This is a genomic window from Clostridium acidisoli DSM 12555 (assembly GCF_900176305.1).
Classification (GTDB): domain Bacteria; phylum Bacillota; class Clostridia; order Clostridiales; family Clostridiaceae; genus Clostridium_I; species Clostridium_I acidisoli.
This window is the reverse complement of the sequence record NZ_FWXH01000005.1, coordinates 1-57,671: the sequence shown is the minus strand read 5'-3', so window position 1 is coordinate 57,671 and position 57,671 is coordinate 1. Positions and strand designations below refer to the sequence as shown.

Below are 57,671 nucleotides of genomic sequence, written 5' to 3'. Positions count from 1 at the left end.
CACATCGTTTTGATCAGAGTTAACATTAGAAAATTTTGTTTTGTTGTAAATTTTACTAATATTATTAGCTTCCTCTTCAGAGCATAACTTTTTCTTTACAATATCCGTAAGTTCTGTAGCTGTATGATAAAATTTAAAAATCCCCAACTCGCTAGTTAACCTTTCAAATTTTAGGTAGGTCAATCTTATCTTGTCATTATTAGATAATCTTTTTCTAAAAAATTTTATCATTGATTTATTATCCCGAGTATCTCCTATATTTTCAACTTGAATAACTTCATCTTCAGAGTTTTTAAGGATTTTTTTATCATTTCCCCTTAAAAAGTACTTAATAGAGAAATAAACTACTAAAGCTATGATAATGAAAACTATAACCTTTAGTATAGCATCTAAATATATAAAACCATTTCCAGGATTTTTTATCGCATTAGTTTTGGAGCTTACTCTTCCATCTCCTTGATTTATAATTTTTTTTACTGAAGACTGAGAAAATTTTAAATGACTAAAAAGTGCACCTAAAATAACAGCTACCACAGAAATTATACAAGTGGCAATGACATCAAGTAAATAATTTAGAAATTCTAATAAAATAGAGACTACCTTTATTACTTCTTTAAAGACAGCATCTAAGCTCAAAAACAACATAAATATCGTAATAAAAATACTATTTCTCATAGACTTTTTATTTCGTATGTTTGACAGAAAATCTCTTGTCTCCCTAAGTAGCAAAACCGCAAAAATTATAAAAATCAGATAGAATTTAAATAGCTCCTGTTTAAGTTTATAATCAGCTAAATATACAAATATAATTGACACTGCTAATACTAATATCATGTTCCTTACTTCATCTTTAAATAAAATATAATCTACGCTTTTTAACTTAAAACACTTAACAATAATAAGTGCTAAAATCCCCAAAATCCCTACCAAAAGTAGGAGCATTGAACCTTTAAAAAAGGCATTGGCAATTATACTCCAAATTATAAATCCAAAACTAAATACACATAGGGCGTACAGAACTTTAATTCCTATAATATGATATTTTTTATCATTCATAATAGACACCATCATCACAGGATACATCAATTATCTTGAGATTTATCCCGAGCCTTTTCATAGCTGATATTTGACTTTTAATATTCTCATCCATAAAGCATGTAATCAAAACATATACCGTATTTCTGTCAAAAATATTACGATTTTTCTTAAAATAAACATCTAGGCATCCATTAATATCATAACCAATTCTTGCACAGATCTCAGCAACAATTTCAAAAGATTTTAAAGAAGGAAACACGCCTTTAAATTCCCTTGAGGACATACCTGTAAGCATTGCATTTGTATAAAATCCTGTCTCCACACCAAATTTAATTGAATTTTTTGTAAGTGAAATAGACATTTCTATAGCTTTCTCAATTAATTCAGGTTTAATATTTTTCCAATACGGCTCCCCACACTGCACATTCAAAATTATAGATAACTTCATATTAGAAGTGCTATCATATTCATTTACCATAAGCTTTGACATTCGTGAACTAGCCTTCCAGTTTATATCCTTCATTCTATCATTTACAGAATAATCCCTAATACCTTTAATATATAAATTATCCTCTGCTAGCCACCTTCTTATAACTCTATCACCTAAACTTCCCAAATTTTTAACTTTAAAATTTTCAATAGGCACTAATTTAGGATAAACAATCACTTCATTATAATTATCAAACTTCTTCGTGTTAAAGGAAAACCCAAACATATCTCCAACAGAAGCCTCAATTCCATCAAATAAATATACTCCTCTTTTACTAATTTTCCCCTTAACACTCCTCTTAATCCTTTGATTTTTACCTATCTTAAACTTATACAAATCTTCACCTTCAAAGCTCCTACTTAAAATAACATTGCTCGGTAAAGCCTGTTTTAAATTCAAATAAGATATAGATAGCCCCTTCTTGTTTTCAACAATAGTTGTTATTGTAAATTCTTCATTTATATTGAGTTTATTCTTATTAATATATCTATCAATAGTAAGCTTATCAAACCCCCTTTTTCTAGTAATATCAGCCACTAGAAAAAGTACCGCTCCAATGAAAATAAAAATCAAATATTCAAACATAAATTACTCCTCCACAAAATCATAATTCTTCATGGGGAGTTTTTATGGAATTCACGACTTTCTCAATAAATAAATCATCCTCGCCATTTAATATAACTCTATGACTAAGCACAGGCGCACTCATTTCCTTAACATCTTCTGGTGTAACAAAATCCCTTCCATTTATAGCTGCAAAAGCTTGGCTAGCCTTCATAAGAGACAAACTTCCTCTAGGGCTTGCTCCAGCTATTGTAAAATCAGACTTTCTAGTGGCATCAACAATTGCAATAATATAATCCTTAATATCATCGCTGACATAAACATAACTGTAATTATTCTGAACATACTCTATTTCCTCAATATTTACCACAGGCTTTAACTCTGAAATAGGATCATTAAGAAGGAATCTATCTAAAACTTCTTTTTCCTCTGACACCGTTGGATAACCTAATGAAATTCTAATAAAAAATCTATCAAGTTGTGCCTCTGGAAGAGGAAAAGTTCCAAACTGTTCCACAGGATTTTGAGTAGCCACAACAAAAAATGGTGATTTAAGTTTTATCGTATTTCCCTCAACGGTTACTTGTCCCTCTTCTAAAGCTTCAAGTAATGCAGATTGAGTCCTTGGTGTAGCTCTGTTTAACTCGTCAGCCAAAATAAATTGACTTAATATAGGCCCACCTCTAAACTCGAACTCAGAAGTTTTTTGATTATAAAAATACAAACCCGTAATGTCTGAAGGCATAATATCTGGAGTAAACTGTATCCTTTTAAAACTACAATTTAAAGACATTGCCATGGCCTTTGCAAGTTTAGTTTTTCCAAGGCCTGGCATATCCTCAAGTAATACATGTCCACCACAAATAAATGCCACTATAATTTTATCAATGATTTTTTCCTTACCAACAATAACTTTACTAATATTATCATTTACTTTTTTTCTAAAATCCACAAACGCCTGAGTCTCCATTAGTTCATCTCCTGATAGTTTAGTTAACCTTAAATTTATTTACTAAATTAAATAAAACCTGTGCCATAGCAGCTTGAGCCTCTGCCATAGCAGATAAATCCTGCATTGCCTTGGTAGATTCCTCAACGCTTAAAAGTATTTCGCTAGAATTGTTTGCTGATTTTGAAGTAGAATCAGCAGTATTTTGTATGGCTTCTCCAACTTGATTAACAGATAAATTTATTTTTTCTGCCATATCTGCTATATTTTCATACATGGAACTAATTTTGCTGGAATCTGATTCATATTGCTCACCTGTATGTCCTAAAGCTTCATAATCATTTTTTACCGTTTCATCAATGAATTTAAGAACTTCTGATGCATTTTGTGACAAATTTTCAAAAGCTGCCTTGACCTTAATTATTGTACTTTGTATCACAGCAACAGTATCGGATGACTGCTCCGCAAGACTTCTTACTTCTTCCGCCACTACAGAAAATCCTTTTCCATGCTCCCCAGCCCTAGCAGCTTCAATAGCCGCATTTAAGGCAAGCATGTTTGTCTGTTCTGCTATACTAGCAATAATATCTGCCATATTGCTAATCTCATCAACAATCTTTCCTTCTTCAATTGCTTTTATAATTCCATCATATCTATCCTTATATAACACATCACTGTTTTTTATCTTCTTCTTACTATCAAACTTAACCTCAGTAGCATGATTTCTTATCTCAAAGGATAAATCTTTTCCCTTGCCCGTCTCATTTGCTAGATTGTTCACTGTGGAATTTATCTCCTGAATAGCTGCACTGACTTCTTCTGTAGCTGCACTAGAATTATCAATCTCCTGGTTTATTTGCTTTACAGAACCATCTATAATATCATATTTAGCCGAAAGTTCCTCTGCTGTAGCTGAAAGTTCTTCACTTGCAGAACTCATATTAGTAGTGCTTTCAACTACAGACTTAATAATATCCTGCATACTAGTAGCCATTATATTTAAATTACCTGCCATTTGACCAAGCTCATCTTTTGTATCAATTTCAAGACGTTTAGTCAAATCACCATCAGCTACCTGACCTGCAAATTCATTAACCTTTTTTATATTTTTAACGATATGTCTGGATAAAAATAATATTAAAATAATGCATATTATTAATGTTATAATTCCAGTTAAGAGCAATTTATAAAATAAATTGTAAATTGGTGCATTCAACTCTTTTTGAGGTATTGTAAGTGCTACAATCCATCCTGTTTCTGGTACAACTGAATAATAGACTTGATTTTCTCCGTTAGCATCCTCAAAACTTGTAACTCCACTTTTAGCTGAAATCATGGTTTTACCAGCTTTAGAAAAACTCTTATTACTTTCATTAGTTATTTTAGCCTTCATAATCTTGCTTGAATCTGAAGTAGAAATATAAGTTCCACTTTTATCAATAAGAAATGCCCTTCCAGTTGTTCCCACTTTAACATTTTTTATATCTTTTTGCAATGTAGATAAATCTATATCTGCTGTAGCAACACCTAAAAAATTCTTATTATCATCAAAAAAAGGAGCTGTAGCTGTTACCATAGAAATTTTAGTAACATCGTCCACATATGCATCACTCCATACAACTTGATCTGTTGTATTTTTTCCTATCTGATACCAGTCATTTTTAGTGTAATCATAACTATTATCATTATAATCATCCAAATATGTTATAGTCCCATTTTGTCTACAAGCATAAGGAGCAAAATTTTTAAGACTTGGATCATATTTATTTGGCTCAAACCAAATTCCAGTACCAAAAGTCTCTGCATTTGTTCCAGTAAATTTAATTACAAGATTTTTATAAGCATCTTTGTTTAATGTATTTTTAGATGTCTCAGCAATTTTAGCCAGACCTTCTGCCACTTTTGCATGCCTATTTAATCTGTTTTCAATATCAGAAACTTCAAATTTAACTTGCTTATCCATTTTCTCTGACAAATCCACAGCTATTTGTTTTTTACCATAATTATAGCTTATAAATGTAAATATACACGTAGCTGCTAGAAATATAGGAATTAATGTAATTAATATTTTAGTTTTAATGCTTTTAAAACTCATTTTCAAGCCCCCTAGATATTTATGTCTTATTATATCAAATGAATTTCGACATTTTTATTGCAATTCCTTTAAAAAGCATTAACATTTTCTAATAATTATTTAATTATTTTATGTAATCGTTTATAATTTCATAATAGCAAAAGGGTTCCATTAACCCGAGGTTAATGGAACCCTTTTGCTATTAAATAGATTCTTTAATTGCAGCTTCAAGTACATCAAGACCATAAGCAAGTTGGTCTTTTGTTATAACTAAAGGTGGTAAAAATCTAACCACATTGCCAAACAGACCCGCATTAAGAAAAATCACTCCATGCTTAAAGCAGTAAGTTGTGATTTTCTTTACAAGTTCTGCGTAAGGCTCTTTTGTAGCTCTATCCTTAACAAATTCAAGTCCAATCATGGCTCCAAGTCCTCTAACATCCCCAACCACATCATATTTTTCTTTAAATTCGTTAAGTCTTCCTATAATGTAATCTCCAACTTCATTGGCTGTGCCACATAAATCGTCTTTTTCTATCTTTTCGATTACTTTAAGTGCAGCAACACATCCGAGAGGACTTCCACCATATGTTCCACCAATACCACCAACGCAAGCAGCATCCATAATATCAGCTTTACCAACTACGGCACTTAAAGGTACACCGTTGGCAATAGATTTTGACATTGTTATTATATCAGCTTCTACATCAAAATGTTCATGTGCAAATATCTTTCCTGTTCTTGCAAAACCAGCCTGCACTTCATCCACAATAAATATTATGTCATTTTCAGTACATATGTCTCTTAACATCTTAAAATATTCCTTCGGTGGAATAACAAAACCACCTTCACCTTGAACTGGTTCAGCTATAAGACAGGCAATCATATCTTTAGATATAACTGTTTTTAACATCGTTTTAAGTTTTTCACCACATGCAATTCCGCATTCTGGATATTTACATCCTACTGGACATCTGTAACAATAAGCTGCTTCTGTCTTATAAGTTTCTGTTGCAAAAGGTCCGAAGCCATTTTTATAAGGTTTATATTTACTTGTTATAGACATTGTCATATTAGTTCTACCATGAAAAGAACCCTGAAGTGAAATAACTCCATCTTTTTTAGTATAAGCTCTTGCTATCTTTATAGCATTTTCAACAGCTTCAGCTCCACTATTAGCAAACATAGCTTTTTTAGGTGTATCCCCTGGTGCAATTTCTGTAAGTTTTTCTGCTAATGCTACATAAGATTCATACATATTAACATGAAAACTTGGGTGAATAAATTTATCAAGTTGAGCTTTTATAGCCTCAACTACACCATCATCAGCATGTCCGACATTTTGGACACCTATAGCTCCAGCAAAGTCAACAAACACGTTGCCATCTATATCCTTTATTAATGCACCCTTAGCTTCATCTACAAATATAGGTGCTGAACAACTTACCCCTTTAGCCACATATTTTTCCCTCTTTTTAGTAAGCTCCAGTGATTTTGGTCCTGGAATTGAAGTTACTATCTTTGCGTTTAATTCTTCTATCATTTTTATTCCTCCAAATATTATTAATTTATTTTTTCAATTACATCATCTTCTGCATCAATTTCTGATACAGCATTATTGCCAAAGATATGGCTTAATACAAAGCCAATAGCAATCCATCCTAAAACAATATATGGAAATATATTATTAGGAAACTCAGGAACAGGATAAATATTTGCAACTAATACATATAGCAGTGCTACAATTGACAATATTGGTACTACAAGGTTAAGAGCACCCCAAATTTTTCTCTTAGTAAAATAAACCATACCACCTATACTTGTAAATATATATGAAACAAGTATAGCCAAAGAACCTATAGTTGCATAATATCCAAATACATCAGTACCACTTTTCATAAATAATGCTGCTTCCATAATCATTGATGCAACAATTATGATAATAAGTGCTACATAAGGTGTATTGTATTTACCATGAACTTTTCCAAGCTTAGTTGGTATTATTCCATCTCTGCTCATAGAAAATAACATTCTAGCACCTGCACAAGCTGAACCAAGTCCACAAGAAAAAAATGAAAGAGCCGCTGATAAAAGTAATAAAGTGCCATAACCCTTAGACATATATTTATTAGCAAGATCTGAAAGCGGTAAACTTGAAGCTGAAATTGCCTTTAGACCCTTTGCATCTATTCCAAAGCCTACAACTTGTGAATAACTTGAAATTAGATAAAATAAACCAGTAACAAATACTGCACTTCCTATAGCTATTGGAATAAATTTTTTAGGATTCTTAGTTTCTTCACCTAAACTAGATGCACTTTCAAAACCTATAAACGAAAGGAATGCAAAAACTGAAGTACTTGCTAAAGCTGATACACTAACACCATTTGTTTTAAATGGAACAACACTTAATCCTGTTGTAGTTGCAACCTTGAAAAGCACAACAAATGATAATATCAAAATAAGAATGATAGATATGCCCTCCATAGTCAGCATTAGTCTTGTGCTTATTTTTGCATCTGTTGTTCCTAAAAATATCATTACAATTGAAAAAATCAAAGTAAGTGGTAGCCAACTTATATTAACTCCAAATACAGCTGCTAGGAATTGTGAGAAGAAAGCCCCACAGCCTGCACTTGTACCAGCTCCAAGGGTAACATATGCAAGTAAAAGTGCCCAGCCAGATGTAAACCCCATCTTATTTCCCAATGCTTTCTTAGTAAAAGAATATAATGAACCAGCTGAAGAAATATAGTGATTAAATTTTATAATTGTATAAGATACAAGTCCAACTACTATTGTTGAAATAAGAAATATCAACGGTGATGAGTATCCTGCTGTTTGAGCCATTAGAGAAATGTTTAGTGCCATAGCAGCTGTTGGCGCTATTATAGCTACCGACAAAGCAATTGTTTCAATCATGTTTAAGTTATCCTTTTTTAACTTTTCCATATAAGACCTCCTCGATAATCATAAATTTTTAATATTAAAGACTTTTCATATACAATTTTTTTATGTCCATAAGTTCTGGCACCTTAGGATTGTTGCCTATGGCATAAGTCATTGTCTTCATAGCATTATTTGAAAGCCATTCTATATGTTCCTCTTTAACCCCAAGTTCTGATAGACTTTTTGTTAGGTTTAATTTTTGAAGAAGTTTTTTTACAGCCTCTATACTCTTTCTAGCTGAAGTTTCTGTGCAAACATCTCCAGTATCCTCCCCAAGCACCTTTGCTATATTTGTGAACTTCTCAATAGAATTTTTATAGGAATATTCCATCCATCCAATAAGAACTGCTGCAAGCCCATCACCATGTGCTACATCTAAAAGTCCACTTACAGGATGTTCAAGTCCATGTGCTAGTGCAACACCAGAGGCATCTATTACCATTCCACCTAATGTATTTGCAAGTGCCATGTATGACCAGGCTTCAACATCATCTGCATTGTCATAAACCTTTGGCAAATTTTTTCCTACAAGTTCAATTGCCTTAATAGCAAGTGCTTCACTTATTATGTTGCTGTTATTTGAAACATAAGCCTCCATGGCATGACATAAAACATCTATTCCAGTTGGTGCAATAATTGATTTTGGAAGTGTAACCATAAGTTCAGCATCAATTATTGAAACCTTTGGATATATATATGGGGATTTCAAAGATTTCTTATCATTATTTTCTGGGTTTGTCAAAACCGCTAGACAATCTCCTTCGCTTCCAGTTCCAGCTGTTGTTGTAACTGCTATTATTGGAAGAGCCCCTATACCCTTTTTTCCAAATATATACTCACTTACATCACCTTCATTTACAGTCATAAAAGCTATTGCCTTAGCTGCATCCATTGCACTGCCACCACCAAGTGCAATAACTACATCCACTTGATTTTCTTTTGCAAACTTAACTCCTTCTTCTGCTGTTGTTGTAAGCGGATTAGACTTAACTTTATCAAATATAAAACTTTCAACCTGCTCCTCTTTTAAAATCTTAACCACTTTATCTAAAAGTCCTGTCTTTTTAGTGCTATTTCTCCCTGTAACTATTAAAGCTCTTTTCCCATATTCTGATGTGATTCCTCCTAATAAAGAAATCTTTTTAGCTCCAAACAAAAGCTTTGTTGGCATGTAGTAATCAAAATTAACCATTTATGTTATTCCCCCAAATGCTTATTTTAAATAATAATATGTTTCTTGTTAATGTTTTATTATTATTTAGTATTTATAATTGATAATTACATAATTATGTTATATATAATTTATCATATTATCAATAGCATTCATATATATTAATGTCACAATTTTTAATTTATCTATTTGTCCTTTTTGGACAAATAGGGTTAAAAATTTGAGCATAGTAAAGCCGTCAACAGTGAAAGAAGTTACTCCGTAACAGGTAATACTTACCCATTTTCTGAAAACAAAATCTCTCACCATTAGCGGCTTCACTGTTAATTCTTCAATTTTCCTATTTTAAGAGCTATACTAAAATTTAATATTTGTTCTAAATCCTTAAAATCACACTCTAAAATATCCTCTATTCTCTTTATCCTATATTTCAAAGTGTTTTTGTGAATAAAAAGTTCTTCTGCTGCCATTATAAGATTGCAATTCTCTCTTATATAAACTTCTAAAGTGTTTACTAATTCAGTTGAATTTTTTTTATCATAAAATATTAACTTCCCCAAAGTTTCTTCATACATCGACTTCATTTCGCTGCTTTTTTCAAGTTCAAATAAAAGCCTATATACTCCAATATCGCTATATTTGCATATTCTATTTTTCCTGCCATTTATCCTTAGAACCTTTAATGCCTTTTGTGCTCTAAGCACACTTTTTTTTAGGTCTTCAAACCCTCGCCAGTAAGTTCCAATTCCAATGCTAATCTGTAATTTTTCTATTTTAAGTGAAATTTCCTTTATAATATTCTCAGAAATTAAATTCACTGTTTTCTTTTTATCCTTGTCATTAATAGGAAACATGACAATAATAGAATTGCTTTGTGACACATGAATTGTCTTTTTATTAAACCCATTCATTATCTTTATTATTATTTGCTCAACTTGTTCTTTTGTTCTAAGTTCAGCTTCTTGGTCCCAAACCTCACTTGTACCGATAAAACTTGTTAAGTTATCCATATATACTACAAGAGAGCAATACTCACACTCCGGATTATAACCATAAAGCATAGCTCTATTTAAAATCTCTTCGCTATAGGTTACATCATTAAATATGATTTCTCTCATAAAACTTTCCATAGATTCTTTTTCAATTTTACTGTTAAAGATTGCTTTACAAATGCTTTGACTAAAATCTATAATTTTCACTTCAAAAGGTAATTCAAATACAGGAAAATTAAGAGAATTTGCTAATTGAATAATTTCTTTTGGTGTAGCTTCAATATACGGTCCAACATTAATAACGAGACCAGCAACCTTTTTATCATTTAAATTTTTAACTAATTCAAGGAGCTTATCTACTTTTTTGCCTAAAAGTATGCCTGTTATTAAAATCAGTTCCCCACCTTTTAACCAATCAATATAACCTGGATTCTCCATATAATGAACCCATTTTACAATTCTATCTAGTCCATTTTCTCCTGCCACAATTTTCAAACTCTCCATAGCTGGCAAGTTTTTAATGTTTCTACAATTTATAATCATGATCTGCTACACCAAAGCGAGCTTTGCAGACTCCACATTAAGAAGTACTTTATCTAAAGCCTCACATACTATATCGCACTGTGCTTTTTCAATGGTAAGTGGTGGCTCAATTCTTATGGTTTGAGCATTTATTAAGGTTCCAGCAACAAGAACTCCTTTATCAAAAAGCCCTTTTGAAACTGAATATCCAATTTTATTGTTAGTAAACTCAATTCCAATCATAAGTCCCATTCCTCTTACCTCTTTAACCAAGGAAGGATATTTTGAAGTTACATTTTTAAGACCTGTCATTAGATAATTCCCCATTTTTTCAGCTCTTTCTGGTATATTATCTTCAATTAAAGTGCTTATTGTAGCAATAGCTGCTGCACAAGCTAGTGGATTTCCTCCAAAGGTTGTGGTGTGTATAAATGGGTTTGGAAAGAAATTCTTAAATATTTCTTCTGTAGCAATAACTGCTCCTACAGGCATTATTCCGCCTCCTAATGCTTTTGCAAGACACATTATATCTGGTTTAACATCATAATGTTCAACGCAGAACATTTTACCTGTACGCCCCATACCAGTTTGAACTTCATCTGCAATCATTATGATTCCAAAATCATCACATAATTGTCTTACTTTAGCTAAATAATCCTTAGGTGGTATAATAATGCCTCCCTCACCTTGTATGGGTTCTAGCATAATAGCTGCTATATCCTCTCCAACCATACTAGATGTTTTTACTGTTTTATACATCATATCAATATCACCGTATAAAACATGCTTAAAGCCTGAAACCAGTGGCATAAATGGTTTCCTAAAAAGTCCTTTTGATGTAGCAGAAAGCGAGCCTAGGCTCTTTCCATGAAAAGCCCCTGTAGCTGCCATAAAATAATGTTTACCATTTTTTTGTTGATGCAATTTTGCAAGTTTTATGGCACCTTCAACAGCCTCTGTACCACTGTTACACAAAAATGAATACTGAAGATTTCCTGGTGTTATATCCGCTAAAAGTTTTGCAAGTGCTGCTCGTAAAGGATCTAAAAGCTCCTGACTGTGTAGTGCTTGGTGCTTAAGTTGATCAGTTACTGCTTTAAGTATCTTTGGATTTCTATGTCCAACATTATAAATACCATAACCACCCAAACAATCAATATATTCCTTTCCATTAACATCAACAAAACTATTAAGTCCAGAATCCTTCCATTCAACTGCTGCGAACTCTCCATTTTCTGTTACAGACTTTCTATACTCTAAAAAGCCAGGGTTAACGTAATCTCTAAAATTATTTACTGTTTCTTTACTTATCCATTTAATATCTGAAGTCTCTAATTCATCATTAGCTATAAAATCTAAAACCTTTTTACTATAATTTAAAACCTCTCGATAATCCTTCACCTCCCTAATAGTGCCTCCTAAGTTTTCGTCCTTGCTTTTACTATTGCTCTCTTTCATAAAACCACACTCCTCAATTTTTTTTTGATTTTTTAAGTTGCATTAACTCCGATATAACTGCAATACTAAGCGTAATTGCCAGCATCACTGTAGACAATGCATTTATTTCAGGTGAAACACCTATCTTAACCATTGAATAAATTCTAAGTGGCAAGGTTTCATAACCTGCACCAGATACAAAAAAGCTTATAATTACATCATCTAAAGACAACGTAAAGGCCATTAAAGCTCCAGCAACAATTCCTGGCATAATAACTGGAAGTGTTACTTTAGTAAAAGTTTGAATTCCATTTGCTCCAAGATCCATTGCAGCTTCCTCTAAGGATCTATCAAAATTTTTCATTCTAGCCCTAACCACTATTACAACATAGGAAACACTAAAGGTTACATGTGCCAATACTAAAGTAAGAAGTCCTAAAGTAATTTTAGTTTGAGTAAAAAAAACTAATAATGAAATTCCCATAACAATTTCAGGTATTATAATAGGTACATATAATAAACCATCTAACACTGTCTTTCCTTTAAATTTGTACTTATACATTCCAACTGCTGCTAAAGTTCCAATAACTGTAGATAGTATAGTGCTAATAACAGCTATGGTTAAGCTGTGTTGAAGTGCTAAAATTACATCCCCATCACCAGCTAAAACTGAATACCAATTAAGAGTAAAACCTTGCCATACGGCATTAAGCTTGGATTTATTAAAAGAAAATATTACTAAAATTATAATTGGTGCATACAATATAAAGTATATAATAAAAGAATATGCACTAAGGATACCTTTTGATAACTTTCCTCTTCTCATATCTAAAGCACCTCCAAGTTGTCGCCATTACTGTGCTTAAAATAAATTGCTATAAATAACACTGTAATTAATATAAGTAATATGGACATTGCTGATCCAAAAGGCCAGTTTCTAGCAGTAAGAAATTGATTTTGTATAAGATTACTTACAAGCATTGTCTTACTTCCACCAAGTAAATCAGAAACATAAAACAGACCTAAGGTTGGTATAAACACTAAAACCACTCCTGCTGCTATACCAGGCATTGTTAGTGGAAGTGTTATTCTTAAAAAAGTTTGAACAGGTGAAGCGCCTAAGTCATTTGCAGCTTCAATATATGACTTATCTAGGGCCTCTAGAGATGAATAAAGTGGTAAAACCATAAATGGAAATAAAGTATAGGTAAGTCCTAAGAGAACGGCTCCATTTGTATACAATAGTTGAAGCGGTTGATGTATTATTCCAAAATTCATTAAATATGAATTTATAACACCTGTGGTTCTTAAAATAATAATCCATGCATAAGTTCTAACTAAGGAATTTGTCCAAAACGGCACCATTATAAGCATGAATAAAAGAATTTTGTATTTTGCCGACACATTTGCAACAAAATATGCAAAAGGATATCCTAGCACTAAACATATAGCCGTTGTTAATAAGGCTATCCATAATGAATCCAATAATATCTTTAAATATATAGGCTGAGCTAACATCTTATAATTGTCTAAAGTAAATTTATAAACTATTTGGCCATAGGAACCTCTTGTTAAAAATCCCATAGCTACAACAATTAATAGTGGAATTGCCACTAAAATTATCATCCAAAGCATGACTGGTGATATTGTTACTATGTGTCCTGTCTCTCTCCTCTTCTTATTAACATTTTTCGCTTTCTCCATTATTTTATCACCACCCCATCCTGCATTTGCCAGTAGATGTGCATATACTCTTTATCCATTTCAAGAGGTAGTGTGCTGGCCGCGGGCTCATTTACAATAACTTCTCTTCCACTTTCAAGTGTAATCACAGTTTTATTTATAGAACCTACAAATATTCTTTCTTTAAATTTTCCCTTAAGAACATTTATTCCATCAACTTCCTCATAAGAGACATTTATTCTCTCAGGTCTTATTGCAAAGGCAATAGGTTCTCCAATTTTTATATCAGAAATTTTTTCTTCATCGTCAACAACATTAACCACTTTTTTACCTTTTAGTTCAATCTCTGCCTTCTGCCCTTCCCTGCTTTTCAATACACCTTCAAATATATTTGTCTCACCAATAAAATCTGCTACAAATTTTGTTTTTGGTCTTTCATATATTTCATCTGGAACACCAACTTGTTCAATCTTACCTTTATTCATAACTGCAATTCTGTCAGACATTGTAAGTGCCTCTTCTTGATCATGAGTAACATATATGAAAGTAATTCCAAGCTTTCTTTGAAGATGTTTAAGTTCAAACTGCATCTGCTTTCTAAGCTTTAAATCTAAAGCACCAAGTGGTTCATCTAAAAGTAATACCTTAGGACTGTTTACAATAGCCCTTGCTATTGCAATTCTTTGCTTTTGGCCACCGCTGAGTTGAGATGGAAATCTTTCCTCAAACCCTTCAAGTTGTACAAGATTTAGTGCTCTAGTTACTTTCTCCTTTATTTCCTTTTTAGAAACCTTTCTAATCTTAAGTCCAAAGGCTATATTATTAAAAATATTCATATGTGGAAATAATGCATAATTTTGAAAAACCGTATTAACATCTCTTTCATATGGACTTTTGTTTGATACATCTGTGCCATCAAGCATTATCTTTCCAGAAGTGGGCTCCTCAAAGCCCGCTATCATTCTGAGGGTTGTGGTCTTTCCACATCCACTTGGTCCAAGAAGTGTTAAAAACTCACCTTTTTTAACTTCTGCGTTAATGTTATCTACTGCTGCTTGATTTTTAAAAGACTTTACTATATCTACAAGTTGGACCATCGCTTCCATAATCTATCACCTTCCTTTATTGTTTGAATTTAGTCCAAATATCATCAAAAGTCTTTGAAGCATCTCCAACGTCTTTTAAGTGTTCTCCAATCTTTTGCTGCTCTGCATCTGGATAAAGTGTTGTATTACTTAAAACATTTGGATCTATAAGTTTTTGTGCCTGAACATTTGGATTTGCATATGGATAAGCTTTTGAAATTTCTGCACTAACCTTTGGATCTAAAATGAAATTAATAAATTTCTCTGCATTTTCCTTGTTTTTTGCATCCTTTGGAATAACAAAATTATCTTGCCATAAGTACATGCCTTCTTTAGGAAAAAATGTTTTTAAATCCTTATTTTGCTGTTCTGCAAGATATGCCTCTGCACCCCAAACATATCCAACTGAAGCTTCACCATTTATTAATGAAGTTTTAGGACTATCACTGTCAAATAATTTTATATTTGGTCTTAATTTTGTAAGTTCATCTTCAGCCTGTTGAAGTTTTTTAGGATCTGTTTCATTAAGAGAATATCCTAGCTTTTTAAGTGCAATTCCAACAAGCGCCCTTTCATCATTTAGTGCAACAATAGAATTTTTATATTTGCTATCCCAAAGGTCACTATAACTTGTTATATTTGCATCAGGGAATTTTTTAGTATTTACTACAATAACAGCATCACCCCAAAGATAAGGTACTGTATATTTATTTCCTGGATCAAAACTAAGGTTTTTAAACTGACTACCTATGTTCTTTAAATTAGATACTTTATCCTTATCAAGGGTTTCAATTAAATTCTGCTTTTTCATTATGTCTACCATATAATCACTAGCTACGGCAACATCATATTGGCCTCCACCTGCTTGAATTTTTGCAAGCATTTCTTCATTAGAAGAATAAGTGGTGTAATTTACTTTAATATTATATTTCTTTTCAAATTCTTGAATTACGGTTTTAGGAAGGTATTCAGTCCAGTTAAAGAGGTTTAATTCTCCGCTGGTTTCTGAGGTTTTTGAACTACTGGAACCACATCCTGCAAGTAATGTTCCTGCTAAAACTATTGTAAGACCAATGCTTAATAAATTTCTTATCTTTTTCAATTAAAATTACCCCCTTTATATATTTAAACTAAAGCTTTGCTTCGCAAAGACTAAAGAATTAACTGCACTTTGCTTGTTAAAGATTAAAGTTTTAGCCTCGATGGCTAAAGGTGAGAGAATTCACTTCGTGAGCTGCAGGCTTTCTTTCACCTTTTCCCCTAGCCTCTAGGCTATGGTGAAAAGCTTTAATCTTTAAACCACCCAATAGGCTTCACATCAAGATTTATATTAATTTGTTTTACTTCTGTGTACTCCTCGTACCCAAAGGTTCCAAGTTCTCTCCCTATACCACTTTGCTTGTAACCACCCCAAGGTGCTTCGTTATAAGTTGGATGGTAAGTGTTTATCCAAGTTATGCCTGCTCTTAATTTCCTAATTACTCTGTGAGCTTTTGCTACATCACTAGTAAAAACTCCACCAGCAAGTCCATAACAGCTATCATTAGCTAAAGTTATTGCTTCTTTTTCATCTTTAAATTTTTGTACAACAAGTACTGGTCCAAATATTTCTTCTTGAACTATTCTCATATCTGGAGTAGTATCAGTAAAAATTGTTGGTTCAACAAAATACCCATCTTTAAGCTCTTCTGTAGTTATTCTATGTCCACCACATATAAGTTTTGCACCTTCACTTTTGCCTATCTCAATGTAACTTAGAACCTTATTCATATGATTTTCTGAAATTAAAGGTCCCATTTCTGTGGATTCTTCAAACCCACTTCCAACTTTAATTTTATTTGCCCTTTCTACTAATCTTTCAATGAATTTATCATATATACTTTCTTCTAGTAGAAGTCTTGAACCTGCTGAGCAGACTTGACCTTGATTGCAAAATATACCAAACAAGGCATAATCCACAGCTGTCTCAAAATCAGCATCTGCAAATACAATGTTAGGTGACTTTCCTCCAAGCTCTAACGATATCTTTTTTAAATTTGAAGTAGCTGCCTTCATAATAGATCTGCCAGTTGCAGTACCACCTGTAAATGCAATTTTTTCAACATCTCTATTTTTAGCTAACTCATCACCTACACTAGGACCATCTCCAAGCACAAGATTAATAACTCCTTTTGGAAAACCAACTTCAGAAATAAGTTCAAACAATTTTATTGCAGTAAGAGGAGTGATTTCTGAAGGCTTAAATACTACAGTGTTTCCAGCTGCCATTGCGGGAGCGATTTTCCAAATTGCCATTAACAATGGATAATTCCAAGGAACAATCATTGCACAAACACCTATTGGTTCCCTTACTACCATAGCCTCCGCATCATCTGGCACCTCATATGTAATTCCGTGAGGTTTAGTAGCGATACCTGCATAATATCTTAAGCATGCAGCTGCGTCACTTACATCTACGCTAGACTCCCTTATTGGTTTTCCATTATTAGAAGTCTCAAGTGTATAAATTTCCTCTGCTCTCTCTTCTAAAAGATCCGCTAATTTAAATAATAATCTGGCTCTTTCCACTGCCTTTACATCCATCCAGCCATCTTCATAAAAAGCCCTTTTTGCAACCTTGGCAGCATCCATTACATCTTTTCTTCCTCCATCTGTAACTACTGCTATCACTTTCCCATTTGCGGGATTTAATATTTCTCTTGTATTGCCACTTTTTGATAACACCCATTCGCCGTCTATAAACATCTTTAAGATTTCACCCATAATACTCCTCCTAAATAAACATTTTTTATTAATATATATATTTTTCTAATATTTTATCATATATTGTGATTATTTTTAACGATTTTATAAATATATTATCTATAATTTATCATATTGTTAATAACATTTATATATCCAATTTGAACAATTATAAATGTATGTTTTTGTCCTTTATGTACATACCAAGATATTATTCTAGTTTCGATAAATTGTCAATGTTTTTTTGATAATTTAATTATTTTTATGATAATTCATTGTTAATTTGTTATAAATATTTAATTATCATTGATATATTAAAAATAAAAAAGGACGATCTCAAAATAACAAATTATTTTGAGACCGTCCTTGCTGTCTTTCATAACACTTAACAACTTTTAATTTATATTTCTTGATAATACTAAATACTTTTCACATAAACTAATCTTATTTTCTTTTAAATATAGAAGAGCCAATTTATCGTATATTGATTTAAGAGCATTATTGTTTTCATGCGTTGATACTAAGTCAATTAATTCAAAATAAATCTTCTCTAAACTTATATAATTTCCTAATTTATCATATATATCTGACAATATATTTTTACCTTTTAACAAATATTCAACATCACTATATTCTTTGGCATATTTTAAACCTAGTTCAACAGATTTAATAGCCTCATCATATAATTTCTGTTTTAACAAAATCGTTGATTTTTCTATTAAAGTATGAGACAAATTAGGCTTATCTATATCATATCTAAATTTTTCAGCCATTTCAAAGTATTTCATCCCCATGTTAAAATCATTAATATTACAATATGTAAGCCCCAAATTATTATATACTAACCCTAAAATTGGATTTTCCTTGTCTAATATTTTTGAAATTAAAGTTATATATATTTCTATGGCTATAGAAAATTGTTCCTCATTTTCATAACAATTTGCCTTAAGGATATGCGCATAGGCATAATATTGATCAGTCATACTGGCAATAGCTAAATATTTTTCAATAGTTTCTAATGATAAATCTATCTTTTTCAAATAATTATATGCATTTGCCAAGTCATAAAGGCTTAACTTCGCTACCTCTAAATCATCATAAACAAAAGCGTAATATTGACTTAGATTATAATAAACTATAGCAGTATCATACTGTAAAACATTTCCTTTACAAGATCCCATTTTCAAATAAATATACGCTAACTTCTCTCTTTTTCCCATACTTTTATATATTTTTACAGCCTTATTATAGTTAAAACAGGCTTTTTCATAGTATTTTTCCTTTGAGGACAATTGCCCAATTTTAACATAAACCTCTGCTTTGACTGCTAATAAATCAAATTCATCCGTCAGTTCAAAAATTTCTTCAATAACAGACTCATCAACGTCATCACTTTTAAGCTTTTTTAAACAATATATCTCAGCATCTTCATTTTGCGAACGCATAAAATAATCAACATCTATGTTTAGAACAACATCCATTATTTCAGCTTTTTTCTTAAATTTTTCAAATATTGTTAAAGCTGTTTTACAATCCAATTCTTTTTTATCGTTTTCAATCATATTTATGACATCTACTGTAAGTCCTTCATCTTTTAGTTCTTCCTGCTTTAAGTTCAATTTAACTCTAAATTCTTGTATCTTTTCTCCAGATGTCAAAAAGTTCATTTCATCACCTCAATTCTATTTAAATGTTAATATGACAATATTATATTATATCCTTCTATTTTTTTCAATTAATGTAATACAAGCTCAATAAATATTTGTTTATTACGATGATTATAATATAGGATATAAATAATCATCTTGCATTTTTCATAGAATAAAAGTATAATATAGTTAATTAATAATTATTATTACTTAATAATCAAATTACATACTAGATTTATTTTAAATAAAGTAAGGAGTGGTAACTATGAAAGCTATAGAAATAAAGAAAGACCTTTATTGGATAGGTGCACTTGATCCCGGACTTCGAATATTTGATATAATAATGTATACCCCTTATGGCACTACCTATAATTCTTACGTTGTTAAAGGATCCAAGAAAACTGCCATATTTGAAACAGTTAAAGAGAGATTTTTTGATGAATATTTAGAAAGGTTACAGTCTTTAAATATTGACATTAAAAATATTGATTACATTGTGGTAGATCACACAGAACCTGATCATGCTGGTTCCGTAGCTAAACTTCTAGAGGTATCAAAAAATGCTAAAGTTGTAGGTTCAGCCACTGCCATAAAATTCGTTAAAGCAATTGCAAACAGAGATTTTGAATATATTGAAGTAAAAGATGGAGATTCTATAGATCTTGGTAACAAAACTCTAAAATTTATATCAGCTCCTTTTTTACATTGGCCTGATTCAATATACACTTATGTTCCTGAAGATGAAACATTAATTACTTGTGATTCTTTTGGCTGCCATTACTGCATTGATGAAATGTTTGATAATAAAATCACAAATTATCCTGAATATTTTGATGCATTAAAATATTATTTTGATGGAATAATGGGTCCTTTTAAGCCTTATGTTCTAAGAGCCTATGATAAAATTAAAGATCTTAAAATTAGCTTAGCCTTACCAGGTCACGGACCAATACTAACAGATCCATGGAAGGTAATAGAGCAATATAAAGAATGGAGTACTCCAAAAGAAAATGCAAATAAAGATGTAGTTATATGTTATGTATCTGCATATGGATACACAAAATCCTTAGCTGAAAAAATCAGTGAAGGCATAAAATCCTCTAGTGATTATAATGTAGAACTTCTAGATGTTATATATCATAAACAAGAAGACGTTATTGCAAAGATTGACTCCGCTTCTGGTGTATTATTTGGTTCTCCAACAATAAATAGTGACGCATTAAAGCCAATATTAGATTTGCTTAACATAATGAATCCTATAGTTCATGGCGGCAAACCAGCTGCTGCTTTTGGTTCCTATGGTTGGAGTGGTGAAGCTGTTCCAAATATAGAAAGAAGATTAAAAGAATTAAGACTTGATGTTATGACTCCTGGACTTAAAGTTAATTTTAAACCTTCTGAAGAAGAATTCACATTAGCCTATAAATTTGGTAAAGATTTTGCAAATAAAATTGCTGAACATCTAAGCCATGGTGTAAAAACAAAAAAGAAAACTGGAACAAAAAAATGGAAATGCCTTGTATGCGGTGTAGTATTTGAAGGCGCAAATCCACCAGCAACTTGCCCTGTTTGTGGTGCTGGAAGTGAACAATTTGTAGAAGTTACTGAAGAAGAAATAAAATTCACTTCTGACAAAAATGAAAAATACGTAATAATAGGAAATGGTGCAGCTGGTTTTTACGGTGCAGAAGCAATAAGAAAAAGGAACAAAGTAGCCAAAATTCAAATTATATCTTCAGAAAAATATCGAACTTACTTTAGACCTGAACTTTCTGATTATATAAGCGAAAATCTTCCTGATTCAAAGCTTTATGTAGCAGAAGAAAGTTTTTATGATGAAAATAAAATAGACGTGCTCCTAGGTAAAACTGTACAACAAATAAAACCTAGTGAAAAGAAGGTTATTCTAGAAGATGATTCTATAGTTAATTATGATAAATTAATACTTGCAAATGGTAGTAAAAATTTTATTCCTCCAATTAAAGGCTCTAGCCTTGATGGAGTATACACTTTAAAATCTATTGAGGATGCAGAAGCAATCAAAAAAAGAATTCCTAATATCAAAAATGCCGTAGTAATTGGTGGCGGTCTCCTGGGCCTTGAAGCCGCATGGGAAATGAAAAATGCCGGAGTAAATGTAACTGTAATTGAATTTTTACCAAGACTTTTACCAAAACAACTTGATGAAGTTGGTGGTAAAGCCTTTCAGAAAATCGCCGAAGAATCTGGCATAAATATAATACTTGGTGACTCAGCTGATAGCATTGTTGGTGAAACTAAAGCTGAAGGCGTAAAACTTAAAATAGGAAAAACTGTACCAGCTGACTTAGTTTTGTTCTCCGTTGGAATAAGACCAAACAAACAACTTGCAGAAGCTGCTGGCATAAAAGTTCAGCACGGCATTTTAGTTAATGCTAAAATGGAAACTAGCGAAAAAGATATATATGCAGCCGGTGATGTAGCTGAATATGAAAACACTGTCTTTGGAAATTGGACTGCAGCTGCTCAGATGGGAAAAGTTGCTGGTGCAAACGTAGCTGGCGATGAAACTTTATTTGAAGGTTTTGTATCCTCTGTTATATTTAATGCATTAAATACTTCTGTTTTATCTCTTGGTGAAATTTCACCTGAAGCTAGCAGGCGATTAGAAATTGCTGATGGAAAATCAAATAACATTAAAACTCTTTTCTTTAAAAATGATGTATTAAAGGGTGGATACCTTCTAGGAAATACTACTGAAGGTGGCAAAATTATTCTTGCTATGCAGGAAGGAAAAACTTTAAATGAAGCCTTAGCAGAAGGACTTATAATTTAGACTTAATTAATTAGTTTGTCTGATAAATGGTGTTTAAATTCATAATATAATGAGATTGCGAAGCAATAGTGAAGGGTTTTAACGGTTGCTTCGCACGTTAAAAGGTGATAGTTTTATGGATAGATCCATAAAGGCTAAGGAAATTTTTCCTCCTTAGGTCGGAAAAATAATGAAACAAATGCCTTGAAGTATATTAAACAATTTTTTAATATACTTCAAGGCATTTATTGTATAAAAATTTCTTGTACATTTTACATTAAGATTAAATTTGAAATAAGCCTTGCCGTTCTTTTATTTCCATCATAATAAAATTAAAATAACATAAAACCTCACACTTACGTTTTAATTATTACTGCTCTGCTGTAGAGGTATACTTTTCATGGCATTCTCCATAAAAGCACTATTTGTGGTATTAAAAGTATCCTTTTTCTTTAATATATTCTCTATTTCCTTGTTATTGGCAATTTCATTTTTCTGTTCATTTGCAACATTATTAATCCAGCTCATATCCTTATCAGATAATTTGCTATAATCATTTAAAAAATACCACTTCCCAGATTTTTTAACTAAAGTCACGACTTCCACATCTGGTCTTGGACTTTCAATACCATTAAAATAAGTGTTATATGAACATATCATGGCAATAAAATTATCATATTTCTTTTCATTATATATTTTAACCAACTGTATTTCTTTTACATTAAAAGCATTCAATTGTTTTTTTACTGCTACAGTTGGTGACATTTCAGAATTTAAGAAGAATCCACTTAAAAAACTAGCATCCTTTGAAACTTCACTATTGTAATAGGTTTTTACAGTCTCTTCTGGATTTGCTCTAACATCCGTTGAATTTGAAACGATGGTTTTACCAACGGTGGTGTTATTTTTAGCGGTGCTCGTGTTTTTGCCACATCCAGCAAAAATTAACGATGTTGTCATTACTATAAGAATTGTTTTTAGGACCGCTCTATTCACCTTTTCATACCTTCTATCTTTATTTTATATTAAGCTAACAAATGAATAATACAACAATTTAGTGGCTATGTAAATAGATAATTTATTACAAATCTTTTAAGTTTTATAAATTATACTTTTATATAGATAGGGTTAAAGATTTGCTATGCAAAGACTCCTTTTTATTTCTTGTAAAATAAAAATTACTATGGGAGTAAATTCCAATAGTAATTTATTGAAAATACTTAATCTCAATTTCATTATGTTTCTCAATCATTAACAATTTTATACTAGTGTGAAAACTTAGTCTCATCTTTAACCATTAGGCATATCTACATCAGTATGGATTACATGTATAGATTTAACCATTCCATATGGTGAACCTTCCATAGGTTTAATTACATGATTAACCTTAGCCATTCCATATGGTGAACCTTGCATAAGTTTAATTATATGGATAGATTTACCATTGGTAGATGGTGATATTAAATTTAATGACAACGTAAGTGTTAACATTAAGCAACCTATTCCAAAAGCTACATTTCTTAAAGTTTTAATTTTCATAATAATACCTCCTATTAATTCAAATCATTTGATAATAATAAGTATTCCTGACAAAGACTTGGTTTATCTTGTCTCAAATACATAAGAGCCATCTTGTCATAGATTGATTTAAGATTATTTTTGTCATTATTAATTTTTAGTAATTCAACTAATTTCATATAAACATTTTCCAGATTAACCCAATTGCTCAATTTATCGTATATATCTGCTAATGTATAATACCCTTTTATTAAATATTCCATATCATTGTACTCTATAGCGTAATTTAAGCCTTCATCAATAGTTTTAATTGCATCAGTATATAAGTTTTGTTTTAAGAAAACATTTGATTTTTCTATAAGCGTAACACCTAAGTTTACTTTATCTAATTCACTTCTAAATTTTTCAGCCATTTCAAAGTATTTTAAACTTTCTTTAAAATCATCTTTATGACAATAATTTAATCCTAAGTTATTATATACGTAACCCAAAATAGGAGTAACTTTATCTGAAATTTTACATATCAAATCTTTATAAGTTTCTATAGCTCTGTCATAATCTCCCCTTAATTCATAACAGTTTGCTTTAGTATTAAAACCAAAATTATAAAAAGGGTCTGATTCGTCACTAATTGTCAAATATTTTTCAATCGTCTCTAATGCTAAATCAATTTTATTTGAATAAAAATATGCATTTGCTAAATTATATAAAGATGATTGTTGAATTTTTTTATCATCATAAACAAATGAATAATATTGACTTAAATTAAAATAAACTATAGCAACTTCGTGCTGCAAATTTTTACCCTTAGAAATACCCATTCTAAGATAAATCTGTCCTAATTCTTTATCTTTGCCCATAGTTTTATATATTTTTATAGCATCTTCATAGTTTTTGCAAGCATCCTCATAGTTTTTCTTTTCCTCATTAATTTGTCCCATTTTAAAATATATTTTAGCTCTAATCCTAATCAAATCATATTCTTCAGATAACTGCAAAATCTCATCAATTTTACTTTGACTTATTTCATCATTTTTTAGTTGACCTAAACAATAAAGTTCAGCATCTTCATTTGGCGAACGCATTAGATAATCGGCATCAACATTCAAAATAATATTAAGCTTGTCAGCTTTTTGGTTAAACTTTTCAGCTAACTTAATGGCTGTAGCATAACTTACGTCTCGTTTTCCTGTTTCAATCATGCTTATAAGTCCCCTACTAACCTTTTCCGTTTGTAAATCTTCCTGATTTAAATCTAATTGCTCCCTCAGTTTCCTAACTTTTTCACCCATAGTCAAAAAGTCCATTGCATCACCCTTTTCCACAATATTCTATATGTGTATAATATACAACCATCTCGTAGAAAAGGCAACATTTTTTAATATGTTAATGTTTTATATACCTTATTATATTTGTTAAAGCTTTGCTGCGCAAAAACTAAAGAATTAACAGCTCTTCTCTTGTTAAAGATTAAAGTTTTAGCCACGTGGGCTAAAGGTGAGAGAATTCACTTCGTGAATGGTATAAAAAAAAGCATGACTCCATCATGCTTATCTAACATTACTAATATTAATAACTCTTTTTATCTTTTCAATATCTCTAGTTTTCTCTTCTAATTTCATGAATTCACTATCAGCCTGTGTTATAAACTTCATAATTGTCTCTTGAGTCAATTTCATTTCTTTTTGAGTCGCTTGTATTTCTACTAACTTAGCATCCATTTCTACTACCTTAGCATCCATCCCTACTATCTTAGCGTTCATTCCTGATATCTTAGCATCCATTTTATCTAATCTTTCATTTGTAGGTTGAAGTTTTTTATCTAATAGGTTTTCTATTGATTTTAATAACATTTCGTTTTCCAAATAATTTCACCACCAATGAGCTTATTTTATCATGAATTTAAAGCATATACAATCTTAAAATGGAGTACAACTTTTACCATTATACTGACTAAAGATTTGCTACGCAAAGACTAAAGAATTAACGGCCTTGGCATCGTTAATTCTTCCATCTAGCCACAGGGTTTCTCTCACCTTTTCACCTACCCTAAATTACCGAATTTATCTCTCCACCAAGTATTATTATAAACGAACTTATTAAAAGCCACAGCATCAAAATTATCACCGCTCCAAGGCTCCCATAAAGTCTTGAATAGTTAGAAAAATTATTTATATAAAATGAAAAACATAAAGATGTCAATATCCACCCAACAGCTGAGAAAATTCCACCAGGTAATACTTCTTTTAGCCTGTGCTTTTTGCAAGGTGCATATATATATAGAAGTGAAAACACACAAATCATTATACTAACTATTATTATATATCTAATAAAATACCAGAACATATAAAATAAATTATTTAAACCAACCAACTTTGCAAGTATATGTCCAGTACTTTCCCCAAAGACAAGTAAAAAAATTGTGACCATTATGATTACCACAAGAATTAAAGTGAAAATTATGGAAACTATTTGTGAAACTATAATATTTCTACATTCTTTTTCATTATATGCTTTATTTAAACCCTTTATAACAGCATTAAAGCCTGATGATGCTGACCAAATTGTAAGTATTAGGCTTAAAGATAAAAGTCCTCCATTTTTTTTATTCATTACTTCCGTAACGGTTTTATGTACAAGTCCATATACTTCATAAGGTATAAAAGTTTTAATGTTATTCATTATATCAGTGACTTTTATATTACTGTACCCTACAATTGTTATTAAGAATATTAAAAATGGAAAAAAAGAAAGCAAAAGACTGTAGGCAAGTTGAGACGATAATGCAAATATATCATCTTTTATTATTTTTTTTATCAAAATAGAGAAAGTGATTTTTAGCTTTTTATATGAAAATAACATACATAACATCACCTTTTAATAATGGCAACTTGCTCACAAAGTAATATCTTAATACAAAGAAATTTTGAAGTAAGAGTGAAGGGTTTTGGACATTGCTTCGCTCATTGAAAAAGCGAAGCATTGGTGAAAACTCTTCGCCTATTCTTTCCAATATCTCACTTTTATGAACAAACCCAATTTAGTGTAGTATATATATTATTTCAAAATTTGCATCAATTATACACACATCTTAATTTCTAATTAAAGATTCCCCTACTTCTTTTCTTTTTATTGAAAAATAAATAATAAACCAAATAATAAACACATATTCCTATAAGTGAGCCGACAAAATCTATAAGCACATCCCTTACGCTTGAAGTCCTACCTGGTACATATATTTGATGAAATTCATCAAGAACTGCGTAAAATAGACATATAAACATTATGTAAATTACTGCACCTTTGCCCTTTAAACCAAACTGGAACAATATCAAAGACACTATTACGGCTAGTACACAATATTCAAAAGCATGTGCATTTTTTCTTATTATTAAATTTAACTTCTCTTCTCTAGCACTTTTAGGAAGCTCATTATACTGCTTTTTTTCTTCACCATCTAGTTGCCTATATTCTGTTCTTATTTTGTTTAGTAGGCTATAGCTTTTTGCATTGGATACATCTCCTGGTTTTGTTGAATTGTAAAATATAAATCCAAACCAAACTAAGCAAACTAATAAAATTATAATTTTTTTCATTTTACACCTCCATAAGCTGTCAAATTAATCTCATCTATTTCTTAAAAAGAAAGGAGAAAATACCGCTCTTTTTTTCTTGAATTTTTTTCATATTTACATGGATTTCTTCATTGGTAAGCACACAATTGGCATTTTGCTGCACTTGGTTATACACCTCTTTATAGTCTTTTTTTATCTCCTTCATAGCCTCTCCAAGATTAGGACATCTTTTACCTGTTGAGTGCGCGTCAGAGGCAATAAAGTTGCATAAGCCATTCTCTATAAGACTATATGAAGCCTCTCTTATATGTTTTCCCATAAGGCCTAATATGCTTGAAGTGTTTATTTGAAACAAGCAGCCTTCTTCCACAAATTTATTTATGTTAGTTAGCTTTTGCCAGATGTAAATATATCTTTCTGGATGGGCAATTATTGGTCTTACGCCTAATATTTTTAATTCGTAGATAATATCTAAGGCATCTTCTGGCAAAACATCCATAGGAAATTCTATTAATAAATACTTAGAATCATTTAAGCCATGGATTGTCCCTCTTTTATATTCCTCTAAAGTATGTTTATCAGCAAAAATTTCTTGACCTGGATATAATTCTACATCTATCCCATTTTTTTTAGCTTCAGCGTTTAAATTTTCAACATGCTTTAATACATCACTATACACATTTTCAAAATAGCCCCTATAGAAATGTGGTGTAACAATAATTTTATCTGTTCTATTTTTTTCTGCAATCTGAAGCATTTCTATGCTCATTTCAACATTTTTTGATCCATCATCAATGCCAGGCAATATATGACAATGCATATCTATCATTTGTATTTCCTCCTAATTTACAATGTATTCATTTTAAACTTATCTATACATATTTTTTAATAAACTCTTAATGCTTTCAGATACGTTACTTTGAAGTAATCTTTTTAAATCAGCTAATGAGTTTATTGAATAACTGGTCTTAATTCCTATTTTTTTGTCACCCATAGTAAAACTTACAAGCTTAAATGGCTCTATAGGTTTTGTACTTATTGTAACATAATTGTTTTCAGCATCTACAGAGAAATTTGTCGAACTGCTCTTTTCTAGCATTGTTAAAATAATTTTTTTAGGTACTGGTATCCTTCCAATTTGAGCACTTTTAATACTAAACCCCAAGGAATTATTTTTTAAACTTGGTACAATTTCAACTGCATATTGCGTAGGGATTATGTTTAACAAATCTGAGTTAACGTATATCTTTATATCATCATTTATATCTGTTTCTATAGCACTAACACTTACTTTATTTTTAATAGCATTATATATTAGATTATTTATATCATCATCTGTTAATGAAACACTTGTCTGTAGACTTTTATTTTCGTTGTTAAATTCTACTTCATTCAGTGATTCTAATTTTATAATACTGTCACTAGCTTTTGCAAAATTATTAACTTTTGTTATCTTTTTTACTGGACTCACACAAAATATTATAGCAAAAATCAAAGCTAGCACTATAATGATAAAAGGTAAAAGTTTTCTCTTTTTTCTATTATCCATATACCTCAGCTCCTGCGCCAAATTTTTTTAAACCTCAAAAGCAATAATGCTTAAATTGTCATTACTATGGTTTTTTAAACATACATCACATATATCAAAACAAATTTTATTTAATTCCTCATTGCTAAACTTATTACTCCTAGAAAACCTTCTAACAATTTCTTCCTCAGTAATGTAATTATAAACTCCATCCGTACAAATAATATAAATATCATTTTCCATAACTTTACCAGTTTTAAAATATGGCTCTACAGTTTCAAAAGCCCCCATTGCCTTTGTCAAAATGTTTTTGCTTCTATGATTTTCATATTCTTCATAGGTTATTAGGTTGTTTTCATACATTTCCCAGGCTTTGTTATGCACCTTAGATATTAAACTTATTTCGCCGCTTCTGATTTGGAATATCTTTGTATCACCTATATTGCTAGCTAAAAAGCAGTCATCTACAATATTTATCATAGACAAAGTTGTAATCATAGTTTTTCCCATTTGTTTTTGCAAATTATAAATATGAGAATTTATTTGATCATACTTTTTTCTTATTAGAAGTTCAATATATTTTATATTGCTGCTTGTTTCATGTTCTAGTTCATCTTTTATTGCGTTAACTGTCATATTACTGGTTTCTTTTCCAAAGGAGTGTCCACCTGCACCATCAGCTACTGCAAAGGTGTAATTGTTGTTTCCCAAAACAGTGATAAGTGCGTCTTGATTTTCGTCTCTTTTACCCTTTGAGGTATAAAATCCATATGTAAGTTTAGGCATTACTAAAGGTAACGTATCCTCTTTACTCGAAAACATTTTAATCACCTACTTTAACAGTAAACTCTGTACCTGCAAGTTTAATTCTCTTAGTACCTACTATTTCTTCTTTACCAGAAATCCTTACGCCCTCAATAAAACTTCCATTTTTACTATTAAGATCTGCTAAATATATACTTTGGCCTTTCTTGTATATAAGTGCATGTTGTCTTCCTAGAAATTTATCACCACTAATAACAATATCACAAGCTTCCGGGTCTCTTCCAATACATACAACTTCATTTGTCATTAGAAATTTTTCTTCTATGCCGTTTTCTTTATACATAATTAAAGCATACACAACTTGAATTTCCTCTTTTGGTATAGAAATTATTTGCGTTTCATCTAATTCTTTATTTCTTGAAGATTCTATAGCCGACATGATTTTTGTCTTGTCATTATCATCTAAGTTAGGTATTTTTGAAAAATATGTGTTAGTATCTTGACTTATATTAGAATTTAAGTTTTCTCTTCTATTTTTAAATAAAGCCTGAGTTTTTTCTTCTTCTTCGTCTTCCTCTTCACCTTCTGTATCCTCATCCTCGTATTCATCTTCTTCATCTTCTAGATCTGAGAATATATGATTTCTATTCATTAAAACATACACGAATACAGCTATTATTATCACCGCAATTAAAATATATATATAACTGGTTTTCATTTTTTTAACCCTCCACATTTATAAAATAATTATATACTTAAATCCATATTTTTGCATAGTAACATTGTATCACCCAATTACATCACTAGCAACTTTAAAGCTTTAAAAAATTTACCATAATACCATATAATATGGCATTATATGTGTAATTACTTATAAAACATTGATATGTGTAGAGAACATAATATAGTCCTGAAATATGTAAAAATACGACTTATGAAAACGTTTGTAAGAATATGGTATTTAGTATTATATTATTATCATAAATCATCTTTGAGGGGGAATTTAAATGTATATTATCAATTTATCAGAGTATAAATGGAATACAAAATTAAAATTTCTGAGGGTAATTAAGGGTTGGAGTCAACTTGAAGCTTCAAAAAGGTGTATTGTAAATGCTAAACTCTATAGCAATTGGGAAAATAATCTACATTTCCCACAACCAAAGTCTCAAAAATTAATAGCAAGAGCCTTTAACATTAGTGTGGAAGAACTTTTTTCAAATGTAACAATAAATCCATGTGAAGGATGTGTTTATAGTGGAAAAACTCATAAAAAAGGCTAAAGCTGGTGATGCTGATGCTATGGAACAAATTATTAATAAATTTAATTATTTTGTCATAAAATATGCAGCAAAATACAAAATACCTTCTTACGAACTAGATGATCTAGTGCAACATGGTTTTCTCTCAATAATAAAAGCAGTATATAACTATAAATCTGACAGCAATAACTTTACTACTTATTGTAACAATTCAATTATAAACAATTTCAACGCTCTTTTAAAGGCACAAATTAAACATTACAGGGAAGTTCAAAATGAAGACATTTTAGACATGCAACCATATGATTTTACATTAGAAGATGAAGTCATTGCTTTTGATGAAGCCCAAAAAGTTGTACAAGCCTTTAACAGCCTTAATGAAACTTCAAAAAAAATAATTAAAGGGGTATACTTTGAGGACAAAAGTTTAAAGGAAGTGGCTGCAACCTATGACATAAATTACAGAAAGGCAATAGCAATAAAAAAAGCTAGTTTAAAGAAGTTAAAATTTATTTTGCTTACTACTAATGAGCATAAGTAGCACTCGAAATATGATGTTAAAGAGTTTCACCTAAAAATTTAGCTACTAAAATTTTGTCTTTAGTAGCTAAATTTTTTATATAGTTTATATGTTATTTTTTCTTACCTTTTGGTCCTTCTCCGTAATAATAGTGATAATATCCATAATTCTTTCCACCACCTGCTTCGGCTTTATTCAAAATAACCCCAATTATATTTGCTTTTACGTGTTCTAATAATTCCTTTGCTTTTTGTGCAGCTCCAATTTCAGCTTGACCTGCTGCTATTACAAGTAACACGCCTCCAACCATAGTAGATAAAAGCTGTGCATCTGTTACAGCTATAACTGGTGGAGTATCTAATATAATAAAATCGAAAGTTTTTTTTGCCTCATCCAAAAATGACTGCATTTTTTTTGATGCAAGCATTTCTGATGGGTTTGGTGGTATTGTACCTGAAGTTAATATGTATAAACTTTCATTGTATCTTTGTGCCACATCTGCAAATTTATGTTGACCAATAAGTAAGTTTGAAAGTCCTTTATTATTAGAAATATTAAACTTTTTATGTAGTGATGGTTTCCTTAAATCGCAATCAATTAAAAGTATTCTTTTGCCTGTTTCAGCCATAGATAAAGCTAAATTGGCAGCAGTTGTAGATTTACCTTCTCCTGGACCTGAACTTGTCACCAAAACTGTGCTCATGTCGTCATCAAAATTAGAAAATTGAATGTTTGTTCTAAGTGTTCTATATGCTTCCGATATAGGTGACTTAGGATTGTCTTGAACTATTAACATTTGTCTCCCCCTTAAATATCATCCTGCATCGGTATGGTTCCGAGTACTGGTAAGTCTAAATATCTTTTTATATCATCTGTAGTTTTTATTGTGCTGTCCATGTATTCTAATAGAAAGGATAATCCAATGGATACCATTAAACCTAATATGAATGCTATGGCAATATTAAGGGATTTTTTAGGCTCAATTGCCTTATCTGGTAATTGGCCTTTATCCATAATTCTTACATCACCAGCATTATACACACTATTACAATTTTCAACAAATGCCTGTGAAAGTGCTGTTACTCTGTTTAATGCATCCTGTGGAGTATTCGCTGTTGCCACAATATCTAATATTTGTGTACCTTCTTCTGGCGTAACTGTTACAAATCCATTTAATTTTTCTACAGTAATACCACCGCCAAGTTTTTGCGCTGCTTTATCTTCAATAAATGTAGAAGTTGCTATACTTGTATATGTTTTTGTTAAGTTTTGATACATCATAACATCATTATATTGCTGACTTGAATTACTTGAACTATTACTTCCGTTTGCCTTTCCAACTATTACTGTAACTTTTGATTGGTATACAGGCGATAATATAAATATACTTAGAATACCTGATATTATCGTTGCTACTAAAGTAATCGTAATTATGATTGATTTACGTTTTGATACTATATAAAAAATTCGGCTTAAGTCAATGCTACTTTCTTCATTCATAAAATTATCCTCCATTTTTAATGTTATACAGTCGTATTATACATCATTTTCTACTCTTTTTCTACTTCTTCTTCATTACAAATTTCGTATTAATTTACATATGATATACCCCCAATTTTATCAATTAATCACAACCAATAATTGAGGCTTTTACTTTACTTTATTTTTTACACAACTAATAGATTAATTCATCATTTTAATGCATTTCATACTAGTAATACTTATATTATTTTCTCATGCCAATTACTTTAGCTGGTACTCCACCTACTATAGAGTAATCTTCTACATCTTTTGTTACAACTGCACCAGCTCCAATAACTGCTCCTCTTCCGATAATAACTCCTGGTAGTATTATTACTCTCGCTCCTATCCAAACATCATCTTTAATCCTTACATCTAAAATCTCGAAATCTTGCAATATTATTTTTTGGTTTCTATTAGTTCTATGGTTTGAAGTATAAATCATAACATCATCTGCCATTAAAACATCACTCCCTATATTAACAATTCCTCTGTCATCTATAAAACAATTTTTTCCTATACCAGAATTATTACCAATTCTAATATTTTTCCCACTAACAAAGTTTAAATTATTCCTTATATTTACATCACGTCCTATACAATTAAATAAATATTTTAAATAAAATACCTTTATCTTGTTAATGCTTGTTTTACTAGAATTTTTACATGGGATTTTATTTAATGTTAATAGATACACCACTCTTAGCAATTTATTAAGCATTCTAGCACCTCTTGACTATACTTCTATAAATTTCTTTAATTGCAATCACAATAAAAATAGAATCTTCAATAAAGTACCTTCTAAATAACCTTTTAGGTTCTTTACAAAATCTATAAAACCACTCTAAACAGCATTTTTGCATCCACTTAGGTGATCTTTTTATTGTTCCTGCAATAAAATCAAATGAAGCACCTACTCCCAAAGATACTGGCACTTTATACTTATCTCTATTGTTATAAATCCACGTTTCCTGTTTTGGTGCACCTACTCCAACAAATAATATATCTGGATTGGCTGCTAAAATCTTTTTTATAATTTTGTTATTTTCATTCTCATCATTTTCAAAACCAAATGGAGGACAATAAGTTCCAACTACATTTAAATTTTTAAATTGTTGTTTAAGATTTTCTGCTGCTTTATCAGCTACTCCTTCAAGCCCTCCTAAAAAGAATACTTTATATTCTTTACTTGCTGCATGCTCACATAATCTAGGAAATAAATCAGAACCTGAAACCTTTTCTTTTAATGGCTTACCTACTAATTTAGAAAGCCATACCAATGGTTGTCCATCAACTAAAATCAAATCAGCTTCTTTATATATTTTTTTAAAACTAGGATCGTTGTTGACCTTCATTACATGATCTACATTAGGAGTTACAACATATTTAAATTTTGTTCTATCATTTATCATATAATCTATAACTTTTATACACTCTTGCATATCAACATTGTCAAATCTTACATTTAACATCTCTACTTCATTCATAACGATTATAACCTTTCACTATTAATTATTTCATCATATAGATTTATATATTCTTCATACATTACTAAGTTAGAAAAATTGTGATCATATGAACTTTTTGCATTTAACTCCATATTTTTAATTAATAATTTATCATTGTAGCACTTTAATATAGCTTCCGCTAAAGATATTTCATTACATGGTTCAACTAATATTCCATTTTCACCATTTTTAATTATCTCTGGGACACCTCCAACATTAGTAGAAATAACACACTTTCCTAGGGCTATTGTTTCTAAAATTGCTATACCAAATGTCTCCATAAGAGATGGCATTACTACTATGTCGCTTTCTATTATCAAATTATTTGGGTTATTTATATGCCCAATTAAACTTATATAATCCTGTAATGAATTATCATAAATATATTCCTTTAGTTTATCGTAGCAGCTCCCTTCTCCAGCTAAAATACATTGTACTTTACAATTTTTTTTTATGAGGTAATTAACTGCTTTTAATAAATATTTATGCCCTTTTATGTCTTCCAATCTTCCAATACTGCATATTTTAAAATATCCTTCTTTAAAATATGTATTTTTTATTATGTCACATTTTAATTCCTTATCTCTAATTGAATTATATATAACAACAAGTTTAGACTCTATAATCCCTCTATTTATTAAATTCTGTTTAACAAATTTTGATACACAAATATATCTTTTATTAAAGTTAGATAACAGATTCTCTATAACTTTAAAAACTTTTCTTTTTATATATCCGTCTCTTTCAATATCAACTATACCATGTACTGTAGTAATAACAGGTATGTTCAGAATTGTACCAATAAATGTTCCAAAAAAACTTGATGTAATTCCATGACAATGTATTATATCAATTTTATACATTTTTGCAAAATATGCCATTTTTAATACATATATAGGAGTAAAAATTTTAGCATGTGGCAATGAAATGATTTTATTAGTAATACTAGAACTTTTTATGTATAGCCCTGTTCCATTAATACAAACTAAATAAAATTGTATTCTTGAAATATTACCATTTAGTAATAAATCCTCAGTTACCTTTTCAGTTCCCCCATATTGTCGCCCTAAATTGACTAACATTACATTATTCATTTTTACTTCACCTCCATTTAACGTTGATATTGAATAAAATACTATATTAGCACATTACCCATAAATCTTTTTTCTTAAACAATATCCTATAAATAAAAAAGTAAAATACGAATTTTCAAAAAGTGAAAAGCCATAGGACTTTACTGATGCAATTAACATAAAAAGAAATAAACTTAAAGTTATCAAACTAATTGCACCACTACATTTATCTTCGTTATTTTGCTTATTTGATAAAATCTTTATGATATATATTACGCTTATAAGCAATAGAAATATCCAAATTCCATGTTCAACTATTAAATGAGATAAGTATGAATCGCTTAATGTATTTATCTCATAAAATATATTTTTATAAGATATAAAGTTACCATACTTTGCTGACTCATCCCCCCATGTTCCTAAACCAGTACCTGTGATAAGAGTCCCTTGAAAAATGTGAAATGCTTGAATCCAATAAGTAACTCTTCCCTCTTGAACACCAGATGAATACATTTGTAATTTATCCATTAATCTTACTAAAGAATATAATAAAAAAGGAGTTAGTAGCATTGCTGACCCAAATATTATTCTCAATGAATTATACAATCTATATTTTATAGCAAGAATTATAGTTATAACAAAAACTAAAATTAAAGTCATTCTAGATGTTGAAATAAATACGCCTAATAAACTGTTTATGATTAATAAATATTGCAATTTTTTATTCTTATAAATAAAAGCTTTACTTATTGTTAAATAAAATATAATGAAAAACCCGGTTGCCATATATTCTCCATAAACATTAGGATGCTGTAATAATCCAAATATTCTGCCTCCTGCTACATATAAATTGTAATATCCCTGGGCGGAAGTACCCTCATTGGCATTTGTGGGAATAAATTTTAGTAATTGATATCCTTTAAGTCCATATAAATATTCAATAATACCTGCAATATTCATAATAATACAAGAAAACATGTATATTTTTATCATCCTAATCAATTGTCTTTCTTTTAAAACGTAATAAGCTACAATAATCACAACTACATTTCTTAACAACTTATATAATTCATAAATCATGCCAATGTATGTTCCAGTATTATTTAGATTGATTTGAATTAATGAAAACATTATTGAACAAACAATAAATGCTATGTAATATCTAATTGCTTTTCTCAGTAATTTTCTATTATAATGGTTTATGTTTGTTCCAAGTGACTTTCTTTTCCATAACATCATATATAAAATAAGAGCTATTAATAATAATAAATATAAAATATCATCATAAAAATTGCTATACTTTACAAAATTAAATTCAAGCCATGTTTGAAATATTGGCAATACTGACATCATATATAGAATTATTTCCATATTAATTTCTCCTATCTTTTATGTCATATAAGTTAAAATTTTTTCTTATTACTTCTCTCACCTTTACAATTATAGAACTAATCAACATAAAGCTTTTTTCCTTAAAACTTTGATTTTTTATATTCTCCGTTATGATATTATTTTTCTCTAGGCTTATAATATATTCATAATTGTTTTTTGAACTAAATCCTTCTGTGGAATAGTTAACAATTGTTCTATTAATATATTTAATCTCAAAAGAATTATTAATAAATGTTTTTATTACAAATTTATAATCTGCACATACTTTATATCTTATATCAAATCCTCCTTGTTGCAGTAAAATATTTCTTTTACAAAAAATTACTTGATGGCAGATAGTTTGCTTTATTAAATCAAATCTTTTAATTTTTTGTCTATACTTGATAACCTTCCCATTAGCTCTAACATCTCCATATACTACATCAACATTATGATTATTGAATTCATACATTACATCATTAATTACATTGTTATCAATTAAATAATCATCAGAATTTAAAAAATAAATAACTTCTCCGCTTGCACATGTTATTCCTTTATTCATAGCATCATAAATTCCATTATCATCTTCAGATATAATCCTTGATATTTTATCTTCATATTTTCTCACAATTTCTATTGTTTTATCTTGTGAATTTCCATCAACAATTATATACTCAATACAGGGATAAGTTTGATTTATGACGCTTTTTAAACATTTTTCAATATGACTTTCACTATTATAACAAACCGTTATTATAGATATTAATTTATTCTCCATTAGCTATACCTTTCTCCGTATTCTTTACAATATTGTAATATATATTTTTATCTCTATATCCTATAATTTGGGCTGGATTGCCACCAACTATAGCACACTCTGGAACATCCTTTGTTACAACAGCCCCCATACCAACTACAGCACCTTGAGCAATTTTAACTCCTGGAGTTATATTAACATTTACACCAATCCATACATAATCTTCTATTACGACTTTCTTATATATATATTTATCATCATAAGGCATAATTTTATCTGATTTATAATTATGATTAGATGTATAAATTGAACATTTTGGAGCTATATGTACATGATTTCCTATTGTTATTCCACCACTACCGTCAAAAAAGAAACCTCCCCCAATATGAGTATCATTTCCTATTTCAATTTTTTGGGGGCTATATACCCATGGGAATATTCCATCATATACTCCCAATTTACTTCCTACCCCAAATTTTTTAAACCTTTTTTTTAACTTGTAGTGTTCAAATTTAATTAAAAACATTAACACTCTGCTTCCCTCCACCTGTTATATTGTTCATAATCTCCCCCAACTCTTTTAAACTACATGGCATAACTATCTTATTATCAGTTTCCTCTATAAGCCAAGTTATAATTTTGTTTTTTTCTTCATTATCAATAAAATTATACAATTTTATTGTAGAAATAACATTTTTAACTCCGCTTTTTACTGCATATATTAAAGCCATAGACATAGCACCAATAACAACATCGACGCCACCATCATTTATCATAAATTCAATTGGTATAAAATCTTCAATTATTTTATCTTTATCATTTACTTTATAATAAATATTATTAAATATAGGATGTGGTTTAATATATACCTGACTATCAACACCTTTAGAAATCTGATTATAAATATTTGTTGAATCCGATATATAATCAGGTCGTTTACAGTAACTACATTTAAATATGTCAGTTTCCAAAATTATAATAGCATTTTTAGAAAAGTTACACTTAATTGTATCAACTTCTTCTCTATTATATCCTATACTTTTAATTAAACTATCTTTAATTACAGGTAAATACCCACCTAAAAATTTAACATCATACGGAACCTTAATATACAATTTATTATACAATTTGTATATTAATTTCTTAAAGGAAACATTTTTCTTACAGTTAATTTCAGGATCAAAATTTACATATCTAATTTCATTTTTTTTTCTTATTCTATAATATAAATCAAAAATTTCCAAACATTCATTTTTATTAAACATATAAATTATTTCATTTTCAATATTATCTATATTACTTTTATAAAATTTCTTCATCCATATAAAATTTTTAGCAATTTTATATGGATGAAGCGTATGTACTAATTGATACTCATAATAAACTATATCTTTTTCTTTTATGCCTATGTATAATAAAAATTTTACAATATTTTTATTATTAAATACTACTATTTTAAGTTTATATTGATTCATATCTTTATATTTAAAATATAAGCCTATGGAATATAGTAAACTTGAATAAGATAATATAAGTATTTTCATTTTTCTACACCTTATTTAAAACTTTTAAAATGAATTGTTTAGTTTTAGTTCTTTCATTTTTATTAATAGAAACATGATACAACAAATAAGAAATTATAATTAATAAGCAGACCTTTATAATAATTGTTACACAGCTTACATTTAATTTAAGCACTGAAAAATTAGACATTATATTTATAAATAAATACACCATTATAATACTTACTGGCATATTAATTTTATATATCTTTAAATTAATTATATATACTGAAGTAAACAATACAACATAAGTAATTAGGTTAACAACTGCCGCTGCATATATACCATATTTAGGAATTAAAATTAGATTTAACACTATATTTGTTACTGCTGCTAGGCCAGTTGATATAGGTAGAAAATAAGTTTTCTTCATATAAAACAATGAATTTACAACCATAAAGTATAATCCATTAAAAAAATATGATAAAAATACAAATGGCATAATGTAACAAGCATTTGAATATGCTTTTGGTGCCATTATTATTGTAATTTCCTTTGAAAACAAACACAAAATTAATGTTATTATACCTATAGTAACAACATAGTATCTGTTAATATTGTTAAATATTTCTTCAGCCACTTCCTTTCTATCATTTGCAGTTTTCATAAATATAGGTGACCATGCTTGATTTATTGCACTCACAAGCACAAACATAATTGTTCCAATTTTATAGCCAAAAGAATACAGACCCAAATTACTTGTATCGACATAATTATTTAATATGATTCTGTCAATAAATGTTATACACCAACTTGCAGTTGCATGAGGAATAACAGGAATCCCAACCTTCAATAAACTTTTCATTTTATTAAAATCTAAATATAAACTATATAGATTTTTAGATAATATTGTAGCAATGACAAAAAATATTATTGCCACAATTAATTGAGCTGTTATTACCCCTTCTGCACCTTTTTTTAAAAATACAACAAAAATTATGTTAAGTGTTGTTGAAGTTAAAAACTGCAAAATACTTAAAAAACCATATTGTTTAGATTTTTCTCTAAATTGAAGCATAGACATTGGAAATTGTATAAATATTGAAAATCCACTTGTCAAAAAACATATATTTAAATAATTTTTAGGAACATTCTTTATAAAATAATGTGTTGATATACTGTTTATTGATATTAAAACAGCTATAGCAATAACACAAAATATCATAATAGTATTTATAATTGTACTAAAAAACTCCTTTATTTCTTCATTATTTTTTGAATTATAATAAAAAACACTAAAGGCAGCATTTAATCCCAGCGGTAAAAACATACTTAATAAATTACTTGCTGTATTTATTAAATCAACAATTCCATAATCCGAAGTAGTTAAACAGCGAGTATATATAGGTACTAGTATAAATGAGCCTATACCTGTAATAATCGTCGCAACCCCATAATTCATTATATGTTTTAAAAAATTACGTATAAACTTAGTCATTTTATCTCCTAATTAAAGAACATATTAATTCTATTTCATCTCCACTCAAATCTACTGAACTTGGCAAATTAATTCCCTTAGCTGAAATTTCTTCAGTTACAGTCATATCTCCATGCCTACACTTTTTATATGGAGGCATTAAATGAACTGGTTGAAAGAATGGTCTGCTCTGAATTCCATTTTCTTTAAGTTTTTCAATGACTTTATCACGAGAAACGCAGTAGTCATCTTCTACCAAAATAGAATATAACCAAAAACAATTTTTTGCATACTCTTTTTCTGCAGATGTTTTTATACCCTTAGCATTTTTTAAAAGTTCATTATATAATTTTCCGTGTTCTCTTTTAGCTTCTACATACTCTTCTATATTTTCAAGCTGAGCAACTCCCATAGCTGCAAGTACATTAGGCATTCTAAAATTATAACCTACTTCTTCATGATAAAATGCTCCATTTTCTAGAACAGTTTTTGTCTGCGTTGAAAGATACTTCGCTCTTTTACCCCATTCTTCATTATTTGTAACAAGCATTCCACCTGCTCCAGTTGTAATAATTTTATTTCCATTAAAACTGAAACATCCTATATCACCAACCATGCCTACTTTTTTACTTCTATATTCAGAACCAAGCGCCTCAGTAGCATCTTCTATTACATACAAATTGTGTTTTTTAGCAATTGTCATAACCTTATCCATATCTACTGGATGTCCATAAATATGTACTGGAAGTATTACCTTAGTTTTAGATGTTATCATCTCCTCTATTTTGTCTACATCCATAACCCATGTATCTCTGCAAACATCTACAAATACTGGCTCAGCTCCTACATACTTTATAGTGTTTACTGGCGATATAAATGTCATTGATGAAACAATGACCTCATCACCTTCACCTATTCCTAAGGTTCTAAGTGCTAATTCCAATGCAGAGGTTCCATTCATAGTAACAACTGCATTTTTAGCCTCTACATATTGAGCAAACTTCTCCTCAAACATATCAACATATTTTCCTACAGAAGATACCCAATTAGTATCAAAGCATTCTTTAACATACTTCCACTCATTGCCTGACATTTTTGGTATACATAATGGTATCATATCAAATTCCTCCTAAAGTTAATTACACATTATAAATATCTGTCTTAAAATACTGCATATTATTTTGTATCCATTGAACAGTTTCCTTAATCCCATCATCTATCGTGTACTTAGGTTTCCATTCAGTTAACTCTTTTATTTTTGTGTTATCTGCCCACAATCTGTTTACTTCACTGTTTTCCGGTCTAAGCCTTTCTTCATCGCAAAGAATTTTAATATCTTTTCCTATAACATTGATAATCTTCTTAACTGTATCTCCTATAGAAATTTCATAATTAGAACCTGCATTTATAACTTCACCTATTGTCTTTTCACTTTCAGCTATTTTAATAAAAGCTTCTGCTGTGTCCTTTACATAGTTAAAATCCCTTGTAGGTGTTAAACTTCCAAGTTTAATTTCAGCTTTTCCTGCTAAAATCTGTGATATTATTGTTGGTATAACTGCTCTTGCTGACTGTCTTGGTCCATATGTATTAAAAGGTCTTATAGTTGCTATTGGCATGTTAAAACTTTTATAAAAACTCTCTGCTATTTTATCTGCACCTATTTTTGATGCTGAATAAGGTGATTGCCCTTGCATTGGATGTTTTTCATCTATAGGCACATATAATGCTGTTCCATAAGTTTCAGAAGTAGATGTATGTACTATTTTCTGAACATCGTATTCCCTACAAGCTTCAAGTACATTAGTTGTCCCTTCTACGTTTGTCCTTACATAGGCCATAGGGGATAAATATGAATAAGGAATTGCTATGAGTGCTGCAAGATGGAATACTACATCCTGACCTTTTATAATTCTCTTCATTCCGTCATATTCTCTAATATCGCCCGTTACAACATGAATACTATCTTTTACTTTTTTATCAAATGTATCTATCCATCCCCAATTATTAAATGAATTATATTGAACAAGCGCTGTTACATCTGCACCTAGTTCCACAAGTTTCTCTGTCAAATGACTTCCTATAAAGCCTTCTGAGCCTGTAATTAAAACTTTTTTTCCTTTTAAGTTCATTATTTCACTTCCCTTTTAAATTTGCACTATAAACTACTTAGCTCTATATTGTAGTAGTATTCTAGCTTTTTGATTGTTTTTTTCTTCCCACTTGTTTATGAGATATTCATAAACTTTTCTATTATGTATTCTTTTCCCTATATAAAAATCAGTATATTCCCTTGAAAAGCTGCTTTTAAATTTAAAAAGATTATCCTCAGTGCTATTTGTAAGACCACCACCAAAATGCATTTTTTTATATCCTTTTGCCTGTCCATATTTTATTGCTTCCCAAAGCAAAAGATTATTAGGTGCGAATTTTAAATATTCCTTTAAACTTCCTGCTAAATGATAATGAAAATATTCTCCATAACCCATGAATATAGCTGATGCAATTACTAAATCATCTTTTTTTACATTAAGTAAAATATAATTATTATTTTTTTGGATTTCCTCATAATACCTATCATCAAAATAATAATAACCATCTGCATCCACTTTATTCATAGTCGAATTATATATTTTCTTAAAAGTTTCAAAATCTTTGCTTTCCTGTACGAATAGCCCATTTTTTTTAGCTTTTCTTATCATATTTCTATTTTTACTTTTTATATCCTCGTTCCAAATTCTATCTTTACCCTTTGACAAATCTAAACATACTGTAATTCTATTATGCAAAATTTCTATACTTTTATCAAATATATTTTCATTCCTTATTAAAGGATGAAACCTTATAAACTCAGCTACAATATTATTTTCTTTACAATAATCTACAAAACAATTTTCAAAACTTTCTATGAATTTTTTGTCATGACAATTAACAATAGGTCCACCATATCCATATGCCGTTTCGATATCATAATATTTATCTTCTAAATCATATCCTTTTATTTCATTTAGCATAAAAGGATATAATGCAATTTTACCATCATTATCATAATAAACAAATAATTTTCCTATTCCGTCACCATTTAATTCGTACATTTTATAGTATTCACAAGTATAATAAATATCCTGAATGTGAATAGGCAGTTTGTTTAAATATAAATCCCATTTGGGGGAAGAACAATTTAATAATTTATACATTTTTAAACTCCCTTGCATTTTTTGTTATATAAACATACTTATGCATAGTAAATTCTTTTCCAAAACCTTCATAAAATAGATTTTTTACTTCTGTTGATTTTACAAAATTATTTTTCAAAACACATTTTGCTGAATACTTATTAAACTCTGCAATCCAAGCTACAATTTTTTCAATATCTATGTATTTTTCTTGTATTAGTTCAATACACATTTGTACAGCTGTTGTACAAATACCTCTTTTAGAATACTTCTTTTTAACACTATATCCAATTTCTACAGCGGTATTTTTAAAATCAATATGAATATAACCAACATATTCACTCTCATACTTAATCAAATATACTTTTTTTTTATTTTCCTTAATGATACTTTCAATCCACATTTTCAAGTTGCTATATTCAGGTTGTTTAGAATGACCTGTGCACAAAATATTATTAGAATCGCATCTTAATTCATAATAATATTTGAATTTATTCATTGTTAGTTCTTCTAGCTGCATTTATTTCGCCTCACATCAAATATTTTTTTATTATATTACTAAGTTAAACTTATTATTGTAATTTTATCTAAAAAATATTCCATGTCCAAGTTATTATATCTCCAATCAATTGGTATAGTTAATATAGAGTTGGTAATTTTTTTAGTTTTATTAAAATTGCTTATCCAAGTTTCTTTTCTCACGTCCCAATGCACTGGACAAAAAATTGAATATTTTCTTAACTCTTTTCTTACAAAATCCCTATTATTTATTAATATAGGAAACCCTAATGGAACATTATCTTCTATTAACTTTTTATCAAACAAAATTTTTATATCATTAAAATTTTTCAATCTATCATGCAAATAATTATAATTACTAATTCTCAATCGTTTTATTAACTCATAATTTACTTTATTTAAAAATTCTTTAGACTTATTATCAATTCCATTAATATTCTTTCTTTTGTAATACGCTTTATCAGCCATATTAAATAAATTTAAAAACTGCCCTTCTTCTCCTATATTAGCCTGTATATACTCAGTTTTTTTAAATCTTGCTTCATTCATAAGTTTATAATATTCATCTTGTGCAAATTCAAATTTCCTATATTTATCACACAATACCACAGAACCATCGGCCGGTAAAAATTTTCTATAACTATTAAATACATAATTACCAATAAATTTTTTCATTTTCTTAAACCAAAACATCTGCACTGCATCTTCAATTAATACTACTCCAGTTTCCTGGATTGATTTAAGGAATTCAATTGTTTTATCATTGTGATAAAATCCAAAATAATTTACAAAAAATATAGCTTTTACCTTACAATCATATATCTTATTTTGAATGTCTTCCAAATTAATAGATAAATCTTCATTTATTTCATAAAATATAAATTTAATATTTTTTCTTTCAAAATTATATAAAATTGTACGACATAAATAAGCTGGGACAAGTATATATTCGTCATGTTTAAAATCTATATCTTCTATTATAAATTGAATTGCACTTTGCCCACCACTCAAAAATATAGCATTTAAATTTTCAAAGTTGTTTAAAGCTTTATTAAATAGTTTTTCATCAAACCAAAATTCCCCACCAATTGGTTTTATATGTCCTGCCATTGTATGACCTCATCTTTTTTCAAATCTCTTTTTAATTCTCTACCAATTAAAATACTTGAAAGTTCTGGTTTGATTCCATTTCCTGGTCTCTTATATTCTAACATTCGTTTTTCAATTACAGTTCCCTTTTTCATATCGCATGCTGCTAATATACTTCTTCTTCCTTGTTCCATAATGTGTTTTTCTCTTTTTGTTGGCCTTTTTATTCCGTCTCCAAGAAGTTTTTCAGTATTTCTAATATGATTAACATATTCCTTAAATTCTTTTAGCGGCATTGATGCTTTATGGTCTGGACCTTCCATATCCCTGCTAATTGTTATATGTTTTTCTACAAACTCTGCTCCAAGAGCTACTGCTGAAATTGCCGCTTCATATCCCATGGTATGGTCAGATAGCCCAACAGGTATTTTAAATGCTTCTCTCATTGTAACCATAGCCCTTAAATTAACATCCTCTACTGCTGTAGGATAATCAGTAGTACAATGCATAAGCTTCATATCCTTATTTCCTGTGGAAAACATTACTTCTAGTGCCTTTTCTACTTCTCCAAGAGTGCTCATGCCTGTAGATAAAATTATTGGTTTACCAGTTTCAGCAATTTGTTTTAAAAATTCATAATTAGTTACTTCTGTGGACCCAATCTTAATAAGTGGTACATTTAAGCTAACTAGATAATTTAAACTCTCTATGCCATCTGGTGTGGAAATAAATATAATTCCTCTTTCGTTACAATAAGTTTGAATATCATCAAACTGTTCAAAAGGCAATTCCAGTTTTCTTATCATTTCAAGCTGACTCTCTTCAATAGGTACATTTTCTTTTTGATATTGTGCTTTTTCAGCAAAACTTCCAGTGCTTTCGTAAGCTTTAAATGTTTGAAATTTTATAGCATCTGCACCACACTCTACTGCCATATCCACAAGTTTTTTAGCTATATTAATATCTCCATTATGATTTACTCCCGCCTCTGCAATTATAAATACTGACATATTATCAACTCCAAATAAGTTTCTTTTTTAATAATTTATCATCAATTTCAATACTTTCAAGAACCTTGACTATTTCTTCACTTGTATCGCCTTCGCCGTAAAGACTTTTAGTATTATTAACTTTTTCTTTAAAGTCGTTACTTAAAGATTTATTTATAGCTTCTATTATGACTTCACATTCATTACCACAACAAATAATGTTATCCGCCATAAGCCTTCCTTTTTGTCTATTACCGATGTTAACAACAGGTACTTTTAAATAAGGTGCTTCAATTAATGCACTAGATGAATTTCCAATTACAGACCCGCATAATTTCATGACACTTAAATACCTTACAACTCCTAAATTTTTAAATAGGTGAACATTAGAATTTACTTTTGCAAACTCTTCTAGTTTTTTTATTATATACTCTCCACCATTATCCGCATTTGGGTATGTTATTATCATTGTTTTGTTAATAGTATCCAGTGCTTTAATTAAACTTTCTATTTGACATGGAAGTGCTTTGGCTTCAAGCGTTACTGGATGATACGTAATAAGTAATGTGTCTTCATCTAACTTCACACTTAATTGTCTTTTTAACTCTTCTCTACTTAAAAACTTTGTAAGCTTTATATTTTCGATGCCAGGATCTCCTACATCAAAAACTCTCCAAGCTTCTTCACCCATGTTAATTATATTTTGTACATATGCTTTAGCTCCAGGAAAATGAATATGTGCCATTTTAGTTATTGCATGTCTAATTTGTTCATCAATTGCGCCTTCTGTAATTTCTCCACCTGATATATGGGCAATTGGTATATTCATAGCCATTGCAGTCGACGCTGCTGCAAATATTTCATATCTGTCACCTAAAATAAGCAGTATATCCGGTTTTAATCTTTCAAAAGCTTGTGAAAGTTCAATCATTAGTAATGCCATTTCTTTTGCAATACTACCTTTATTGCTATTACTCATTAGAATAGGAATTTTTTCATCTACATTAAACCCATCTTCTAATATTTCATTTATAGTGTAACCAAAATCTTCTGATAAATGTGACCCTGTGACTATTAACTGAAGTTCTAAGTTGCTACTGCCTTTTATCTTATTTAATGTATTTTTGAGTACTCCATATTCTGCTCTTGTTCCAGTCACTACTGCAATTTTACGCATGATTTTCTTCACATTCTTTCATAAGTAATTCTGCTAACTTAAAGTCTATTTCAGTATCAATATCCACTGAACTTTTGTTGTTCATAACATACCCTGTTATATTGTCCGTTTCGAATGTTTCCTTTTCTAATAATACACTTGTTTTTATTACATATACAGCACCATTAACTGTATAAATCGGAGGTAAATCTTGCCTTCTTGTAATCTCTTTACCTTCTTCTATAAAATACTTTAACTGGTCTCCATCAAATACATTGCTCCAGTATGGGTTTACTTCTGCTTCACATATTGATACTGCCCCATCAAAATTTAAATCTATAGCTTTTTTAATAGTTCCATCAATATCTTCAAAGGTTCTCAATGGGGATGTACACTGAAGCAAACACACATAATTGGGTATATAGCCTTGTTTATCGTTTAACCAGTTAATCATGTGGATTATACAATCTATTGTTGGAGAATTATCTTGTGACAACTCTGCAGGTCTTAAGTATGGTACTTCAGCTCCAAATTTCTTACTTACTTGTGCAATTTCACTATCTTCCGTTGAGACTACTACTCTATCTATATATTTACTTTTCTTAGCCTCTTCTATAGTATAGGCAATTAGTGGTTTACCGCTTAACTTTTTTATGTTCTTCCTCGGAACCCCTTTGGATCCACCACGTGCTGGTATTATTACTAAAATTGTTTTCCCATTAATCAATTTTATCCCCTTTACTACTTAAAAATATTTTTTATATCTTCATTTGCTTTATAGTAATCACTTATTTTCCCAATATCCATCCAGTAGTCTGTAATAGGGAAACTTCCCACTTTTTCTTTATTATTTATTAACATGTCTATTAGTTGAGTGATGTCAAAATACATATCCTCAGGAATATTATTAACTATTTCTGGATTTAAGATATAAACTCCACCACTTACCAAATAATCAACTATAGGTTTTTCTTTAAGCGAAGTTACACACGTTTCATCTACATTTAACACTCCATACGGTATTTGAGTTTCATATATTCTTGATCCTATAGTCATTTTGTAGTTGTTATCAGTATGATATTTAAGTAAATTATATAAATTTACATTAGTAAGTATATCTCCATTTATAACAAAAAAAGATCTCCTAAGATACTTTTTAGCAAGTCTAATTGCACCTGCTGTGCCCAGTCTTTTTGTTTCTCTTATATATTTTATTGATACCCCAAAGTCCCTACCATCTCTAAAATAATTTTCTATAATATCCGCCTTATAATTAACAGATATTAATATATTTTTAAACCCATAACTTCTAAACTGCTCTATGATTGTCTGAAGAATTGGTTTATCACCTACTTTTACCATTGGTTTAGGCAAATCATCTGTAAGTGGCCTAAGTCTTGTACCAAGTCCACCTGCCATAATCAGAACTGGATTTTCTTTTTCAAGCTTATCATAATCAATTAAGTCATCTATCTCAATGTAGTCTATAACCTTATTACATTTGTCTACAATTGGTAATAACTTTATTTTTTTTTCAATAAAACTCTTTTTCACATCACTTATACAAATATCTTTATAACTAAACACAAAATTTTCATTATAAATCTCAGATAGATTCCTATTCAGTTTCTTTCCTGAAAGAATTGCTCTCCTAATGTCCCCATCTGTAACAGTCCCTAATAATTTATTATCTTTATCTACTACTAACAAAATGCCTTTGCAATTTATATTGATTAATTGCATTGCCTGTAATATAGAATCCTCACATCTAATTATTAAATTTTCTAATGCTTTAGGCATAGTTTCACATCCTACTATTGTTTTTTGTTATTTTCCTTAAACCAAATATAACTATCTATAATTCCATTTCTAAGTTCTATCTTATACTTCCATCCTAATTCTTCTAATTTGCTCACATCTAACAACTTTCTTGGAGTTCCATCTGGTTTCTCAGTGTTAAATCTTAACTCTCCCTCAAAATCTACAACTTCTTTTATAATTTCAGCTAATTTTTTTATTGTAACTTCTCTACCTGTTCCAATATTCACATGCTCTTCACCATTATAATTCTCCATTAAAAACACACAGCCATCCGCCATATCATCAACATGCAAAAATTCTCTTAATGGCTTGCCAGTTCCCCATACTTCAACATAAGGTTCATTATTAACCTTTGCTTCATGAAATTTTCTTATTAAGGCTGGCATAACATGTGAACTATTTAAATCAAAATTATCATTAGGTCCATAAAGATTAGTTGGCATACAGCTTATAAAATTTGCCCCATATTGCCTTTTAAAAAATTGACACATTTTAAGCCCTGCTATTTTTGCAAGTGCATAAGCTTCGTTTGTTGGTTCTAAATATCCAGATAAAAGGTATTCTTCTTTTATTGGTTGAGGACACATCTTAGGGTAAATACATGAACTTCCTAAAAACAATAATTTTTTAACCTTAAAATCAAAAGCTGCTTTTATAACATTGTTTTGAATTTCTAAATTTTCATATATAAAGTCGGCTGGTGCTGTATTGTTTGCATTTATTCCTCCAACCTTAGCAGCTGCTAAAAACACATATTCAGGTTTTTCTTCTTCAAAAAATTTTCTTACATCCGCTTGATTTTTTAAATCAAGCTCTGAATGTGTTTTTCCAACAATATTTATATAGCCTTTTTCTTTTAAATTTCTAACAATAGCAGAACCAACAAGTCCTCTATGTCCTGCTACGTATATTTTACTACCCTTTTCCACTTAAATCACCTCACTTAAAGTTTAATTTATTTTGAAGTTGCAACTTCTAGATATTCTTTTGTGCTCATTCCTGCAATTTCTTTCATATCTCCGTCAACCATCATCTTAACAAGTGAAGGGAAGTTTACTTTTCTATTCCAATTTAATTCTTTTTCAGCTTTTGTTGAATCTCCCCAAAGTAGTTCAACCTCAGCTGGTCTAAAATATCTTGGATTTACATCCACAAGTACTTTTCCAGTAACTTTGTCATAACCCTTTTCCTCTACCCCAGTTCCCTTCCATTCAATTTCAATTCCAACTTCTTTAAATGAAAGTTCTACAAACTCTCTTACTGTATGCGTTTCATTTGTAGCAATAACAAAATCTTCAGGTTTGTCTTGCTGTAATATTAGCCACATTGCTTCCACATAGTCTCCAGCAAATCCCCAATCTCTTTTTGCATCCATGTTTCCAAGTGAAAGTTTTTCTTGTTTTCCTGCCATTATACTAGCAACAGCTCTTGTTATTTTCCTTGTAACAAAGGTTTCTCCTCTTCTTGGAGATTCATGATTAAATAATATTCCATTACATGCAAAAACATCATATGATTCCCTATAGTTAACTGTTATCCAATATGAATAAAGTTTTGCCGCTCCATAAGGGCTTTTAGGGTAAAATGGTGTCTTTTCACTTTGTGGTGCTGTTCCTGGAAGTCCTCCAAAAAGCTCTGAAGTTGATGCTTGGTAAAATTTACATTTTAGCCCACTTTCTTTTATTGCATCTAATATTCTAAGTGTTCCAATTCCATCAGTTTCTGCTGTATATTCTGGAACTTCAAAAGAAACTTGTACATGACTTTGAGCTGCCAAGTTGTATATTTCATCTGGTTGAATTTTCTCTATTAATCTGTTTAAATTACTTGAATCTGTTAAGTCTCCATGATGAAGAAATAATTTTTTATTTCCTATTTTAGGATCTTCAAATAAATAATCTATTCTCTTTGTATTAAAACTACTTGCCCTTCTTATAATTCCGTGTACTTCATAACCTTTTTTTAGTAAAAGTTCAGTTAAATATGATCCATCTTGTCCAGTTATTCCTGTAATTAATGCCCTTTTCAAAATTATATCCACCCTTCAATTATACAAAGTTGTTTTTTATATCTTTTATGTCTTTTATGTCATCCTTTTTACCAATTAAAATAACATCATCACTTTCTACAACAAATATGTCATCCAGTCCTGATATTATAACTGGTTTATTGTTACCAACAATAATATTGTTTTTACTATTTATATTTATAATATTTCCAACACAAACATTATTGTTTTCGTCTTTATCTCTATATCTCTCTACAGAATACCAAGTTCCAACATCATCCCATCCAAATTCACTTGGCACTACATAGATGTTTTTTGCTTTTTCCATTATAGCATAATCAATAGACACACTGTCCACTAAATTATATTTAGCTTTTAACTCTTTTTCATATTCCTCATCCTTGGTATCAGTTATATCTTTAAGAACATCGTATGTATTCTTTAAATGTTTTTTTGTGAGCCTTAAAACATTTTCTGCTTTCCAAACAAACATTCCACCATTCCAAAGGAAATCTCCATCTTTTAAATATTCCTCTGCTTTTTCCATATTGGGTTTTTCCACAAACATGTCCACATTTTTTATCTTTAGTCCATTGACAATTGATGAACTTGTATGTGCTTTTATATAACCATAACCCGTTTCTGCTCTGTCTGGTTTCATTCCGAGGGTGACAATAGCCTCTTCATTTTCTTCTACAAATAAGTTTGCAGCAGCTATAACATTTCTAAATTCATTTTCATTTCTTATAAGATGATCTGAAGGAAGTACTGCTATTGTTGCATCTTTATAATATTTTTTAATTATAAATGCTGACAAGGCAATGCATGGAGCTGTGTTTTTCCCCATAGGTTCTGCTATTATGTTTCTTGTTGGTAATCCCGGTAGTTGTTCTTTAACTAAATCTATATATCTTTCCCCTGTAACAACAAATACCCTTTCAATAGGTATCAATTCTTTAAGCCTATTTACTGTCATCTGTATCATTGTTTCTTCGCCTAAAAGTTTTAAAAACTGTTTTGGTTTTTCATCTGTTGATAGAGGCCAAAACCTTTCACCTTTTCCTCCTGCCATTATTAATGCACATAGCATTTATACATCACCTCCTAACTAATTTTATTTTTTATTGATTCACCTTTTAATGAGCATTTTCATCCCCAAACAATACAAAAAAGGTTTTCCATATCAATTTTAAATCAATAAATGTATTTCTTTCTTCTATGTATTTTATATCAAGCTTCATCCAATCTTCAAAGCCAATTTTATTTCTTCCCATAACCTGCCAGTAGCATGTAAGTCCTGGTTTTGCAAGGAGTTTAAGTTTATGCTCCGTACTAAATTCAGCTACTTCAGCTGGTAGATTTGGTCTTGGTCCTACTAGTGACATTTCACCTTTTAACACATTAAAAAGTTGTGGTAACTCATCAATGCTTGTTTTTCTTATGAATTTTCCAACCTTAGTTATCCTAGGATCTTCTTTCATTTTAAACATTGGGCCTGACATCTCATTGTTGTCTTTTAACTTACTTAAAAGTTCTTCTGCATTTACTACCATAGATCTGAACTTGTACATTTTAAAAATTTTGCCTCTTTTACCTACACGCTCTTGAGAGAACATTATTGGACCCTTTGAATCAAGTTTTATAAGTATAATTACAATTAAAAAAACTGGGCTTAAAATAATTATTCCAATTAATGAAAAAAACAAATCGATTAGCCTTTTAGTTAAATAATAGGTTAATTTTTTTTCGTATTTTATGTTGCTTTCATTATCAATTTCCAATTCTTCATTAATCTGAATGTTTTGCAACAAAGATTCCCCCTTACACAATTTTTTCCCTTTAAATATAATAAAATCAAAATATTATTGCTAATAATTTAATTATTTAACAATTTCGTTACACGTAGATTATACTATATATGCAACAATGTTTTCAACAAATAATTCCATATGTTATATTGATATTCCTCTTTTTGCCATTGACTTTTTCATATTTTTTGTCGTTTTTCTCCTTAAATCTCTAAAAAACTTTTAACTGCTTCTTCCAAAGTATCTTTCCTGTTATATGTAAAAACTGTATTAAAATAGTTGTTTTCCAAGGTTTCCATGTCATTTATAAAATCATTGTTTTTACAAAATATTCCTTTGTATATTTTTAATTTTTTACTTCTAATTTTTTTTCTTAAACTTTTATTATTTATAGAAATAAAATATATATATTTGTCAAAATTACTTTTGTGACTATTTCTTAGTTCATGATTTAAAAGTTTAAGTGGTATTTCTTTTAACAGTTTTTCATAGTTATATAAAAACTGATCCATAACCAATATTAAATCTTCTGTATTGATTTCTATATCCTTACATCTTTTTATATATTTTTTGTATAATATTTTTTTTGTTATTTCATTTGCCATAAAAAATATTATTGTCCATATTACGCTTGTAACTAGAAATGTTAATATTAGATTTGTTTTATTGTTAATATTATAATAACAATTTATTCCCTGTACTGCAATTCCTACAGCAAAAAAAGATGTTTCCAATATAATTATTATTTTCCTTATTTCTTTATATTTAAATTTTGTTTCTGCTATTATAAACTTTATAATCTTCTGTAAATCTAAATTCTCTTTTAAGATTTCTTTTATAAAATTAAATTTATTTTGATTTTCCTCCCTTTGCTTAGCTTTTAAGCTTATTAGAGCTTTTTCCTTCTCATCCTTGTATTGATTAACTTTATTACTTGTGTCCTCTATCCATAGCTTGTTACTGTACAAATCTCCCATTTTAGTTTCCTCCATTTAAATCCATATTTTGGATATTTTATCACAGTAACTATATTACATTTATTGGATATTTTCAATATCATTTTTTTATTTTCATTATATTTGTTTTCAATTTAAGTTTGCATCCTAATACCGCTTATTCAATAACATCTCTAACCTTTGATGGCTTTAACACGTGAAATCTTAGCTCGCAATATGCATCTACCGCATCTTTCAAACTATTTTCCCTGTTTTCTTCAAATACCGTATTAAAATAATTATTTTCTATATTTTCTATAATCCTAAGCATTTCCACATTGTTTGATATAATATCCTTAATGTCCTTTAGTTTTTTTAGTTTAGCGTTTAATTTTTCATCTCTATAACATATAAAATCTATATATTTATTATATTTTGTTTTTAATGGTTTATTTAATAATATTTTAAATACTTTTTTGTCTATTTGATCTTTAAGTATTAAGCAATTGTCTAATAAGCCTTCAACTATAGCTAACAAATTTTGAGTATTAACATTTATATTGTTGCATTTTGTCATATATTTTTTCAAATAAAATCTTTTAAAGCTTTTCGCTGCTTTTGGATTAAAATTTGACTCTTCCATAATATATTTTATTAAATTTTCTATTTCTATGTTTTGCTGAATTACTTCCTTTATATACAATATTTTTTCTTCATTGCTTTTTCTCTCTTTTTCTCTTTCCAAGAGCTTAGATTTTTCTTTATTTATTTTATAGTCATTTATGTCATTATTAATAGTTTGTATTTGATTTTTAGGTAACAATCCATCCATACTCATACCCCCTAAAATTAATAAACATATTAATCTCTATGCACATGTTTATATTACTATTACAAAAAAAACAAAGAGTTCTCTTAATTTATTAAGAAAACTCTCACCTTTAAAAATCTTTAACCCCTACTCATATCTATTACTTCTAAAAAATATCCTTGAAAAGAAATATATCATTATGAATATAATTGGAAACGAATATCTCCCTTGACCTTCCGTTATAAAATACGTACAGGACACCATATAAAAGCATATAAGTCCATATAACTTAAAGTTCTCAATTTCTCTTTTGTTTATTATGTCTATAATTACTTTTACAGTGGATAAAATTATTATTATTATAGCTGGAATAAACACAATATATTTAATTAGAGAATAAATAATCATTAAAATATTTTTTATTCCGTCACTAAGACCTGCTTCATAAAACGTAAAGTTTAAATCATCTGGTACTAAATAAGTGTTAACAAGCCTCTTAAAGCCTAGTTCTACAAATTGAAGTGGATGTCCTATTATCCATTTCTTTGCTGCTTTACTAAGCATTTTGTTTTTTTCAGTTGCATTTGCTTTTATGTATTCTTTTTTATTTACTATAGAATTTTCTACATTAGAAGCTGCCATCCATCTTCCAAGCTTGTTTTGTGAGTTATTATTTATATATAATACTATTCCTCCATTATTTGAAATGAAAGTTGTTTCTCCCACAAGTTTTGTATTTCTATAACACCAAGGAGCTATTGTTATTAGGCTTAGAAGTAACACTATTATTCCATTTCTAAGCGGCACCAAAAATTTACGTTTATTAATTACTTCTAATAATATTATTGCAAAAAAGAATACCATAAAAAATGGCTTTATCATAGCATTAATTCCCGTTAAAATTCCAATTATTATGTATTTATATCTAACATCACTAAAATATATTAAAGTTATGATTAGGAGTATTGTTGTAAAAAGTATCTCCGTTCCTAATAAACTGTTGTAAAATATGTTATTCGGGAAAAATACAAAAACCGTATATATAAATTTTTTTCTTCCTTCGCTTATATGCATCTTTTTTAGCAGTCTATACAATATAACATAACTTAAAAATGTCAAAACTAAATTAAAAACCTTAGCAACCATAATGCCGCTTCCAAATATTTTATAAACAAAACCCAAAACTATGGAATATCCAACAGAAGTGTATGTGTCTCCCCATTGTCCTCCATTAGCAACTTGTTTTGCTACATTGTTATAATAACTAAAATCAGAATATGGTTTTGAATTAACAAAAATAATCCACAATATCGATAATAAAATTGCAACTGCTGTGACTATTTTATAATAATTTTGTTTAAAAAACTTCATTATAATTCTCCTTCATGCATTATGCTTTATTCATATACCGTATATTATAAACTAATGTTAAGTTTAAATCAAAACTCACATCCATTAACTAGGGTTTGTCTATAAGTTCCATAAAACTTTTCTCATCCATAGGTCTTCCTAACGCAAACCCTTGTACCTTTGTGCAACCCATTTTTTTTAAAATTTCAATTTCTTTCTGCGTTTCAACGCCCTTAGCTATTACCTCCACATTAAGTTCTCTTGACATTCTCATGATATTTTGAAATACTACTATAGTTTTTGAGTTTTTATTGATCGCGTTAACAATTGCTTTGTCAATTTTTATTCCATCTACAGGTAAATGCATAAGGTGATTTAATGAAGAATATTTTGCTCCAAAATCATCTAAAAATACTTTTATCCCCATGCTTCTGATGTAACTAATAACTTTAATTACTCTATCATCAACTCTATTTAACATTTTTTCTGGTATCTCTATAACAATCTTACTTGCATCAATACCCCTACTAGCTATTATATTCTTAATACGTTCTAAAAACTCTTTTTTCATCATAAGCTTTCCAGAAACGTTAACATATATATCTATGTACTCAATTCCTTTTTGTTCTAATTTTTTTATCTGATTACATACCTTATCTATTAGCACTTTATTTATATTGTTTTCCATTCCATTTTTTATTGCTATTTTTATAAAATCCTTACTTTCTAAAACCCCATGGCTCCCTGTTCCCCATCTAATAAGTGCTTCCGCTCCAACAATTTTCATACTACTAGTATCATATTCTGGTTGATAATAAACCAGAAAATCTTCTTCATAAGATGATTTTAGAAGATTTATTTCTATTCCAGCATTTTTCAAGGCTAAATTGTGCATTTTGTGGTTAAAAAAAGAATGTGTATATAAATCTAATTTCTTAGAATAATTAAGAGCTATTTCAGCACACTTAAGTACATTTTCTACATTCTTACTATTCTCTGGATATAATGCTATTCCCATATTAATTAAAATTTTCGTACTAACATCATCTATATTAAAAATTTTTTTAAGTCTATCTTCAATTTGAGTCACTGCATCTAACACTTCTTGTTTTTCTGTTTTCTTATCCAATATTACAAGAAAAACATTTCCACCATAAAGGCATACGTATCCCAATTTTCCAACACTTGCTTTTATCTCATTGAAAACAGCATAAAGCACAGAATTTCCAAATTCATATCCGTAAACATAATTATAATTTTTAAAATTACTTATATCAATTAGGCATAATGCAAACTTCCTGTCTTTAACATTACATTCATTAATAAGATTTTTAAATTTCACAAGTGAATAATTCAAACTATACACGTCTTTTTTTAAATTATTATAATAGCTATTCATTAATTCCATATCTACACTCCTTATAAAATTCCCCATATTTACAAATATTTTTAGCACAATTAAATGTTTATAGACAAAATAAATATTTTGT

General features: G+C 29.5%; 53 protein-coding genes and 2 pseudogenes (1 of these 55 running past the window's edge). 3 read left to right on the top strand and 52 right to left on the bottom strand.

Translation table 11 applies throughout. The annotated features are described in order from the left end of the window. The 15 genes and pseudogenes from B8978_RS09065 to B8978_RS08990 all read right to left on the bottom strand — a co-directional run. Positions 1-1,056, bottom strand: the 5' portion of a protein-coding gene (locus tag B8978_RS09065; protein ID WP_084115396.1) for a hypothetical protein. Its footprint begins 48 nt before the window's first position; 1,056 of the gene's 1,104 nt are visible here — the first part of the coding sequence; it begins with the start codon at positions 1,054-1,056; its stop codon lies off the left edge, out of view. Then, the gene (locus tag B8978_RS09060; protein WP_084115395.1) at positions 1,049-2,113 is read right to left on the bottom strand and encodes a DUF58 domain-containing protein; all 1,065 of its coding nucleotides are present in this window, start codon (positions 2,111-2,113) and stop codon (positions 1,049-1,051) included. Before B8978_RS09060 ends, B8978_RS09065 begins: the two co-directional genes overlap by 8 nt. Before the next feature lie 19 nt (positions 2,114-2,132). After that, complete coding sequence (locus B8978_RS09055) at positions 2,133-3,062, bottom strand: AAA family ATPase (protein ID WP_084115393.1); 930 nt, start codon at positions 3,060-3,062, stop codon at positions 2,133-2,135. Positions 3,063-3,081: 19 nt separating this feature from the next. Then, positions 3,082-5,136 (bottom strand): methyl-accepting chemotaxis protein, encoded by a 2,055-nt coding sequence (locus tag B8978_RS09050; protein WP_084115391.1) that lies wholly within the window; start codon positions 5,134-5,136, stop codon positions 3,082-3,084. 181 nt (positions 5,137-5,317) lie between these two features. Next, positions 5,318-6,658: a 4-aminobutyrate--2-oxoglutarate transaminase gene (gene gabT, locus B8978_RS09045; RefSeq protein ID WP_084115389.1), complete on the bottom strand. Its 1,341-nt coding sequence runs from the start codon at positions 6,656-6,658 to the stop codon at positions 5,318-5,320. Between the two features lie 20 nt (positions 6,659-6,678). Next, positions 6,679-8,067 carry an APC family permease gene (locus B8978_RS09040; protein ID WP_084115387.1) on the bottom strand — a complete coding sequence of 463 codons (1,389 nt, stop codon included), beginning with the start codon at positions 8,065-8,067 and terminating at the stop codon, positions 6,679-6,681. Positions 8,068-8,101: 34 nt separating this feature from the next. Continuing rightward, on the bottom strand, positions 8,102-9,256 hold the full coding sequence (locus B8978_RS09035; protein WP_084115385.1) for an iron-containing alcohol dehydrogenase: 1,155 nt from the start codon (positions 9,254-9,256) through the stop codon (positions 8,102-8,104). Between the two features lie 302 nt (positions 9,257-9,558). Continuing rightward, the gene (locus tag B8978_RS09025) at positions 9,559-10,770 is read right to left on the bottom strand and encodes a PucR family transcriptional regulator (protein ID WP_084115381.1); all 1,212 of its coding nucleotides are present in this window, start codon (positions 10,768-10,770) and stop codon (positions 9,559-9,561) included. A gap of 6 nt (positions 10,771-10,776) precedes the next feature. Beyond that, complete coding sequence (locus B8978_RS09020; RefSeq protein WP_084115380.1) at positions 10,777-12,207, bottom strand: putrescine aminotransferase; 1,431 nt, start codon at positions 12,205-12,207, stop codon at positions 10,777-10,779. Positions 12,208-12,226: 19 nt separating this feature from the next. Further along, positions 12,227-13,012 (bottom strand): annotated as a pseudogene (locus B8978_RS09015) (ABC transporter permease); the annotation flags it as partial. Between the two features lie 2 nt (positions 13,013-13,014). Further along, entirely contained in the window at positions 13,015-13,890 is an 876-nt protein-coding gene (locus tag B8978_RS09010) for an ABC transporter permease (protein ID WP_084115378.1), read from the bottom strand. Further along, positions 13,890-14,978 carry an ABC transporter ATP-binding protein gene (locus B8978_RS09005; protein WP_278326920.1) on the bottom strand — a complete coding sequence of 363 codons (1,089 nt, stop codon included), beginning with the start codon at positions 14,976-14,978 and terminating at the stop codon, positions 13,890-13,892. Before B8978_RS09005 ends, B8978_RS09010 begins: the two co-directional genes overlap by 1 nt. Before the next feature lie 13 nt (positions 14,979-14,991). Continuing rightward, positions 14,992-16,056 carry a polyamine ABC transporter substrate-binding protein gene (locus B8978_RS09000; RefSeq protein ID WP_139796015.1) on the bottom strand — a complete coding sequence of 355 codons (1,065 nt, stop codon included), beginning with the start codon at positions 16,054-16,056 and terminating at the stop codon, positions 14,992-14,994. A 185-nt stretch (positions 16,057-16,241) separates the two neighbouring features. Further along, positions 16,242-17,717, bottom strand: coding sequence for an aldehyde dehydrogenase family protein (locus B8978_RS08995; protein ID WP_084115376.1), 1,476 nt, complete (start codon positions 17,715-17,717; stop codon positions 16,242-16,244). A 374-nt stretch (positions 17,718-18,091) separates the two neighbouring features. Then, complete coding sequence (locus tag B8978_RS08990) at positions 18,092-19,363, bottom strand: helix-turn-helix domain-containing protein (protein ID WP_084115375.1); 1,272 nt, start codon at positions 19,361-19,363, stop codon at positions 18,092-18,094. A gap of 247 nt (positions 19,364-19,610) precedes the next feature. Here B8978_RS08990 and B8978_RS08985 point away from each other — a divergent pair, with 247 nt between their 5' ends. Beyond that, the gene (locus B8978_RS08985) at positions 19,611-22,160 is read left to right on the top strand and encodes an FAD-dependent oxidoreductase (RefSeq protein WP_084115374.1); all 2,550 of its coding nucleotides are present in this window, start codon (positions 19,611-19,613) and stop codon (positions 22,158-22,160) included. Positions 22,161-22,502: 342 nt separating this feature from the next. Here B8978_RS08985 and B8978_RS08980 read toward each other — a convergent pair whose 3' ends face one another. The 10 genes from B8978_RS08980 to B8978_RS08935 all read right to left on the bottom strand — a co-directional run bounded on the left by B8978_RS08980 (position 22,503) and on the right by B8978_RS08935 (position 30,243). Beyond that, positions 22,503-23,099 carry a hypothetical protein gene (locus B8978_RS08980; protein ID WP_139796014.1) on the bottom strand — a complete coding sequence of 199 codons (597 nt, stop codon included), beginning with the start codon at positions 23,097-23,099 and terminating at the stop codon, positions 22,503-22,505. Positions 23,100-23,429: 330 nt separating this feature from the next. Further along, positions 23,430-23,678 (bottom strand): hypothetical protein, encoded by a 249-nt coding sequence (locus tag B8978_RS08975; RefSeq protein ID WP_084115371.1) that lies wholly within the window; start codon positions 23,676-23,678, stop codon positions 23,430-23,432. 14 nt (positions 23,679-23,692) lie between these two features. Further along, on the bottom strand, positions 23,693-24,982 hold the full coding sequence (locus B8978_RS08970; RefSeq protein ID WP_207651881.1) for a helix-turn-helix domain-containing protein: 1,290 nt from the start codon (positions 24,980-24,982) through the stop codon (positions 23,693-23,695). 225 nt (positions 24,983-25,207) lie between these two features. Next, positions 25,208-25,522: a hypothetical protein gene (locus tag B8978_RS08965; RefSeq protein WP_084115368.1), complete on the bottom strand. Its 315-nt coding sequence runs from the start codon at positions 25,520-25,522 to the stop codon at positions 25,208-25,210. 184 nt (positions 25,523-25,706) lie between these two features. Next, a complete protein-coding gene (locus B8978_RS08960) occupies positions 25,707-26,477 on the bottom strand; it encodes a YihY/virulence factor BrkB family protein (protein WP_341435463.1) in 771 nt (256 codons plus the stop codon). 278 nt (positions 26,478-26,755) lie between these two features. Then, on the bottom strand, positions 26,756-27,253 hold the full coding sequence (locus B8978_RS08955; protein WP_084115364.1) for a VanZ family protein: 498 nt from the start codon (positions 27,251-27,253) through the stop codon (positions 26,756-26,758). A 34-nt stretch (positions 27,254-27,287) separates the two neighbouring features. Then, positions 27,288-28,061, bottom strand: a complete 774-nt coding sequence (locus tag B8978_RS08950) for a tyrosine-protein phosphatase (protein ID WP_084115362.1) — start codon at positions 28,059-28,061, stop codon at positions 27,288-27,290. A 39-nt stretch (positions 28,062-28,100) separates the two neighbouring features. Beyond that, positions 28,101-28,781 carry a hypothetical protein gene (locus B8978_RS08945; protein ID WP_084115360.1) on the bottom strand — a complete coding sequence of 227 codons (681 nt, stop codon included), beginning with the start codon at positions 28,779-28,781 and terminating at the stop codon, positions 28,101-28,103. A gap of 27 nt (positions 28,782-28,808) precedes the next feature. Further along, on the bottom strand, positions 28,809-29,582 hold the full coding sequence (locus B8978_RS08940) for a PP2C family protein-serine/threonine phosphatase (RefSeq protein WP_084115358.1): 774 nt from the start codon (positions 29,580-29,582) through the stop codon (positions 28,809-28,811). 1 nt (position 29,583) lies between these two features. Next, entirely contained in the window at positions 29,584-30,243 is a 660-nt protein-coding gene (locus tag B8978_RS08935; RefSeq protein ID WP_176212657.1) for an FHA domain-containing protein, read from the bottom strand. A 289-nt stretch (positions 30,244-30,532) separates the two neighbouring features. Here B8978_RS08935 and B8978_RS08930 point away from each other — a divergent pair, with 289 nt between their 5' ends. After that, positions 30,533-30,808, top strand: a complete 276-nt coding sequence (locus B8978_RS08930) for a helix-turn-helix transcriptional regulator (RefSeq protein WP_084115354.1) — start codon at positions 30,533-30,535, stop codon at positions 30,806-30,808. After that, entirely contained in the window at positions 30,783-31,328 is a 546-nt protein-coding gene (locus tag B8978_RS08925) for a sigma-70 family RNA polymerase sigma factor (protein WP_242950526.1), read from the top strand. Before B8978_RS08930 ends, B8978_RS08925 begins: the two co-directional genes overlap by 26 nt. Positions 31,329-31,419: 91 nt before the next feature. Here the strand turns inward: B8978_RS08925 and B8978_RS08920 are convergent, their stop codons facing one another. The 27 genes and pseudogenes from B8978_RS08920 to B8978_RS08790 all read right to left on the bottom strand — a co-directional run bounded on the left by B8978_RS08920 (position 31,420) and on the right by B8978_RS08790 (position 57,589). After that, entirely contained in the window at positions 31,420-32,103 is a 684-nt protein-coding gene (locus B8978_RS08920; protein ID WP_084115352.1) for a CpsD/CapB family tyrosine-protein kinase, read from the bottom strand. 11 nt (positions 32,104-32,114) lie between these two features. Beyond that, positions 32,115-32,807, bottom strand: a complete 693-nt coding sequence (locus tag B8978_RS08915) for a YveK family protein (RefSeq protein ID WP_084115350.1) — start codon at positions 32,805-32,807, stop codon at positions 32,115-32,117. Between the two features lie 232 nt (positions 32,808-33,039). Further along, positions 33,040-33,204: pseudogene (locus tag B8978_RS20515) on the bottom strand (DapH/DapD/GlmU-related protein); the annotation flags it as partial. A gap of 346 nt (positions 33,205-33,550) precedes the next feature. Next, a complete protein-coding gene (locus B8978_RS08905) occupies positions 33,551-34,315 on the bottom strand; it encodes a WecB/TagA/CpsF family glycosyltransferase (RefSeq protein ID WP_084115346.1) in 765 nt (254 codons plus the stop codon). Positions 34,316-34,320: 5 nt separating this feature from the next. After that, a complete protein-coding gene (locus B8978_RS08900) occupies positions 34,321-35,430 on the bottom strand; it encodes a glycosyltransferase family 4 protein (protein WP_084115344.1) in 1,110 nt (369 codons plus the stop codon). A 54-nt stretch (positions 35,431-35,484) separates the two neighbouring features. Further along, on the bottom strand, positions 35,485-36,780 hold the full coding sequence (locus tag B8978_RS08895; RefSeq protein ID WP_084115342.1) for an O-antigen ligase family protein: 1,296 nt from the start codon (positions 36,778-36,780) through the stop codon (positions 35,485-35,487). A 1-nt stretch (position 36,781) separates the two neighbouring features. Next, the gene (locus B8978_RS08890; protein ID WP_084115340.1) at positions 36,782-37,561 is read right to left on the bottom strand and encodes a glycosyltransferase family 2 protein; all 780 of its coding nucleotides are present in this window, start codon (positions 37,559-37,561) and stop codon (positions 36,782-36,784) included. Next, complete coding sequence (locus B8978_RS20395; RefSeq protein ID WP_176212665.1) at positions 37,551-38,066, bottom strand: acyltransferase; 516 nt, start codon at positions 38,064-38,066, stop codon at positions 37,551-37,553. The genes B8978_RS08890 and B8978_RS20395 overlap by 11 nt, the downstream gene beginning before the upstream one ends. Next, complete coding sequence (locus tag B8978_RS08880; RefSeq protein ID WP_084115337.1) at positions 38,053-39,084, bottom strand: polysialyltransferase family glycosyltransferase; 1,032 nt, start codon at positions 39,082-39,084, stop codon at positions 38,053-38,055. Before B8978_RS08880 ends, B8978_RS20395 begins: the two co-directional genes overlap by 14 nt. 4 nt (positions 39,085-39,088) lie before the next feature. Continuing rightward, positions 39,089-40,540 (bottom strand): lipopolysaccharide biosynthesis protein, encoded by a 1,452-nt coding sequence (locus B8978_RS08875; protein WP_084115335.1) that lies wholly within the window; start codon positions 40,538-40,540, stop codon positions 39,089-39,091. Between the two features lies 1 nt (position 40,541). After that, a complete protein-coding gene (locus B8978_RS08870) occupies positions 40,542-41,636 on the bottom strand; it encodes a LegC family aminotransferase (RefSeq protein ID WP_084115333.1) in 1,095 nt (364 codons plus the stop codon). A gap of 22 nt (positions 41,637-41,658) precedes the next feature. Beyond that, the gene (locus B8978_RS08865; protein ID WP_084115331.1) at positions 41,659-42,651 is read right to left on the bottom strand and encodes an NAD-dependent 4,6-dehydratase LegB; all 993 of its coding nucleotides are present in this window, start codon (positions 42,649-42,651) and stop codon (positions 41,659-41,661) included. Positions 42,652-42,684: 33 nt separating this feature from the next. Beyond that, positions 42,685-43,716, bottom strand: a complete 1,032-nt coding sequence (locus B8978_RS08860; RefSeq protein WP_084115329.1) for a lipid II:glycine glycyltransferase FemX — start codon at positions 43,714-43,716, stop codon at positions 42,685-42,687. Further along, on the bottom strand, positions 43,709-44,215 hold the full coding sequence (locus B8978_RS08855) for a GNAT family N-acetyltransferase (protein ID WP_084115327.1): 507 nt from the start codon (positions 44,213-44,215) through the stop codon (positions 43,709-43,711). Before B8978_RS08855 ends, B8978_RS08860 begins: the two co-directional genes overlap by 8 nt. Before the next feature lie 38 nt (positions 44,216-44,253). Beyond that, entirely contained in the window at positions 44,254-45,324 is a 1,071-nt protein-coding gene (locus B8978_RS08850) for a DegT/DnrJ/EryC1/StrS family aminotransferase (protein WP_084115325.1), read from the bottom strand. Then, the gene (gene neuB / locus B8978_RS08845; protein WP_084115323.1) at positions 45,309-46,313 is read right to left on the bottom strand and encodes an N-acetylneuraminate synthase; all 1,005 of its coding nucleotides are present in this window, start codon (positions 46,311-46,313) and stop codon (positions 45,309-45,311) included. The genes B8978_RS08850 and neuB overlap by 16 nt, the downstream gene beginning before the upstream one ends. A 4-nt stretch (positions 46,314-46,317) precedes the next feature. Next, on the bottom strand, positions 46,318-47,481 hold the full coding sequence (gene neuC, locus B8978_RS08840) for a UDP-N-acetylglucosamine 2-epimerase (RefSeq protein WP_341435461.1): 1,164 nt from the start codon (positions 47,479-47,481) through the stop codon (positions 46,318-46,320). Continuing rightward, on the bottom strand, positions 47,462-48,175 hold the full coding sequence (locus B8978_RS08835; RefSeq protein WP_084115319.1) for an acylneuraminate cytidylyltransferase family protein: 714 nt from the start codon (positions 48,173-48,175) through the stop codon (positions 47,462-47,464). The genes neuC and B8978_RS08835 overlap by 20 nt, the downstream gene beginning before the upstream one ends. A gap of 14 nt (positions 48,176-48,189) precedes the next feature. Then, a complete protein-coding gene (locus B8978_RS08830) occupies positions 48,190-49,248 on the bottom strand; it encodes a nucleotidyltransferase family protein (RefSeq protein ID WP_084115317.1) in 1,059 nt (352 codons plus the stop codon). 14 nt (positions 49,249-49,262) lie between these two features. After that, entirely contained in the window at positions 49,263-50,198 is a 936-nt protein-coding gene (fcl, locus tag B8978_RS08825) for a GDP-L-fucose synthase (RefSeq protein ID WP_084115315.1), read from the bottom strand. Positions 50,199-50,224: 26 nt separating this feature from the next. Then, a complete protein-coding gene (gmd, locus tag B8978_RS08820; protein WP_176212664.1) occupies positions 50,225-51,301 on the bottom strand; it encodes a GDP-mannose 4,6-dehydratase in 1,077 nt (358 codons plus the stop codon). A 16-nt stretch (positions 51,302-51,317) separates the two neighbouring features. Beyond that, positions 51,318-52,367 carry a mannose-1-phosphate guanylyltransferase gene (locus tag B8978_RS08815; protein WP_084115311.1) on the bottom strand — a complete coding sequence of 350 codons (1,050 nt, stop codon included), beginning with the start codon at positions 52,365-52,367 and terminating at the stop codon, positions 51,318-51,320. 46 nt (positions 52,368-52,413) lie between these two features. Beyond that, complete coding sequence (locus B8978_RS08810) at positions 52,414-53,058, bottom strand: sugar transferase (RefSeq protein ID WP_423236716.1); 645 nt, start codon at positions 53,056-53,058, stop codon at positions 52,414-52,416. A gap of 230 nt (positions 53,059-53,288) precedes the next feature. Continuing rightward, positions 53,289-54,062, bottom strand: coding sequence for a hypothetical protein (locus B8978_RS08805; RefSeq protein WP_084115307.1), 774 nt, complete (start codon positions 54,060-54,062; stop codon positions 53,289-53,291). Between the two features lie 136 nt (positions 54,063-54,198). After that, a complete protein-coding gene (locus tag B8978_RS08800) occupies positions 54,199-54,852 on the bottom strand; it encodes a hypothetical protein (RefSeq protein ID WP_084115305.1) in 654 nt (217 codons plus the stop codon). A 126-nt stretch (positions 54,853-54,978) separates the two neighbouring features. Next, entirely contained in the window at positions 54,979-56,202 is a 1,224-nt protein-coding gene (locus B8978_RS08795; RefSeq protein WP_084115303.1) for a glycosyltransferase family 39 protein, read from the bottom strand. Positions 56,203-56,290: 88 nt separating this feature from the next. Beyond that, complete coding sequence (locus B8978_RS08790; RefSeq protein ID WP_176212656.1) at positions 56,291-57,589, bottom strand: bifunctional diguanylate cyclase/phosphodiesterase; 1,299 nt, start codon at positions 57,587-57,589, stop codon at positions 56,291-56,293. Positions 57,590-57,671 lie beyond the last annotated feature (82 nt).

Bases quoted from the DNA above. Each gene is read 5' to 3' on its own strand.
- B8978_RS09060 (WP_084115395.1), bottom strand. From the start codon at position 2,113: ATGTTTGAATATTTGATTTTTATTTTCATTGGAGCGGTACTTTTTCTA.
- B8978_RS09055 (WP_084115393.1), bottom strand. From the start codon at position 3,062: ATGGAGACTCAGGCGTTTGTGGATTTTAGAAAAAAAGTAAATGATAAT.
- B8978_RS09050 (WP_084115391.1), bottom strand. From the start codon at position 5,136: ATGAGTTTTAAAAGCATTAAAACTAAAATATTAATTACATTAATTCCT.
- gabT (WP_084115389.1), bottom strand. From the start codon at position 6,658: ATGATAGAAGAATTAAACGCAAAGATAGTAACTTCAATTCCAGGACCA.
- B8978_RS09040 (WP_084115387.1), bottom strand. From the start codon at position 8,067: ATGGAAAAGTTAAAAAAGGATAACTTAAACATGATTGAAACAATTGCT.
- B8978_RS09035 (WP_084115385.1), bottom strand. From the start codon at position 9,256: ATGGTTAATTTTGATTACTACATGCCAACAAAGCTTTTGTTTGGAGCT.
- B8978_RS09025 (WP_084115381.1), bottom strand. From the start codon at position 10,770: ATGATTATAAATTGTAGAAACATTAAAAACTTGCCAGCTATGGAGAGT.
- B8978_RS09020 (WP_084115380.1), bottom strand. From the start codon at position 12,207: ATGAAAGAGAGCAATAGTAAAAGCAAGGACGAAAACTTAGGAGGCACT.
- B8978_RS09010 (WP_084115378.1), bottom strand. From the start codon at position 13,890: ATGGAGAAAGCGAAAAATGTTAATAAGAAGAGGAGAGAGACAGGACAC.
- B8978_RS08995 (WP_084115376.1), bottom strand. From the start codon at position 17,717: ATGGGTGAAATCTTAAAGATGTTTATAGACGGCGAATGGGTGTTATCA.
- B8978_RS08990 (WP_084115375.1), bottom strand. From the start codon at position 19,363: ATGAACTTTTTGACATCTGGAGAAAAGATACAAGAATTTAGAGTTAAA.
- B8978_RS08985 (WP_084115374.1), top strand. From the start codon at position 19,611: ATGAAAGCTATAGAAATAAAGAAAGACCTTTATTGGATAGGTGCACTT.
- B8978_RS08980 (WP_139796014.1), bottom strand. From the start codon at position 23,099: ATGACAACATCGTTAATTTTTGCTGGATGTGGCAAAAACACGAGCACC.
- B8978_RS08975 (WP_084115371.1), bottom strand. From the start codon at position 23,678: ATGAAAATTAAAACTTTAAGAAATGTAGCTTTTGGAATAGGTTGCTTA.
- B8978_RS08955 (WP_084115364.1), bottom strand. From the start codon at position 27,253: ATGAAAAAAATTATAATTTTATTAGTTTGCTTAGTTTGGTTTGGATTT.
- B8978_RS08950 (WP_084115362.1), bottom strand. From the start codon at position 28,061: ATGATAGATATGCATTGTCATATATTGCCTGGCATTGATGATGGATCA.
- B8978_RS08945 (WP_084115360.1), bottom strand. From the start codon at position 28,781: ATGGATAATAGAAAAAAGAGAAAACTTTTACCTTTTATCATTATAGTG.
- B8978_RS08940 (WP_084115358.1), bottom strand. From the start codon at position 29,582: ATGTTTTCGAGTAAAGAGGATACGTTACCTTTAGTAATGCCTAAACTT.
- B8978_RS08935 (WP_176212657.1), bottom strand. From the start codon at position 30,243: ATGAAAACCAGTTATATATATATTTTAATTGCGGTGATAATAATAGCT.
- B8978_RS08930 (WP_084115354.1), top strand. From the start codon at position 30,533: ATGTATATTATCAATTTATCAGAGTATAAATGGAATACAAAATTAAAA.
- B8978_RS08920 (WP_084115352.1), bottom strand. From the start codon at position 32,103: ATGTTAATAGTTCAAGACAATCCTAAGTCACCTATATCGGAAGCATAT.
- B8978_RS08915 (WP_084115350.1), bottom strand. From the start codon at position 32,807: ATGAATGAAGAAAGTAGCATTGACTTAAGCCGAATTTTTTATATAGTA.
- B8978_RS08905 (WP_084115346.1), bottom strand. From the start codon at position 34,315: ATGAATGAAGTAGAGATGTTAAATGTAAGATTTGACAATGTTGATATG.
- B8978_RS08900 (WP_084115344.1), bottom strand. From the start codon at position 35,430: ATGAATAATGTAATGTTAGTCAATTTAGGGCGACAATATGGGGGAACT.
- B8978_RS08895 (WP_084115342.1), bottom strand. From the start codon at position 36,780: ATGGAAATAATTCTATATATGATGTCAGTATTGCCAATATTTCAAACA.
- B8978_RS08890 (WP_084115340.1), bottom strand. From the start codon at position 37,561: ATGGAGAATAAATTAATATCTATAATAACGGTTTGTTATAATAGTGAA.
- B8978_RS20395 (WP_176212665.1), bottom strand. From the start codon at position 38,066: ATGTTTTTAATTAAATTTGAACACTACAAGTTAAAAAAAAGGTTTAAA.
- B8978_RS08880 (WP_084115337.1), bottom strand. From the start codon at position 39,084: ATGAAAATACTTATATTATCTTATTCAAGTTTACTATATTCCATAGGC.
- B8978_RS08875 (WP_084115335.1), bottom strand. From the start codon at position 40,540: ATGACTAAGTTTATACGTAATTTTTTAAAACATATAATGAATTATGGG.
- B8978_RS08870 (WP_084115333.1), bottom strand. From the start codon at position 41,636: ATGATACCATTATGTATACCAAAAATGTCAGGCAATGAGTGGAAGTAT.
- B8978_RS08865 (WP_084115331.1), bottom strand. From the start codon at position 42,651: ATGAACTTAAAAGGAAAAAAAGTTTTAATTACAGGCTCAGAAGGCTTT.
- B8978_RS08860 (WP_084115329.1), bottom strand. From the start codon at position 43,716: ATGTATAAATTATTAAATTGTTCTTCCCCCAAATGGGATTTATATTTA.
- B8978_RS08855 (WP_084115327.1), bottom strand. From the start codon at position 44,215: ATGCAGCTAGAAGAACTAACAATGAATAAATTCAAATATTATTATGAA.
- B8978_RS08850 (WP_084115325.1), bottom strand. From the start codon at position 45,324: ATGGCAGGACATATAAAACCAATTGGTGGGGAATTTTGGTTTGATGAA.
- neuB (WP_084115323.1), bottom strand. From the start codon at position 46,313: ATGTCAGTATTTATAATTGCAGAGGCGGGAGTAAATCATAATGGAGAT.
- B8978_RS08830 (WP_084115317.1), bottom strand. From the start codon at position 49,248: ATGCCTAAAGCATTAGAAAATTTAATAATTAGATGTGAGGATTCTATA.
- B8978_RS08815 (WP_084115311.1), bottom strand. From the start codon at position 52,367: ATGCTATGTGCATTAATAATGGCAGGAGGAAAAGGTGAAAGGTTTTGG.
- B8978_RS08805 (WP_084115307.1), bottom strand. From the start codon at position 54,062: ATGGGAGATTTGTACAGTAACAAGCTATGGATAGAGGACACAAGTAAT.
- B8978_RS08800 (WP_084115305.1), bottom strand. From the start codon at position 54,852: ATGGATGGATTGTTACCTAAAAATCAAATACAAACTATTAATAATGAC.
- B8978_RS08795 (WP_084115303.1), bottom strand. From the start codon at position 56,202: ATGAAGTTTTTTAAACAAAATTATTATAAAATAGTCACAGCAGTTGCA.
- B8978_RS08790 (WP_176212656.1), bottom strand. From the start codon at position 57,589: ATGGAATTAATGAATAGCTATTATAATAATTTAAAAAAAGACGTGTAT.